General features: G+C 49.5%; 51 protein-coding genes and 1 tRNA gene (2 of these 52 only partly in view). 21 read left to right on the top strand and 31 right to left on the bottom strand.

Annotation, left to right across the window (positions count from 1 at the left end):
• Nucleotides 1-247: the final stretch of a PilZ domain-containing protein gene (locus N8M53_RS13915; protein WP_269580459.1), read on the top strand. Its footprint begins 506 nt before the window's first position; only the last 247 of its 753 coding nucleotides appear in the window; the start codon falls outside the window, past its left edge; it ends in the stop codon at nucleotides 245-247.
• Nucleotides 248-257: 10 nt separating this feature from the next.
• On the opposite strand, the gene N8M53_RS13910 is transcribed toward N8M53_RS13915, so the two are convergent.
• The 3 genes from N8M53_RS13910 to N8M53_RS13900 form a co-directional block, all read right to left on the bottom strand.
• Nucleotides 258-1,382 (bottom strand): PQQ-dependent sugar dehydrogenase, encoded by a 1,125-nt coding sequence (locus tag N8M53_RS13910; protein WP_269580458.1) that lies wholly within the window; start codon nucleotides 1,380-1,382, stop codon nucleotides 258-260.
• Between the two features lie 13 nt (nucleotides 1,383-1,395).
• Complete coding sequence (locus tag N8M53_RS13905; protein ID WP_269580457.1) at nucleotides 1,396-1,635, bottom strand: YdcH family protein; 240 nt, start codon at nucleotides 1,633-1,635, stop codon at nucleotides 1,396-1,398.
• 103 nt (nucleotides 1,636-1,738) lie between these two features.
• Nucleotides 1,739-3,616, bottom strand: coding sequence for an alkaline phosphatase family protein (locus N8M53_RS13900; protein ID WP_269580528.1), 1,878 nt, complete (start codon nucleotides 3,614-3,616; stop codon nucleotides 1,739-1,741).
• A gap of 238 nt (nucleotides 3,617-3,854) precedes the next feature.
• On the opposite strand from N8M53_RS13900, the gene N8M53_RS13895 reads away from it, so the two are divergent.
• Nucleotides 3,855-3,930, top strand: a tRNA-Asn gene (locus N8M53_RS13895).
• Nucleotides 3,931-4,051: 121 nt separating this feature from the next.
• On the opposite strand, the gene N8M53_RS13890 is transcribed toward N8M53_RS13895, so the two are convergent.
• Nucleotides 4,052-5,659 carry a peptide ABC transporter substrate-binding protein gene (locus N8M53_RS13890; RefSeq protein ID WP_269580456.1) on the bottom strand — a complete coding sequence of 536 codons (1,608 nt, stop codon included), beginning with the start codon at nucleotides 5,657-5,659 and terminating at the stop codon, nucleotides 4,052-4,054.
• 321 nt (nucleotides 5,660-5,980) lie between these two features.
• Here N8M53_RS13890 and N8M53_RS13885 point away from each other — a divergent pair, with 321 nt between their 5' ends.
• Nucleotides 5,981-6,601, top strand: a complete 621-nt coding sequence (locus N8M53_RS13885) for a glutathione S-transferase family protein (protein ID WP_269580455.1) — start codon at nucleotides 5,981-5,983, stop codon at nucleotides 6,599-6,601.
• A 52-nt stretch (nucleotides 6,602-6,653) separates the two neighbouring features.
• On the opposite strand, the gene N8M53_RS13880 is transcribed toward N8M53_RS13885, so the two are convergent.
• Both N8M53_RS13880 and N8M53_RS13875 read right to left on the bottom strand, forming a co-directional pair.
• Complete coding sequence (locus tag N8M53_RS13880; RefSeq protein WP_269580454.1) at nucleotides 6,654-7,316, bottom strand: glutathione S-transferase; 663 nt, start codon at nucleotides 7,314-7,316, stop codon at nucleotides 6,654-6,656.
• An 89-nt stretch (nucleotides 7,317-7,405) separates the two neighbouring features.
• Complete coding sequence (locus tag N8M53_RS13875; protein WP_269580453.1) at nucleotides 7,406-7,984, bottom strand: hypothetical protein; 579 nt, start codon at nucleotides 7,982-7,984, stop codon at nucleotides 7,406-7,408.
• A gap of 143 nt (nucleotides 7,985-8,127) precedes the next feature.
• Between N8M53_RS13875 and N8M53_RS13870 the strand changes: the two genes are divergently transcribed.
• Nucleotides 8,128-9,684, top strand: coding sequence for a cryptochrome/photolyase family protein (locus N8M53_RS13870; protein ID WP_269580452.1), 1,557 nt, complete (start codon nucleotides 8,128-8,130; stop codon nucleotides 9,682-9,684).
• Nucleotides 9,685-9,731: 47 nt separating this feature from the next.
• On the opposite strand, the gene N8M53_RS13865 is transcribed toward N8M53_RS13870, so the two are convergent.
• Nucleotides 9,732-10,370, bottom strand: a complete 639-nt coding sequence (locus N8M53_RS13865) for an OmpA family protein (RefSeq protein ID WP_269580451.1) — start codon at nucleotides 10,368-10,370, stop codon at nucleotides 9,732-9,734.
• Between the two features lie 285 nt (nucleotides 10,371-10,655).
• On the opposite strand from N8M53_RS13865, the gene yiaY reads away from it, so the two are divergent.
• Entirely contained in the window at nucleotides 10,656-11,804 is a 1,149-nt protein-coding gene (gene yiaY, locus N8M53_RS13860) for an L-threonine dehydrogenase (RefSeq protein ID WP_269580450.1), read from the top strand.
• A gap of 98 nt (nucleotides 11,805-11,902) precedes the next feature.
• Here yiaY and N8M53_RS13855 read toward each other — a convergent pair whose 3' ends face one another.
• From N8M53_RS13855 to N8M53_RS13845, 3 genes are all read right to left on the bottom strand, one after another.
• Nucleotides 11,903-12,916: a 2-hydroxyacid dehydrogenase gene (locus N8M53_RS13855; protein WP_269580449.1), complete on the bottom strand. Its 1,014-nt coding sequence runs from the start codon at nucleotides 12,914-12,916 to the stop codon at nucleotides 11,903-11,905.
• Nucleotides 12,917-13,065: 149 nt separating this feature from the next.
• Nucleotides 13,066-14,157, bottom strand: a complete 1,092-nt coding sequence (locus N8M53_RS13850) for a rhomboid family intramembrane serine protease (protein ID WP_269580448.1) — start codon at nucleotides 14,155-14,157, stop codon at nucleotides 13,066-13,068.
• A gap of 2 nt (nucleotides 14,158-14,159) precedes the next feature.
• Nucleotides 14,160-14,792 (bottom strand): hypothetical protein, encoded by a 633-nt coding sequence (locus tag N8M53_RS13845; protein ID WP_269580447.1) that lies wholly within the window; start codon nucleotides 14,790-14,792, stop codon nucleotides 14,160-14,162.
• A 293-nt stretch (nucleotides 14,793-15,085) separates the two neighbouring features.
• On the opposite strand from N8M53_RS13845, the gene N8M53_RS13840 reads away from it, so the two are divergent.
• From N8M53_RS13840 to glpD, 4 genes are all read left to right on the top strand, one after another.
• The gene (locus N8M53_RS13840) at nucleotides 15,086-15,778 is read left to right on the top strand and encodes a riboflavin synthase subunit alpha (RefSeq protein ID WP_269580446.1); all 693 of its coding nucleotides are present in this window, start codon (nucleotides 15,086-15,088) and stop codon (nucleotides 15,776-15,778) included.
• A gap of 287 nt (nucleotides 15,779-16,065) precedes the next feature.
• Nucleotides 16,066-16,929 carry an MIP/aquaporin family protein gene (locus tag N8M53_RS13835; protein WP_077578464.1) on the top strand — a complete coding sequence of 288 codons (864 nt, stop codon included), beginning with the start codon at nucleotides 16,066-16,068 and terminating at the stop codon, nucleotides 16,927-16,929.
• 129 nt (nucleotides 16,930-17,058) lie between these two features.
• Nucleotides 17,059-18,582 (top strand): glycerol kinase GlpK, encoded by a 1,524-nt coding sequence (gene glpK, locus N8M53_RS13830; protein WP_269580445.1) that lies wholly within the window; start codon nucleotides 17,059-17,061, stop codon nucleotides 18,580-18,582.
• 303 nt (nucleotides 18,583-18,885) lie between these two features.
• Nucleotides 18,886-20,427, top strand: coding sequence for a glycerol-3-phosphate dehydrogenase (gene glpD, locus N8M53_RS13825; RefSeq protein WP_269580444.1), 1,542 nt, complete (start codon nucleotides 18,886-18,888; stop codon nucleotides 20,425-20,427).
• 101 nt (nucleotides 20,428-20,528) lie between these two features.
• On the opposite strand, the gene N8M53_RS13820 is transcribed toward glpD, so the two are convergent.
• The 3 genes from N8M53_RS13820 to N8M53_RS13810 all read right to left on the bottom strand — a co-directional run bounded on the left by N8M53_RS13820 (nucleotide 20,529) and on the right by N8M53_RS13810 (nucleotide 22,423).
• Complete coding sequence (locus N8M53_RS13820) at nucleotides 20,529-21,380, bottom strand: EamA family transporter (protein ID WP_269580443.1); 852 nt, start codon at nucleotides 21,378-21,380, stop codon at nucleotides 20,529-20,531.
• A gap of 114 nt (nucleotides 21,381-21,494) precedes the next feature.
• Nucleotides 21,495-21,776, bottom strand: coding sequence for a hypothetical protein (locus tag N8M53_RS13815; protein ID WP_269580442.1), 282 nt, complete (start codon nucleotides 21,774-21,776; stop codon nucleotides 21,495-21,497).
• Nucleotides 21,777-21,844: 68 nt separating this feature from the next.
• Nucleotides 21,845-22,423, bottom strand: coding sequence for a BON domain-containing protein (locus N8M53_RS13810; RefSeq protein ID WP_269580441.1), 579 nt, complete (start codon nucleotides 22,421-22,423; stop codon nucleotides 21,845-21,847).
• A gap of 230 nt (nucleotides 22,424-22,653) precedes the next feature.
• On the opposite strand from N8M53_RS13810, the gene N8M53_RS13805 reads away from it, so the two are divergent.
• A complete protein-coding gene (locus tag N8M53_RS13805) occupies nucleotides 22,654-24,054 on the top strand; it encodes a sigma-54 interaction domain-containing protein (protein WP_269580440.1) in 1,401 nt (466 codons plus the stop codon).
• On the opposite strand, the gene N8M53_RS13800 is transcribed toward N8M53_RS13805, so the two are convergent.
• Nucleotides 24,033-25,685 carry a diacylglycerol kinase family protein gene (locus tag N8M53_RS13800; protein ID WP_269580439.1) on the bottom strand — a complete coding sequence of 551 codons (1,653 nt, stop codon included), beginning with the start codon at nucleotides 25,683-25,685 and terminating at the stop codon, nucleotides 24,033-24,035. The genes N8M53_RS13805 and N8M53_RS13800 overlap by 22 nt on opposite strands.
• A gap of 128 nt (nucleotides 25,686-25,813) precedes the next feature.
• Nucleotides 25,814-26,794 carry a rhodanese-related sulfurtransferase gene (locus N8M53_RS13795; RefSeq protein ID WP_269580438.1) on the bottom strand — a complete coding sequence of 327 codons (981 nt, stop codon included), beginning with the start codon at nucleotides 26,792-26,794 and terminating at the stop codon, nucleotides 25,814-25,816.
• 405 nt (nucleotides 26,795-27,199) lie between these two features.
• Here N8M53_RS13795 and N8M53_RS13790 point away from each other — a divergent pair, with 405 nt between their 5' ends.
• On the top strand, nucleotides 27,200-28,582 hold the full coding sequence (locus N8M53_RS13790) for an alanine/glycine:cation symporter family protein (protein WP_420066623.1): 1,383 nt from the start codon (nucleotides 27,200-27,202) through the stop codon (nucleotides 28,580-28,582).
• 92 nt (nucleotides 28,583-28,674) lie between these two features.
• Here N8M53_RS13790 and N8M53_RS13785 read toward each other — a convergent pair whose 3' ends face one another.
• The 4 genes from N8M53_RS13785 to N8M53_RS13770 form a co-directional block, all read right to left on the bottom strand.
• Nucleotides 28,675-29,670, bottom strand: a complete 996-nt coding sequence (locus N8M53_RS13785; RefSeq protein ID WP_269580436.1) for a chemotaxis protein CheV — start codon at nucleotides 29,668-29,670, stop codon at nucleotides 28,675-28,677.
• A gap of 226 nt (nucleotides 29,671-29,896) precedes the next feature.
• Entirely contained in the window at nucleotides 29,897-31,153 is a 1,257-nt protein-coding gene (locus N8M53_RS13780) for an NAD(P)/FAD-dependent oxidoreductase (RefSeq protein WP_269580435.1), read from the bottom strand.
• On the bottom strand, nucleotides 31,150-32,529 hold the full coding sequence (locus N8M53_RS13775; RefSeq protein ID WP_269580434.1) for an NAD(P)/FAD-dependent oxidoreductase: 1,380 nt from the start codon (nucleotides 32,527-32,529) through the stop codon (nucleotides 31,150-31,152). Before N8M53_RS13775 ends, N8M53_RS13780 begins: the two co-directional genes overlap by 4 nt.
• On the bottom strand, nucleotides 32,522-32,863 hold the full coding sequence (locus N8M53_RS13770; RefSeq protein WP_269580433.1) for a (2Fe-2S)-binding protein: 342 nt from the start codon (nucleotides 32,861-32,863) through the stop codon (nucleotides 32,522-32,524). Before N8M53_RS13770 ends, N8M53_RS13775 begins: the two co-directional genes overlap by 8 nt.
• A gap of 340 nt (nucleotides 32,864-33,203) precedes the next feature.
• On the opposite strand from N8M53_RS13770, the gene N8M53_RS13765 reads away from it, so the two are divergent.
• The 3 genes from N8M53_RS13765 (at nucleotide 33,204) to N8M53_RS13755 (ending at nucleotide 37,250) form a co-directional block, all read left to right on the top strand.
• Nucleotides 33,204-34,640 carry a coniferyl aldehyde dehydrogenase gene (locus N8M53_RS13765; protein ID WP_269580432.1) on the top strand — a complete coding sequence of 479 codons (1,437 nt, stop codon included), beginning with the start codon at nucleotides 33,204-33,206 and terminating at the stop codon, nucleotides 34,638-34,640.
• A gap of 149 nt (nucleotides 34,641-34,789) precedes the next feature.
• Nucleotides 34,790-35,293, top strand: a complete 504-nt coding sequence (locus N8M53_RS13760) for a hypothetical protein (RefSeq protein WP_269580431.1) — start codon at nucleotides 34,790-34,792, stop codon at nucleotides 35,291-35,293.
• A gap of 373 nt (nucleotides 35,294-35,666) precedes the next feature.
• On the top strand, nucleotides 35,667-37,250 hold the full coding sequence (locus N8M53_RS13755; protein WP_269580430.1) for a S8 family peptidase: 1,584 nt from the start codon (nucleotides 35,667-35,669) through the stop codon (nucleotides 37,248-37,250).
• 85 nt (nucleotides 37,251-37,335) lie between these two features.
• Here the strand turns inward: N8M53_RS13755 and rihA are convergent, their stop codons facing one another.
• Complete coding sequence (gene rihA, locus N8M53_RS13750; protein WP_269580429.1) at nucleotides 37,336-38,271, bottom strand: pyrimidine-specific ribonucleoside hydrolase RihA; 936 nt, start codon at nucleotides 38,269-38,271, stop codon at nucleotides 37,336-37,338.
• A gap of 425 nt (nucleotides 38,272-38,696) precedes the next feature.
• Between rihA and N8M53_RS13745 the strand changes: the two genes are divergently transcribed.
• From N8M53_RS13745 to N8M53_RS13730, 4 genes are all read left to right on the top strand, one after another.
• Nucleotides 38,697-39,944, top strand: coding sequence for an aromatic amino acid transport family protein (locus tag N8M53_RS13745; RefSeq protein WP_269580428.1), 1,248 nt, complete (start codon nucleotides 38,697-38,699; stop codon nucleotides 39,942-39,944).
• Nucleotides 39,945-40,258: 314 nt separating this feature from the next.
• Nucleotides 40,259-40,996 carry a nucleoside recognition domain-containing protein gene (locus N8M53_RS13740; protein ID WP_269580427.1) on the top strand — a complete coding sequence of 246 codons (738 nt, stop codon included), beginning with the start codon at nucleotides 40,259-40,261 and terminating at the stop codon, nucleotides 40,994-40,996.
• Nucleotides 40,993-41,460 carry a YjiG family protein gene (locus N8M53_RS13735; protein ID WP_077454942.1) on the top strand — a complete coding sequence of 156 codons (468 nt, stop codon included), beginning with the start codon at nucleotides 40,993-40,995 and terminating at the stop codon, nucleotides 41,458-41,460. The genes N8M53_RS13740 and N8M53_RS13735 overlap by 4 nt, the downstream gene beginning before the upstream one ends.
• Before the next feature lie 8 nt (nucleotides 41,461-41,468).
• On the top strand, nucleotides 41,469-42,599 hold the full coding sequence (locus N8M53_RS13730) for a M20 family metallopeptidase (protein WP_269580426.1): 1,131 nt from the start codon (nucleotides 41,469-41,471) through the stop codon (nucleotides 42,597-42,599).
• A gap of 46 nt (nucleotides 42,600-42,645) precedes the next feature.
• On the opposite strand, the gene N8M53_RS13725 is transcribed toward N8M53_RS13730, so the two are convergent.
• The 4 genes from N8M53_RS13725 to N8M53_RS13710 all read right to left on the bottom strand — a co-directional run bounded on the left by N8M53_RS13725 (nucleotide 42,646) and on the right by N8M53_RS13710 (nucleotide 48,375).
• Entirely contained in the window at nucleotides 42,646-44,070 is a 1,425-nt protein-coding gene (locus N8M53_RS13725; RefSeq protein ID WP_269580425.1) for a sensor domain-containing diguanylate cyclase, read from the bottom strand.
• 225 nt (nucleotides 44,071-44,295) lie between these two features.
• The gene (locus N8M53_RS13720) at nucleotides 44,296-46,221 is read right to left on the bottom strand and encodes a RecQ family ATP-dependent DNA helicase (protein ID WP_269580424.1); all 1,926 of its coding nucleotides are present in this window, start codon (nucleotides 46,219-46,221) and stop codon (nucleotides 44,296-44,298) included.
• A 156-nt stretch (nucleotides 46,222-46,377) separates the two neighbouring features.
• Nucleotides 46,378-46,986 carry a bifunctional 4-hydroxy-2-oxoglutarate aldolase/2-dehydro-3-deoxy-phosphogluconate aldolase gene (locus N8M53_RS13715; RefSeq protein ID WP_269580423.1) on the bottom strand — a complete coding sequence of 203 codons (609 nt, stop codon included), beginning with the start codon at nucleotides 46,984-46,986 and terminating at the stop codon, nucleotides 46,378-46,380.
• A gap of 9 nt (nucleotides 46,987-46,995) precedes the next feature.
• Complete coding sequence (locus tag N8M53_RS13710) at nucleotides 46,996-48,375, bottom strand: GntP family permease (RefSeq protein WP_269580422.1); 1,380 nt, start codon at nucleotides 48,373-48,375, stop codon at nucleotides 46,996-46,998.
• Nucleotides 48,376-48,528: 153 nt separating this feature from the next.
• On the opposite strand from N8M53_RS13710, the gene N8M53_RS13705 reads away from it, so the two are divergent.
• On the top strand, nucleotides 48,529-49,050 hold the full coding sequence (locus tag N8M53_RS13705; protein WP_269580421.1) for a gluconokinase: 522 nt from the start codon (nucleotides 48,529-48,531) through the stop codon (nucleotides 49,048-49,050).
• Nucleotides 49,050-50,843 (top strand): phosphogluconate dehydratase, encoded by a 1,794-nt coding sequence (gene edd / locus N8M53_RS13700; RefSeq protein WP_269580420.1) that lies wholly within the window; start codon nucleotides 49,050-49,052, stop codon nucleotides 50,841-50,843. The genes N8M53_RS13705 and edd overlap by 1 nt, the downstream gene beginning before the upstream one ends.
• A 109-nt stretch (nucleotides 50,844-50,952) precedes the next feature.
• Here the strand turns inward: edd and N8M53_RS13695 are convergent, their stop codons facing one another.
• Together N8M53_RS13695 and N8M53_RS13690 are read right to left on the bottom strand one after the other, a co-directional pair.
• The gene (locus N8M53_RS13695; protein ID WP_269580419.1) at nucleotides 50,953-51,489 is read right to left on the bottom strand and encodes a linear amide C-N hydrolase; all 537 of its coding nucleotides are present in this window, start codon (nucleotides 51,487-51,489) and stop codon (nucleotides 50,953-50,955) included.
• Nucleotides 51,461-51,772, bottom strand: coding sequence for a linear amide C-N hydrolase (locus tag N8M53_RS13690; RefSeq protein WP_269580418.1), 312 nt, complete (start codon nucleotides 51,770-51,772; stop codon nucleotides 51,461-51,463). Before N8M53_RS13690 ends, N8M53_RS13695 begins: the two co-directional genes overlap by 29 nt.
• An 86-nt stretch (nucleotides 51,773-51,858) precedes the next feature.
• Here N8M53_RS13690 and N8M53_RS13685 point away from each other — a divergent pair, with 86 nt between their 5' ends.
• The gene (locus tag N8M53_RS13685; RefSeq protein WP_269580417.1) at nucleotides 51,859-52,860 is read left to right on the top strand and encodes a GGDEF domain-containing protein; all 1,002 of its coding nucleotides are present in this window, start codon (nucleotides 51,859-51,861) and stop codon (nucleotides 52,858-52,860) included.
• A 5-nt stretch (nucleotides 52,861-52,865) separates the two neighbouring features.
• On the opposite strand, the gene arfB is transcribed toward N8M53_RS13685, so the two are convergent.
• The 5 genes from arfB to hmpA form a co-directional block, all read right to left on the bottom strand.
• Nucleotides 52,866-53,279, bottom strand: a complete 414-nt coding sequence (gene arfB / locus N8M53_RS13680) for an alternative ribosome rescue aminoacyl-tRNA hydrolase ArfB (RefSeq protein ID WP_269580416.1) — start codon at nucleotides 53,277-53,279, stop codon at nucleotides 52,866-52,868.
• A 101-nt stretch (nucleotides 53,280-53,380) separates the two neighbouring features.
• Nucleotides 53,381-54,076: a pirin family protein gene (locus N8M53_RS13675; protein ID WP_269580415.1), complete on the bottom strand. Its 696-nt coding sequence runs from the start codon at nucleotides 54,074-54,076 to the stop codon at nucleotides 53,381-53,383.
• Nucleotides 54,077-54,228: 152 nt separating this feature from the next.
• A complete protein-coding gene (locus tag N8M53_RS13670; RefSeq protein WP_269580414.1) occupies nucleotides 54,229-56,097 on the bottom strand; it encodes a DUF4105 domain-containing protein in 1,869 nt (622 codons plus the stop codon).
• A 104-nt stretch (nucleotides 56,098-56,201) separates the two neighbouring features.
• Nucleotides 56,202-56,684 (bottom strand): DUF3015 domain-containing protein, encoded by a 483-nt coding sequence (locus tag N8M53_RS13665; RefSeq protein ID WP_269580413.1) that lies wholly within the window; start codon nucleotides 56,682-56,684, stop codon nucleotides 56,202-56,204.
• Nucleotides 56,685-56,868: 184 nt separating this feature from the next.
• Nucleotides 56,869-57,671 carry the 3' portion of an NO-inducible flavohemoprotein gene (gene hmpA / locus N8M53_RS13660; protein WP_269580412.1) on the bottom strand. The gene runs 382 nt beyond the window's last position, so 803 of the gene's 1,185 nt are visible here — the last part of the coding sequence; its start codon lies off the right edge, out of view; its stop codon occupies nucleotides 56,869-56,871.

Raw genomic sequence — 57,671 nt, 5'->3', positions numbered from 1 at the left:
ACAGATTGATACGGAACAAAATGCAACGCTCAGCCTAACGGGTATCTCAGCCAGCCAAGCGTTGACAATGAGTGGGGTCATATTGAGTCACCGTCTTAAAGGTGAGCGTTATCATTGTGGGCTTAAATTCGATGATCGCGCTAAATCACAAAGCGCGTGGTTAGTCACCAATTTAGACTACGATGGTGAGCAATATCGTCTGTCGATACCTCACAATGACGGCGAGGTTACCTCTAGTCTTACCTAGTGCCTACCTGCTACTCTGATAATGGTGTCACCCGTAATACACTGCCATTTCTTCTATCAGTGAGGATGAGCAAACTGCCGTCACGTGCTTGTATCACATCGCGAATGCGGCCAAACTGACCCTCTAACATTCGCTCTTCATGCGTGACTTGGCCATTCTCCAGCTCTAGCCTCACTAACAAGCCAAACTTTAACGACCCGAGCAGTAAATCCCCGTTCCACATCGGAAACTGCTGGCTGTTGACCATCGTCATGCCCGATGGGGCGATAGAGGGATCCCAGTAATACACAGGTTGGCGCATGCCAGGATGGGATGTGCCTTCTCCGATTTGTGTGCCCAGCCCATAGTTAACGCCATACGTGATGGTCGGCCAGCCATAGTTTTCACCGGCGAGGATAACGTTGAGCTCATCGCCACCTTGGGGACCGTGCTCGTGTGCCCAAATACGTGTACCGTTGTTATCTAATGCGATACCTTGGATATTTCGGTGTCCGAAGCTAAACACTTCCGCACGTTTGTCATCCACCTTTGTGAACGGGTTACTCTTCGGTACTGTGCCATCAAGATTAAGACGAACGAGCGCACCCAGATGATCGTCGGCAAATTGCGCGCGATTGCGCTGGCCACGGTCGCCGAGCGTGATATACAGATGGTTAGAGGTGACTAATAAACGGCTACCAAAATGGCGTCCGCCACCGCGCTTGGGAAGGGCTTTAAAGATAACGCGATTGTCAATCAATACATCCTTAGACAGTGTGGCCATCATTACCTCCGTGCCTGCTTGTCCTTGCTCATCGACGGCGGCATAGGAGAGGTACAAACGCTGGCTGGTAGCAAAGTCAGGTGCCAAGGCTATATCTAGTAGCCCCCCTTGTCCCTCTTGAAACACGTTTTTCGGGGTGCCTAAAATTGAAACGACTAGCCCATTAGGTGTTAAACGCTTAAGTTTGCCGTTTCGCTCAGTGATTAGCAGATCGCCATCCGGAAGCTCAGTGATCCCCCATGGGTGAGAAAAAACGGACTTCAATGTTTCAACACGGAGGTTTACCGCCTCCGTGTTGATGGTTTTCGCCTCTGCAGCCCCTATTGTTCCAAGAAACAGAACCACCAAGCACAATGAATGCGACAGACGCATTGATCACCTCCCATTAATGTGTGCGTAGCTTTTCGTACAAGCGGTCTTTGAGGTGCGCGCGCTGTCGTTTCATGGCGGTAAAAACATCGTCGCTGGTAGGGATTTGGTTCATCTCTAAACCACGAATATGGTGATCAAGTTGGTGGTAGCGTTGTGCATCGAGTTGAAACGCTGGGTCACATTGCTTCAGATGGTGGATACGATCGCGATGCTCTGGGAAATCAAAAACGAGTGCGTGGTTTTCTCCTTGCATAAAGCCTCCTGTTATCGGCCTACCTTTTATAAGGTTAGGCCTGCTTACCGCGATTATCCAAATTTCATCGATGATAATCACGGTGATGTAGCAGGCGAGCTTTCTAGGTGTTTGTCTTTTCGGGAAAAGAGACGCGTTGACCATCGGTCTTCAGAAGGCTAATGGTGCGTGGAGAGCCATCTTCATTCAAAGTGACCAACCCCACGGCGCTGGCATTGACGAGACGCTTCGGGCCTGGTGTATCAGGGTCGCGCCGCTCAATACGCATACGCTTGCGTTTTGTGAGCCAATTCAGTGGCGACAGTGGGCTGAACAAAACTCGATCGCACCACTCGCAAATGGTGAGGAGTGGCTCGGGGAAGCGGTTTTTGAAACCACTGGCGGTTATTTGCCACAGACGCGGGCTATGGGTGCGAAATCGGATTCGGATATCATAAGCAAACGAGTAATGCACATCCCCAGATAAAATCACGTAATTGGTGGGCGTGCGTTGATGACGAAAAATACTAAGTAGCGTATTGGCACTCCCTGGGTGGGCCATCCAGTTTTCGGCATCCACGACAGTGGGCACGCCTAGCCAGGTCGCGACTCTTTGCAATACCTCAATAAACTTAACACCGAACATGGGGGCAGCAGAGACAATCACCGCGCTATCATGTCTTAGTAGATCATGTTGAAAATCCATCAGTGCTTCCCAGTCCATCAGACCCGACGGTTTATTCATTCTTGATTCGGATCGCCAGCGACGAGTACGTGTGTCTAATACCACGAGATGTGGCGTCGTTGGCACCGTGTAATGCCAGTGTTCAAAGCGCAGACATTGCTCCACCATGGCCTGGTGAGCCTCTGTTTGTATGTCTATTGGGTCGCGAATATCAATGGGCTGATAGGCGCTTTGGCGGGCGGTAGTAAGAAAGTCTTGGCTAAAGTTATCGGGCGCATTGCCCCAACCTTGGCACAACCAATACGCCATGAGACCATTACCAATAATACGGCGAGAAAAGGGATTAAAGTACGCCGCCTGCTCCCATCCGACAGTGATATTCCAATCATCGGTGATGTCATGGTCGTCAAAGATCATATAGGTTGATAGGTGCGCAAACAGTCTTTGCACCTGAGGCAAGCCGGCGCGAAACACATCCAAAGTGGCTTTTTCTTGTTGATAGCGCTCGCGTTGCTCCTCGGTAAGTTGACTGGGAGGTTGAAGATGAGGCCCATCTGTTAGCGCCCAAGAAACGGGGGCCCACACCAGCAAATACATGGCAACGTGCTCTGCAAAGCTTATCAGATGATTTGAGACGGTTTTGGATGTAAAAATAGGCAGTGGTTGACCAAACAGTTTCTCTAGGCGGCTGCCTTTTTCCGCACGCTGGTTAGGGAGAAGTTTGCCGCGTTGCACATAGCTGTCAGGGTGTGTATCCAATGCACGGCAGTCGACAATGGGCGCGGCCTCGAAATACTCATTTTTAAGACCCAATACGGCAATTAATCGGCGAATACGCTGCAGCATCGGCGTGGCGACGTCATCAGCATAGATTTGATCGCCACTCATAATCAACATATTGGGCCATTGTGTCATAGGGGCCGTGGCTAAATGTTGGTCGAGAGTGACGAGGGCATCATCGCAGTGGTGGTGAGGATGTCGACATGAGCCATGCGCGATGTGGGTGGCTGTTGAGGGAATACAAAAAGAGGGCGCTTGCTCGTTGTCATATAAGACATCTGGTTGGATGTCAGCCAATCCACTACGGTTGATTTGTATGTCGTATGACAAGGGGCGATCGACAGGAAATCCATGGGCCGACCGGAGATGATGAAGCACGATCCACGCACGCTCGCCAATACGAAACCAATTCCCAGCTGATAATGGCTTGGATGCTAATATCTGGTCGTGTTGATAAACCGACACGGTGCCATCGTCGGGCTTTTGTGTCAGCACTGACCATAAGGTTACTTCATGTTGTGTCGTACGCCTTAGCATGGGGCCGGCAACAAACAGTGGGAGCGATGCGTCTTTGTCCAATGTCTCTGGGTCCTCGAAGTCAGCTACTGGATTGTATATTTGCACTTTTACCTACGTCAGTGCAAAAACGATAGTTTAATCGTCTGATTTGTTGCCTTTTTAGCCATTCGAGCCGAGTGTGTGGGGATTTATTGAAAAAAGGCTTGCACCGAGATAATGGATTGCCTATCATCTCGCTCGTTGTCGTAAAGACGATTCCCCCATAGTTCAGTTGGTAGAACGGCGGACTGTTAATCCGTATGTCACTGGTTCGAGTCCAGTTGGGGGAGCCAAATTAAAAAAAAGCGCTGGCCGAAAGGCTGGCGTTTTTTTGTTTGTGCGTATGAATAAAAACGCCACGCGTTAAAGCGTGGCGTTGGGCTTCGTGTTTGATAGCGACTTATTCAGTGGCGATCAATTTTTAGTAATATACAGGTTGCGTGTATACCGAAGCTTGTTGGGGTTATCTGTGTTGTACCCGCCCACTTTCGGGCTCTTAATCACGCTACGGGTGTAGAAGTACAATGGGATCGCTGGCATATCACGGGCGAAAATACGCTCTGCCTCTTGGTAGTACGCTTTTCGTTTCTCGGGCTCTGCCACCGTTAACGCTTGATCAAGTGCTTTGTCATAGTCTTCGTTGCCCCAGCTGGTTTTATTCATGCCATCACTGCTGAAGTAGCTCAGGAACGTGGATGCCTCGTTGTAATCACCTATCCAGCCGTCACGGGCGACATCAAAGTCTTTTTGCAAGACTTTTTGCAAGAAGGTTTTCCACTCTTGGTTGGCCAAGTTGACATTGACAGGAAGGTGACGCTTCCACATAGACGTCACGGCTAACGCCAGTTTTTTGTGTGACTCCATGGTGTTATAGACTAGCTCAAATTCCAGTGGGTTATCTTGGGTAAAGCCGGCTTCTGCTAGCAAAGCTTTGGCTTTTTGATAGCGCTCATCTTGGCTCATTTCCGCCCATTCGAGCTTAGGTGGCTCAAAATGATTGATGGCTGGTGGCGTGGCGCTATATGCCGGAAGCTGACCTTGACCAAGAATAATGTCGGTAATGATGTTTCTATCAATCGCATACGACAAAGCTTTACGCACTCGCACATCGTCAAAGGGCGCTTTCTCTGTATTAAACAAATAATAATAGGTCGCCAGAGACGGCATAGTGATCAACTCATCAGGGCGTTCCTTCTTAATTTGATCAAAGGCCTCGAGTGGAAAGCTCGAAGTGATATCAATTTCACCGGTACGGTAACGGTTATACTCAGCGTTGACATCACTGGAGGCGACATAGGAGGTTTTATTAATCACCGTTTCGTCGTTATTCCAGTAAAGTGGGTTACGCGCCAAATCAATACGCTCGTTAATGACCCAGTTGGTGAGGTTATAGGCGCCAGAGTTGACCATATTATCTGGGCGCGTCCAGCTGTCACCAAAGGCTTCTAACGCGTGCTGTGGTACCGGGTAGGTGGACGAGTGGGTGAGCATATTTGGGAAGTAGGGCGTGCGGCGCTCAAGGGTAAATTCCACCGTGTGATCGTCGATGGCTTTGACGCCAAGCTGCTCGGCGGGTTTTTCGCCGTCGGTGATCGCTTTAGCATTTTTGATATTGGCCGTGCCTAGGTACCACGCATAAGGCGCGCCAGTGACCGGGTCAACCACACGCTGTAGTGTATAAACCACATCGGCAGCGGTAATGGGCTCACCGTCAGACCATTTGGCTTCGCGCAGATGGAACGTATACGTTAGCCCGTCTTCGCTTACTTCCCAATCTTTTGCCAAACCAGGCACCACGTCGCCATTTGGATTGCGCACCATCAATCCCTCAAACAAATCGGAGATGATTTTATTGCTGGCTGAATCACTGGATTTGGTGGGGTCTAACGTGGGTACTTCTCCCGATACGCCCCAGATAAGCGTTTGGTTTTCGGCGAGTGTGACGTCATCAGGAACTTGCGCGGCCAATGCCGAGCCGCTCAATGCGAGTGCTAGCGCACTGGCTAATACCGTTGCTTTCATAATCCTTCCTTGGTTGAGTGTTTTGTTAATAAGTCTTAACAATCAATAGATTAACGCTGATATATGGGCAGGCCAATACATAATGAAAGAAATGTGACATAGCTGGATAAGCTTGCCGCAATTTGGAATTTCCGTTTCAGAAGGAAACATCACAAAACACTCAAAACGAGGTGCAACCTGTTGCTGTTTCCGTGCATTATTGGTCGAGTATTGAGGTTTTTGGCTGATCTACCCGATTACTTGCTATAGATAAAGGATTATGCGAGCCTCAAAGGCGCACCCAAGCAAGGAAATGCTTTATCGCGTGACAAGGAGAGCCAAATGAAGATTTATGGGCACCCGCTATCAATTAATGTTCAAAAAGTGATGTGGCTGATTGATGAGCTGGATTTAAGTATTGCGTTAGAAGAAGTCGACATTCACCACAATCGGCACGATGCCCAAGCGGTCGCACAGCGGTGTCCGATGCGCCAGGTGCCCGTGCTCGAAGATGGCCCCAACAGTGTTTGGGAATCGCATACCATATTGCGCTATTTGGTGGCGTGCTACGGGAACAAGATGTGGTATCCCGATTGTGCGTTTCAACGTTCGTGTTATGAGCGCTGGATGGACTGGTGCTTGTCTTCTTTCCAGCCAGTCATCAAGGCCGCTTTGTTTGCCTCGACGCCTGACGGTTCTGATGAGAGGCAAGCGAAACAACGGGCGATGGAACAATGCCGCTATGAGCTAGATAGAGTTAATGATGCTCTCGACGGCCAGCTATATCTCACTTCAGATCGCATTACGTTGGCAGATATTGCCGTGGGAAGTTTAATCCATTGCCTTAGCCAGCAAAGCGACTGGGTGCTACCACCCAATGTTTCTCGTTGGTATCAACAACTGAGTGAGCGGTCCGGTTATCAGCGCTGGGTGATGCAGGCAGCATCGACGCTGCCCACATGATTCACCCATTGGCCCAGGTCAGCGCTTTGGCAAATGATATCGCTTAGGCAAACTAAAGCGTTTTGAGTGGGCCGACGACACATAAGGCGTTTTGATAGCCCGGTTGTTGCTCAACGCGTTCAAGGTAACGAAGAATATTGGCGTGCTTTTGAGCATCCAATTGCTTGCGCGCCGCCAATAGCGGAAAGCTCATCTGAATGTCGGCCGCTGTTAGCGTGTCTCCACATAGCCACGTGTGTTTGGCGAGATGTGAATCAATCATCGCAAAATGATCGCGAAGCTGAGGGGCTAAGAACTGCTCCGTTACCCCCTTCATCAATTTTCTGGCGATAGGGCGAATAAAGAACGGCATCGGTGATTTGGGGATCTTGCTAAAAATCAGAGACATCACCAGCGGCGGCATTAGTGACCCTTCTGCATAATGCATCCAATAGCGGTACAGGGCTTTTTCTTCGTCAGTGCTAGGGGTCAGAGTGCCATCACCGTACTTGTCGATTAGGTATTCAATGATCGCCCCTGACTCTGCGATGACAACATCGCCGTCTTCGATAACAGGCGCTTTTCCCAAACTGTGTATTTTCTTTAACTCGCGGGGCGCAAGCTTGGTTTTTGGGTCACGTTGGTGACGCACCAGCTGATACGGAATCGCAAGGGACTCGAGTAACCAGACAATACGCTGCGACCGCGACTGTTCTAGATGATGTAAGATAATCATAATGGACCGTTTTTTGACTGTAGTTTAAAAATTAGGCTCGGGGTTAACGTACGAATGGAGCGCTAATTCGATCAACAGCTGTCATGAGATCATTGATTTACAGAAGGTAGCACCTGCCCCTCAATACGCAGATCAGGGCTGACCGATTGGATCTTAGTGCCACGGATATATAGGTTACCACCCACATAGATGTCGTCAGGGATGCTCTCGATGGGCGAGTTAGTTAGGTACAAGTTTCCCTCGACGAATAAACGGCGCGGTAATTGGGTGAGCGGTGTGTTGACAAGACTTAAATCACCCCGCACGACTAAGTTTGGGGGCAGACGGGTAATCGCGGTATTGGTGAGGTTGATATAGCCGCCGACTTTCATTCTCGGTAGTTGTCGAATCGCTGTATTGGCGGCATTAAAGTAGCCGCCAACATCGAGCCCACGAGGGAGCCGAACAATGTCACTGGCTTCGATATCTAAGTAGCCTTTGGTTTTAAAGCCGGCAGGTAGTGCTGTAATTGGGGCGAATCGAAGTTTTACATTGCCATAATTGTCGATGTAACCGTGAAAGCGAAGATCTTGAACAAACTGACTGGCCGGCTCATTCATGGCGAGTGCGGGGTAAGCCACTATCATTGTAATTGGGAGTAGGCAAAGCCCGACAAAGAATGCTTTCATCGCCTCGCAGCCGCATGGGTTATCAATACTGGCTCTAATGTAGAGGGTTTTCCCTAAGATTCAAGCACCCGCTGGGGTTAATCATCGAAAATGTGGTTTGCTGCGTATCGCTTAGGGTTTATTTGACAATTATCGAGGTGCCAGTGACTAACAGCCCGTATTCAACCTTGCGTCTTGTGTTAGGGGATCAGCTTAACGCCAGCCACTCATGGTACAAAAAAACCGATGAAAAGGTGCTTTATCTTGTTGCCGAGCTCAAGCAAGAAGCAAGCTATGTCAACCATCATATTCAAAAGGTCAGTGCGTTTTTTGCTGCCATGGAAGCGTTTTCCCACGCCCTGAGCCAAGCAGGTCATCACGTTTGCTACTTAACCTTGGATGACACCCAACACTACAATGACCTACCGGCGTTAGTGACTGACCTGTGCGAACGCTATCAGATCAACGCGTTTGAATATCAACGGCCGGATGAGTACCGACTCTGTGAGCAACTCGCTAGCATGTCTCTCCCTCAACATGTGGCAAAAAAATGTGTGGATACCGAGCACTTTCTGCTGCCTTATGATCAAATATCTAAACAGTTCACTGCCAATAAACATCGTAAAATGGAGTATTTCTACCGCGATATGCGTCGGCAGTTCGACATTTTGATGGAGGGTGATTCGCCTGAAGGTGGGCGCTGGAATTATGATCAAGACAATCGTAATAAACTCAAGAAAAGTGATATAGCGGCTATTCCAGCCCCCTTAATATTTAGCAATGATGTACGCGATATTTTGGCTCGTATTGAACGTCATCAAATCGCGACCATTGGCGAACCAATGCCTGATTTGCTGTGGCCTATTACGCGCTCGCAAGCAAAACGTTTACTCGATCACTTTTGCCGGTATTGCCTTCCTTTATTTGGCCAGTTTCAAGACGCCATGACAGGGCGAAGCGAACACCAGTGGAGCCTCTATCACAGCCGTTTATCCTTTGCGTTAAATGCCAAGTTATTACATCCAATGCAGGTTATCGAAACCGCCATTGCCCACTTTCGCGCAACCGACGACGTTAACCTGGCCCAAATTGAAGGGTTTGTGCGGCAAATTTTAGGATGGCGAGAGTATATACGCGGGGTCTATTGGACAAATATGCCTGCCTACGCCAACAAAAACGCATTATCAGCGCAGCGACCCTTACCCCGCTTTTTTTGGACGGGCGACACTCAAATGCGGTGTGTTTCACAGGCCGTCTCACAATCCTTGCAGACCGCGTACGCGCACCATATCCAACGCCTAATGGTGACAGGCAACTTTTGCCTATTGGCGGGTATCGCGCCGGATGAGGTAGATGATTGGTATTTGTCGATATACATCGATGCGATTGAGTGGGTTGAGATGCCAAACACCCGAGGGATGACACAGTTTGCTGATAATGGACTCGTCGCGACCAAGCCTTATGCGGCCAGTGGGGCCTATATTAATCGCATGAGCGACTATTGCAGCGACTGTCACTATTCAGTGAAGGAGAAAGTGGGGGAGCAAGCCTGCCCGCTCAACGCGCTTTATTGGCACTTTATGCACCGTCACCGCGAGCGATTTGCGCATAATCCACGCACAGCCATGCCCTATAGAAATTGGGACAAAATGGAGCAGGCTCAGCGTGATAGTATCTTAACGCATGCAGACGCGTTGCTCGATAACTTAGATGCTTTGTAATCTGTTTATTCGGCGCGCTCACGTATTATGAACGCGCCGATCCCATATTACTGGGTATTAGGAACGACTTGGATCTCAACGCGGCGATTCAAGGCGCGGTTAGAGGCACTGTTGTTCGCGACCAGAGGACGGGTTTCGCCAAAACCAGACGTATAAAGGCGAGCGCTGTCAATCGATTGGCTGGCTAAGTAGCCCTTGACACTCATTGCTCGGCGCTCTGACAAGCGTTGGTTGTAAGAGGCGGCACCGGTGTTATCCGTGTGCCCTTCAATGCTTAAAAAGGTTTTATCGTACTTACGCATTACGTTAGCAACGGCATTGAGGGTTGGATAAAAGTCGGCGGCAATGGCGTCCTGGTCAAGCCCAAAGGTGATGTTTGAGGGCATAATCAGGCGAATATTATCCCCTTCACGGACCACCTGAATACCAGAGCCGGCTAACTCCTCACGGAAAGCTTGCTCTTGTTTATCCATGTAGTTGCCGACGGCAGCTCCCCCAATGGCACCAATCGCGGCCCCAATAAATGCGCGCTTATCTTTATGATTGGATGTTGACTTACCCGCGATAGCTCCAGTAATGGCTCCAATGGCTGCGCCTTTTTGGGTATTGGACATCGATTCACACCCCGTGAGTGCCAAAGATGCCGTCAATACTGCCACAGCGGTGAGTTTGTATTTTTTTCCCATTGTCTTCTCTCTGTTTAAGCGTTAGCTACCATAACCTATCGCACGTTAGACAGTGTTATTCAAGAAAGTGTCAAAAAAATGAATTGTTGCTGTCGTTTTAAACAATATTATGCGCGCCGATGACAGAACTCTCAATTTTGCCTTTTTATCTCTGCATCCAGCCAAGCGAATTGCGCTGGATCAAAATGTGACGAACAAATCACGTGTTACAAAAAGGCATCAAATCAAAGGGGGAGCATCGTTTTCGTGCCAACCCCATTATCCCTACAAAAGGAGCCAACGATCATGTCGAGCACGTTCTTTATCCCAGCCGTTAACTTGATGGGGGCTGGGTGCCTTGCAGAAGCGGCAGACGCGATTCAGTCACATGGATTCAAAAAAGCGCTGATCGTAACAGATAAGGTGCTGAATCAAATTGGCGTGGTAAAACAAATTGCGGGCCTGCTTGATAGCCGCCAGGTCGATTGCGTGGTCTATGATGGCACGCAGCCGAACCCGACTACCGAAAACGTGGCGCAAGGGCTGGCACTGTTACATGAGAACCAGTGTGATTGTGTAATTTCACTCGGTGGTGGTTCACCACACGATTGTGCAAAAGGGATCGCCCTTGTGGCGACTAATGGCGGGAAAATTGGTGATTATGAAGGGGTGGATCAATCTGCTAAACCCCAGTTGCCATTAATCGCCATCAATACCACCGCCGGAACCGCATCGGAAATAACGCGTTTTTGCATTATCACCGATGAGGCACGCCACATTAAAATGGCGATCGTGGATAAGCACACCACACCTATCATTTCGGTTAATGATCCTGAGTTAATGTTGGCTAAGCCTGCGTCATTAACTGCGGCCACAGGTATGGATGCGCTCACTCACGCGATTGAAGCCTATGTGTCTACCGCCGCGACACCGATTACTGATGCGGTGGCGTTAAAAGCGATGACGTTAATTCAAGAGCATCTGCGCACCGCTGTCGCTGATGGACAAAACATCGAAGCGCGCGAGCAAATGGCGTATGCCCAGTTCATGGCGGGCATGGCATTTAACAATGCATCCTTAGGCTATGTCCACGCAATGGCTCACCAGCTCGGGGGCTTTTATGACTTGCCGCATGGCGTATGCAATGCCGTACTGTTGCCTCATGTTCAGCGCTACAACGCGCAGGTTTGTGCTGAGCGTTTGCGTGATGTCGCCACCGCGATGGGAGTAGACACCGAGAATATGACTGCCGATGAGGGCGCGAAAGCCGCCATCCAAGCGATTCAGTCGCTTTCAACGGATGTGGGGATTCCGGCTGGCTTGAACGAATTAGGCGCCAAGCAAGAAGATATTGATGTGCTGACCGAAAATGCGCTGAAAGATGCGTGCGGTTTCACTAACCCGAAACAAGCAACACACGACGAAATCGCCAAGATTTTCATGGAAGCCATGTAACGCGCATCAAAGCGCGTCGTCCCATCACAAAGCAGGCCTGAATCATCAGGCCTGCTTTCGTAATTAGAGAGTAGGGTTAATCAGCGCCCCAGTTGCGATTAATCGCTACGATCTTCCACTTCGCTAATTTGGTTTTGGCTGGTTTGTCCGCTCAGAACGGTTTGAACGTTGGCTAACGTCGTCTCGGCGATATTGTGCAGTGCCTCTTTGGTCAAGAACGCTTGGTGGCCGGTGATCAGCACGTTGTGACAGGCTGACAGGCGCCGGAATACATCATCGACAATCACATCATTCGACTTATCTTGGAAAAACAGTTCACGCTCATTATCGTAAACATCGAGCCCCAACGATCCGATGCGCCCCTGTTTAAGTGCCTCAATGGCGGCAACCGAGTCGAGTAGTTCCCCCCGACTAGTATTAATCACCATCACCCCATCCTGCATCTGCGCAAAGGCGTCAGCGCTGAGCAAGTGATAGTTATCTTGAGACATCGGACAATGCAGGGAAATAATATCGCTTTGGGCATACAGTGTTTCTTTCGAGACATACTCAGCACCAAGCGCAATGGCTTCGGGGTTTTCATAGGGGTCGTGGCAGAGAATACGCATGCCTAGCCCATTAAGAATGCGCATGGTTGCAATCCCAATTTTGCCCGTGCCGATGATCCCAGCTGTCTTACCATGGAAATTAAACCCAACTAAACCCTCCAGCTCAAAATTAGCGTCTCGGGTGCGTTGGTATGCTTTATGAAAACGGCGGTTGAGGCACATCATCATGCCAACCGTATGCTCGGCGACCGACTCAGGCGAGTAAGCGGGGACACGGACCACGGTGATGCCCAGTGATTTTGCTGCATCTAGATCGACGCGATCGTACCCCGCGCAACGCAACGCGACTAAATAAACCCCTGAATCAGCGAGAATGTCTAAAACGGGCCGAGAAAGGTCGTCGTTAACGAAAGCACAAATGGCTTGTGCACCTTGCGCCATCTTGGCGGTTTTTTCAGTGAGTAAGAAATCATGGAATTCAAACGTATAATTAAACGCAGCATTCACATGGGAGAAGGCAGCCTTGTCATAAGATTTGGCGCCAAATACGGCAATGGTCGTCATTAACTAGCCTCCGAAGCTGTCGAGGAGGAAATGTGATGTGTATCAATAACGTGATTTTAAGCAAAAATAAACCCCCAAATAGCATGGAAATGGGGGCTGAAGAGAAATGCATCGCGACCTAAACCGACGCGATGCTTACAGCATGTCATTTAGGTGCGTTTAATTTGTGCAAATTCGCTATTTATCAATCGTACCAGAGGGTTTGCTTTCCATACTTTTTCTTTAGTGGCTAGGCCAATCCCCAGGCCAATTACAAAACCGCCGATGTGTGCTGCGTAGTCGACACCCATCGCACCGGAAAGTGCTCCCACGAGATTAAAACCAAGCCAAATAGCAAAGAACCAAGCGGCGGAGAGCTTGCGCTGATAAAAAAAGAACATGAATGTCAAACTAGCATTGCGGAACCAAACAAGATAGATACCAAATAACCCCGCTATAGCACCACTAGCTCCCAGAGCTGGGATAGTACTGCCTATATGAGCAACCATGCTGATCAGTGACGCGCCTAAACCGCAGAGCAAGTAAAGCATGAGATACTTTTTATGGCCGAGTACATCTTCTATGTTGTCTCCGACAACAAAAAGAAAGTACATATTACCAGCGAGATGCATTGGACCACCGTGAAGAAATGTCGCAGTCAGCAAAGTATAGAGCTTTTCCCCATGGCTCACCTCGTTTGCAACCATTGCATAGTTATCAAGGACATAATGCATACTACTGTCATTCGCTGCATAGGTTAGAAAAATAAGAATGTTAATAGCGATTAATGACCAGTTTACCCATGGCTTGCTTTGAGGTTTGATGTTGTACTCAACGGGCATAGCAGTGAGCATCTGAAATAAGTATGTTTTCCAGCTGATTTTTTGGTTTAGATGATCGAGCGTTTCTTTTAGTACAGGACTTTTCTCTACCGCTTCTAGCTCTTCTTTGTCGATCCAGCTACCGTTACATTGTCGGCATACATCAATCTCAACATGAAAGTTTTCGAGTAAGTGGTGGCGTGTCATATGTTCGTCACATTCTGGGCAAGCGAGTTCCGTGTCTGCGATCCAATCGCCAAAACGCTCGCTGAAACATTCACCTACCGGCCCATCATTGACTTCTTCAATTAGACGATTGACTTCCATGTTCTCAAACCAGAGACCTCCGCATCCACGACATACGTCAATCGTTTCACCCTGATACTCGGTCGCAAGTAACTCTTGGTTTTGACATTTTGGGCAACTATTATGCTTGGTCATGATTATGTTTCCTTAAGTGAACCGATTTCTACACCTTTCTCACTGAGTTCCTTTTTCAATTGCTCAGCACTGTGTTTTAAATCGGGTAATGTTTGTTCTCGAAGCTTTTTCACCAGCTTTTTTAGCTGCTTACCTGCATAGTTGGCACCTAAGGCTCGTTGTTCGGCTCTATCCATTAAATTATCGGAGTGTGAATAAAATCGGCGAGCCTGAGTGATTAACGAACTGGGTGTTTCTAACGTTGTTGGGTTGTATTTCATCGTTTCCCAAACATAACGATCAAGAGGAGGGCGAAAATTTTTAATTTCTTGTAATGGACGACTACGAATTAGAAACTCATCAGCATAGGCCTCAATCGCATCGGCATTGTCGGCAAGTTCAGCATGAAGGGATTGTCGCAAATAATAGTTATCCTCCATTTTACTATATGCATCAAATGTTAAGGCTTGCTCCAAGCCGCTTTGGGCGGCCAAATAGACACCCACTATAGTTGATATGATCATAAATAGTTGGCTGAGCCAAAAGCCTGTGTTTTTTAACTCTTGATTATCCAGTTTCTTTACTAGAGGTGTCTTCTCTATTTGGGAATTAGATGCACTTTCCTGAGACTGATCCGATGATCGATCGTTGGCCATGTTCATTATCCTTCGGGCATTAATATCTAGTGACAGACAGAAAATTATCCGCGCTATGATATGAGTGTTAACACCGAATTTGTAGGTACAATTAGACAGAATTTGAGGCTGAGTCGAAAAATACAATAAATAGATCTACGCTTTCGCCTCCAGACACGGACAAAAAGCGCGTGACAAAATTGGGATAAAGTCATTATCTCGTGATCATATGGCTCAGTCTTGTGTGCCAATGCCAATTGCATGGTGCGCTGTGCGACTCTATGATACCCAAGCCAATAATAGAGGAAATGCCCATGTTTACCGGAATTATTCAAGCGGTGGCAAGTATTGAAGCTTGCCGCGATCACCAAGGCATTCGAACATTTGATATTCGTTTCCCTGATGGCTTTTGTGAAGGGTTAGAGGTGGGTGCCAGTGTCGCCATAGATGGTGTGTGCCTGACAGTGACGGAGCAACTTGATTCCACGCTAGTCCGTTTTGATGTGATGGTACAAAGCCTCGCGATTACGACGCTAAACAGCATCAAAGCTGGGGATACGGTGAACGCTGAACGTGCTGCGAAAGATGGCGCTGAAATTGGCGGGCATCCGTTATCGGGACACGTCGATTGCCGTGCAACCTTATCCGATGTGCTCGTACAGGAAGAAAACTATCGTTTGCGCTTTTCGGTACAGCCTGAATGGATGCGTTATGTTTTTTCCAAAGGTTATATTGCCATCAATGGTGCGAGCTTGACCATCGCAGAGGTGAACAAAGACCAAGGCTGGTTTGATGTTTGGCTTATTCCTGAAACACGTCGAATGACAACGTTCGAGCGAAAGGTGGAAGGGGACCTCGTGAATATCGAAATCGAGCGCCAGACGCAAGTGATGGTTGACACGGTGCGCGAGACGCTCAATGAGCAATTGGGTCCTTTACTTCCCGTACTCGAATCACTTGCGAAAGAGCAGGGGATTGACCTAGATACGATCGGCATATCTAAGTAACTGTCAGTTAACAAATAACAAACAACCTCTCAAGGCGGTCAATACCGCACCAGGCGGGGCGAACGACGTGCCGCCTGCCTTCCAAGCTGCCCAAGCGCCACTTGCTCACTTTGTGCGCGAACTTGCTCAAATGATGATGTGGTTAACAAAAATGTCAGTATTGAGACATAAAATTATGCTCGAACGCTCATTTTTGTTGTGAGTTTGTTTTCGAGATGCTGTGATTATGCAAAATGATAGTGTGGTTTTGAACGTGTAACCCTACTAACAGTGACAAGGATAATCATATGAAAAAGGCATCGTCGACTCTATTAGGAGAGTGCGTGTCCGAGTTTATCGGCACGGGCTTACTCATTTTTTTTGGTGTGGGCTGCGTCGCCGCTTTAGTGCTCACCGGTGCTGACTTTGGTCAGTGGGAAATCAGTATTGTATGGGGCTTTGGTGTCGCCATCGCCATTTACTGTACCGCAGGGGTGTCCGGTGCGCACATTAATCCAGCCGTTACCATTGCCCTCGCAGCTTTCCATGGCTTTGATAAGAGTAAAGTTGTTCCTTACATCATTTCACAAATGCTTGGCGCGTTTGCCTCGGCTGCGCTCGTTTATAGCCTTTATAGCAACCTTTTTGTCGAGTTTGAGCTGGCAAACAACATGGTGCGTAGTAGCCCTGAGGCCTTATCGACGGCGGGGATCTTCTCTACCTATGCGCATCCTGCCTTGTCGTTTACTGGCGCCATGGCGGTAGAGTTTGTGATCACAGCGGTATTGATGTTCGGTATTCTCGCGCTGGGTGACGAAAACAATGGTGCGGCACGTGGCCCAATGAACCCACTGCTAATCGGTATTCTTATCGCGGTTATCGGTGGTTCGCTAGGTCCATTGACCGGGTTTGCGATGAACCCAGCGCGTGACTTTGGTCCGAAGCTTTTCGCTTACCTAGCTGGATGGGACTATGCCCTGACGGGCGCGCGTGACATCCCATACTTCATTGTGCCTATCGTTGCCCCTATTTTGGGTGCTTGCTTCGGTGGGTGGTTGTACCCGAAAGCGATTGCCCCGTATCTACCCCAGGCAGGGCATGGTTGTACTATTCCCAACCAGTGTGACGATGATGAACTGGCTGAAACGGAGACGAGAGAGGTTAACGCATAACCTAGCGCTGTGTGCAGCGGCGCTCAGCATCAAATAAAACAATGCGCGACATTGAGCAGTGTGCAATGACATATGGCGCGAAATGTCGCGATACAGACTAAAATAAGAGAGATAGAAGGAAACCCTATTATGTCAGCGAACAAGTATATTGTTGCTCTCGACCAAGGCACCACCAGTTCACGTGCAGTGGTTATGGATCACGATGCCAATATCGTCGGTGTATCTCAGCGCGAGTTTACGCAAATTTATCCGCAAGCGGGTTGGGTCGAGCACGATCCAATGGAAATTTATGCTACCCAAAGCTCAACGCTGGTGGAAGTGCTAGGCAAAACCGGCATTCGTAGCGATGAGATTGCTGGGATCGGGATTACCAACCAACGTGAAACCACGGTTGTGTGGAACAAAGAAACCGGTAAACCGGTTTACAATGCCATTGTGTGGCAATGCCGTCGTACTGCAGACATCTGTCATGACTTGCGTGAGCGCGGGTTAGCGTCTTACGTGCGTGATAATACAGGGTTAGTCCTTGACCCTTACTTCTCTGGCACCAAGGTCAAATGGATTTTGGACAACGTAGAAGGTGCGCGCGAAGACGCAGAAGCCGGTAAACTGCTATTCGGTACTGTTGATACCTGGCTGGTATGGAAGATGACTCAGGGACGTGTGCATGTGACTGATTATACTAATGCATCGCGCACCATGCTGTTTAATATCAATGATATGTGCTGGGATCAAAAAATGCTTGATGAGCTTGGGATCCCTGCTTCAATGCTCCCTGAAGTGCGTCGCTCCTCCGAAGTCTATGGACAAACAAACATCGGTGGTAAAGGCGGTACACGTATCCCTATTGCTGGGATCGCGGGTGACCAACAGGCAGCCCTATTCGGACAAATGTGTGTGGAAGCCGGCCAAGCGAAAAATACCTATGGGACGGGGTGTTTCTTGCTGATGAACACAGGGCAAGAAAAAGTCACCTCTAGCCATGGCTTGTTGACTACCATTGGTTGTGGCCCGCAGGGCGAACCGTCCTATGCGCTTGAGGGTGCGGTCTTTATGGGTGGTGCCTCGATTCAATGGCTTCGTGATGAGCTAAAAGTGTTGGAAGATGCCCATGATTCTGAATACTTTGCCACCAAAGTTGATACATCGAATGGCGTGTATGTTGTCCCGGCGTTTACCGGTTTAGGGGCCCCCTATTGGGATGCCTACGCTCGCGGTACCATTGTGGGGCTGACCCGTGGTGTGAACTCTAACCATATCATTCGCGCAACCTTAGAGAGCATTGCCTATCAAACGCGTGATGTATTGGATGCCATGCAGGCGGATTCAGGTATTAAGCTTGAAGCGTTACGTGTTGATGGCGGCGCCGTTGCGAATAATTTCTTGATGCAGTTCCAAGCCGATGTGCTCGACACCGACGTGCATCGTCCGGAAGTGACAGAAGTCACCGCGTTAGGCGCGGCGTACCTTGCGGGTATGGCGGTCGGTTTCTGGGATGGCTTGGATGAGCTAAAAGATAAAGCCAAACTGAACCGAAGCTTTGAACCACTTCGAGACGAAGAAAAACGCAATCGTCGCTATCGTGGTTGGAAACGTGCGGTCAAATGCGCCCAAGCTTGGGCTGAGCTTCATAATGAAGAAGAAGACGGGTAAGCCTGATCCCGCTCTTTTTAGTAAAAGGCGCGTTTTCGCGCCTTTTTTATATTAACCTTTTCGTCGATCGATAGACCGTATCCCTCTCTTAAACTACGATTTTTCTCCGCCCCTAAAGCACTAGCTACCTTTTTGACGGCTTTTTAGTTCACACGAACGCCTTTTTCTTAACACTTCTTCTACACTTGTCACAGTCAATAATAATTTTTCGAACATAAGTGGTGACCGAAAACGAAAGTTGATATACAGTTATACTTATCAATTAATGTTCGTTCGCTCATATTTGAACAAGGTCGGCTAACAATGACTACGCATAATTCTCATCAAGACGCACTTCTCGATATCCTCGTGGTTGGGGGCGGGATTAATGGTGCCGGTATCGCTGCGGATGCGGCGGGTCGTGGACTCAATGTGGGTCTGTACGATGCCAAAGATTTTGCATCGGCAACTTCATCCGCGAGCTCGAAGCTTATTCATGGTGGACTGCGCTACCTCGAGCATTATGAGTTCCGTTTGGTTTCGGAAGCACTGGCCGAACGTGAGGTACTGATCAACAAGGCCCCCCATATTGCCTTTCCAATGCGTTTCCGCTTGCCTCATCGCTCGTACCTTCGCCCAGCCTGGATGATCCGATGTGGACTCTTTTTATATGATCACCTAGGTAAACGGTCGACGCTACCAAGCAGTCACAAGGTCGATTTGCGCAAAACCGGTTATATGAACAAAGACATGAAAGTCGGGTTTGAGTATTCAGATGCATGGGTTGATGATGCGCGTTTAACCTTACTCAATGCGCAATATACGCGTGAAAAAGGGGGAGAGGTGCGCAATTACTGCCAAGTGGTCGCGGCAGAGCGTGAAAACAGGATTTGGCGAGTGACTCTAGAGGACGCACACACTGGTGAGCGTTTTGAGCGCAAAGCCAAGGCATTGGTGAACGCGACTGGCCCTTGGGTGAAGCAATTCTACGATGACAGTCTCCACGAAAAATCGCCTCGTGGGATCAAAATGATTAAAGGCTCTCACATTGTCGTGCCGCGTATTCATCAAGACCCACAAGCGTATATTTTGCAAAATAACGACGGTCGCATCGTATTTGTTATTCCGTACTTGGATAAGTTCTCACTCATTGGCACCACGGACGTCGAGCACAAAGCCGATCCGCGTGAAGCGAAAATCGATGATGCTGAGATTGATTATCTTGTCGATGTGGTTAATCAGCACTTTACGCATCAAATCCAGCCTAGCGATGTGATTTGGAGTTATAGCGGTGTACGACCATTATGTGATGATGAGTCAGACTCGCCGCAGGCGATGACACGTGACTACACCATAGAATTGGAACAACAAGGCAATCAGGCGCCCTTGGTTTCTATCTTTGGGGGTAAGCTCACCACGTACCGCAAATTAGCGGAATCTGCGATGCGCAAACTCGAGCCATTTTTTGACAAAATGGGTCAGCCTTGGACGGCGAATGGTGCGCTACCAGGTGGAGACTTCAGTTGCACTCGTGAAGAATTAGCCCTGTCGATTAAGCAGCGCTATCCATGGTTGAGCCCCGAGACGGCGCAGCGATTTGTCGATACTTACGGCACACGTACGCATCAGCTGTTGAGAGGTTGCCAGAGTGAGGCGGATATGGGCCATCAATTTGCTGTGGGTGTCTACCAAGTAGAAATTAACTATTTGGTACAACATGAGTTTGTTCAGCACGCGGAAGATGCATTATGGCGTCGCACCAAATTAGGCTTGTATCTGACTGAGGAACAGGCTGATGCGATTAGCCAATACATCGAGCAGCAGCGAGTTAAAGTACACGCACTGCCATTAAGTGAGGCGAGCTAACACTCGGTAAAGTGAGCCTGTGTCGTTAACACGATGCGATGACGAAAAAGAGCGCCGACCATCGGCGCTCTTTTCTATTGGTGGGTGTTAGTGCTTTTTCGTCAATGCCTTTTAGCCGATAACGTACTGCCTAGTGAAGCGCTGATCACCATGCCAATGGCGAGCCATTGACGCAGGGCCAGTTGTTCATCGAGAACGAGGAGCCCAGCCATGGCCGCGACAGCAGGCTCTAAACTCATCATCACACTGAAGGTTTGTTTGGGCATGTTGCGTAACGCAATCATTTCCAGAGAATAGGGAATAGCACTTGAGATGAGTGCGACGGCGATTCCCAAGGGTATCAATTGCCATTGAAAAATAGCACCTTCAGTCGCAATATAGCCCGCTGGTACGAGATAGAGGGCAGCAACGCTCATTCCTAAAGCAACCGTCCCGCCGCCTGGCGCTAAATTCCCTGCCTTTTGTCCAAATAGAATATAGCCAGCCCAACAGCCACCCGCTGCTAGCGCGTAAGCAACCCCTCGCGGGTCGAGGGCATCCACACCTGATAGATCCGGGAGCAATGTGATCACACCGCCTACGGCGAGCACGATCCATAGACTGTCTCTAGCGCGGCGGATAGAGAGCAGAGCGACTAATAAAGGGCCTGTAAACTCTAATGCGACGGCAATACCAAGAGGAATGGTTTCGATCGAGAGGTAAAGCAACATCATCATGCCGCCCAGGCAGCTACCGTAAACAGCGATGGCGCGCCAGTGTCGCGCGCGTGGCCACTGACGCCATGGGCGAAATACAAGCCATAAAATAAGCGCTGAAAAGCCAACGCGTAGGGCAGTGGTTCCGATGGGGCCTACAAGAGGGAACAATTGCTTAGCAAAGGATGCGCCAAACTGGATGGCGCACATGGCACCGAAGACACTCAATATCGCAACAAAAAGTGCACGAGCCTGCATAATCCCTCCTTTTAGTAAAATAGAGCTATTACCTTAACATAGAGACAAAAAAAAGCCGCTCCGATGAGAGCGGCAAAGATTTTGGAGCGAATTGTCTCAATCCTTGTGTGTTAGCTAGAATTTTTGTTTGGCTGAGTCGTACGCTTCTTTGAGGGACGTTAGCGCTTGTTCAGCCCCTTGTTTAATGTCGTCCCACGCATCGTCACTGGCATGTTGCAGCTCATTGATGCGTGTTTTCGCTTGCTCTTTTCTTGCGCGTAGATGCTCAATTGACTCGCGATACTCTGCCTTTGCATTCGTCGAAGCGACATTCGCTTTTTCTTCAAGTTTATCGATTTCTTGATTCCAGTCGTGCAAGCGACTATGTAGCTTATCTATCATCTCTTGGCGTTGCATAATACCTCCGCTAAAAAGAGTTTAAGTATGCGCACAGGCGATTCATCAGCGGCGACGCGCCGTAACGTTTAGGCGTTACCTTGAACGTCGAGCTCGTCAATGACTCGCTCAACATCCTGAGCGTTCTCAGCCATTAACACAGCAAGATCGCGCGCTGCGTCACTTTTCACTTCGCCTGATAAGGTTGCGACGCCATCGTCAACAGAGACATCAATATTGGTTCCACTGATATCTGGATTCAGCAACAAGCTTGTTTTAAGTGCCGCGCTGACTTTGGTGTCAACCACGGCTTGGCCTAGGTCGGCTGACTGGCTCGCAGGTTGCGACACAGTGAGCTCGTTTTCTACCTTACTCACGCCATCAATCTGACGAACTAAACCACTGGCCAAACTTTTATCAAGCTCGGTGTCGACTTTCCCAGTTAAAATGACCACGCCTTGCTCTACATCTGTGTTGATATCAAAATTATTGAGGTTAGTGTTCACCATCAGCATCGACTCGGCTTTCCCATCAATCCACGCGTCTTTGGCTTCATCTTGCCACTGATTGTTACCACTATCTGCCACGGCAGATGAAGTACTCAGTGCCAATGCTAACCCTAATGATACAAATAAAGGATGAAATCGACCTTGCGGAGTCGTCTTCATGTAACCCTCCTTTTCAATGAGTGTGAGCAACGTTGTGGCGCTGCTACTCTCACTAATTGCGAAACCTGTGCCAAGTTTTAAAGTATATGAATATCAATAACTTAATGGATTTTTAGTAGCTTGGTGTTTTTGTTTTAAGGTAATTATTGCCTGATAGGTAGTAATTATTACTTAATTGCTGACGTTAGATATGGCAGTGTAGAGCAACAAAACTGCTTGGAAGGAATGCTATGTATACATCTTGTGTGTTCGCTTATCTACCTCAGTCGTCAGATGTTGCTTTGCGTGAGATGCTAAAGGTGGCGGCTACGGTGCGCTCTACAAACTTGGTGTGGTTTGATACATCGGCTGCACTGCTAGAAGCATGTCAGACTGATGCTCCTGACTGGGTCCTATTAGATGTTGACACCAAGGATGGTGATATTGATGAGCTGCTCGCCATCATGACGGGCTCTACTCACATGCAATGGGTGCTATTGACTGATGGCGCGCCATTTCCCGCTTGGAATCTCCACGCCCAAGACATGGCAGCGACGGTGTTTCGTCGTCCTGTTGATAAGCAGGTCTTTCAGCATCTCGTTATTGATCGGATTCACAGTGCGAATAGCGGACACTCACAGGGTAAACCCGTTGTTACTAGCCAGGCGGATCAATACGGTTATTTATTGGGCTCATCAGGCCCGATGCTGGCATTGTACCGCCAACTTCAACGGCTAGGTCCAACGAAAGCGAATGTGTTTATCGTCGGTGAGAGTGGAGTGGGCAAGGAGCATGTCGCTAAAACACTCCATTGTTTGGGGCGATCGACGGGAGCCGGTGGGGTGGGGATACGAAGCAAAGGAGGGGATGCCCCTTTTATGGCGGTCAACTGCGGGGCGCTGAGCCCAGAGCTAATTGAAAGTGAGTTATTTGGTCATGTCAAAGGGGCGTTTACTGGCGCGCACCAGGATCACCAAGGGATTTTTTATCAAGCCGAAGGGGGAACGGTCTTTCTCGATGAAATTACGGAAATGCCCCAGTCGCTGCAAGTGAAATTACTGAGGGTGCTGGAGTCAGGAGAGTACCGCCCGGTTGGCTCGACACGCAATCAAAAAGCCAATGTTCGATTGTTGGCGGCGACGAACCGAGATGCTCTAGATGCGATCCAACAGGGTAAGCTGCGTGAGGATATTTACTATCGCTTGGCACAGTTTGTGGTGACGGTTCCGCCACTAAGAGCGAGAGGGGATGATATTCATGCTCTGACTACACATTTCCTCGCTGAATTGAATCTTAATCATCAAGCCGAAGTGAGTATGAGTGATAACGCGCTCGAGTGCGTCCAGCGCTACCATTGGCCAGGGAATGTACGTGAGCTCAAACATGCTATTGAGCATGGTTTTTTATTGAGCGATGGGCGTATTGACGTTTCGGATCTACCCGCTAGCGTGATGGCTGATGATCCGTCGACAGCAGTTGAGACGCTTGCGTTGCCAGAGGGGATCAGTCTTGATGAACTCGAAAAAGCAGCGATTTTACAAACACTCGCACGCTATCAAGGAAACCGTCAGCGTACGGCTAAGGCGCTTGGGATCAGCCCTAAAACCTTATACAACAAACTCCAGCAATATCATGCGTTATCGTCTGATTGAGCCGTATCAGGCAGAGGAGGAGACAGGATCGCGAGTGATTGAGGCTGCGCGTCAATCGTCAGTTTTCGGTCGCGATAAAGCTCGCCGTCAATGACATAGTCAATGACGGATGTGGCACGTATCGAGACGCGTGTCACTTGTTGATAGTGAGTAAAGCGGCCTAACCGTGTTTCAAACAGGCTCGAGAGTGCTAATTCCATCAGGGATAATGCGGTATCTGTTTTGGTGGTGCTTGCGGTGAGCCAAGTGACATCGAGTTTGCCGTCGGCGTAATTTGGCTGGCCTTGCCCTTGTGCCAATAAGGTTGTCATTGGCGCGGCATTGGCGACCACCATACTGGTGGTGCGGATCAATTGAGGCGCTTGCTGGTCGAATTGAACGGTCAAATCGATGGCTTGATTTTGACTGGCGGCTCCAAATAAACCCTGCAAATACGCCCACTGGCCTAATTGATTTTTTTGCTCTCGAGCGGCATGGCGAATCATTTGTTGTTCAAAGCCGACGCCCACGACTAGCAACGCCACTTTTCCGTTACAGCGTGCGGTGTCGATAGTTCGAGGTGCCCCATCTAAAATCACATCGCAAGCTGCATCAATATTTAAAAATTTAGTTTTTATCCCCCACAGCGCATGGCACAAGGCATTTGCGGTGCCAAGCGGCAATACGCCTAAAGGGATTGCGGTGTTAATCAGTGCTCTCGCAACGGCGTTTACTGTGCCATCTCCACCGGCAGCGATCACCACATCAGCCTGTTGTGAAACAGCGCGGCAAGCGAGTTGATAACTGCGACGATTATGGCGTGTCTGATGGACGACTAACCGATACCCGTCACCTAAATAAGCCTGAATATAGTCGCGGTGCTTACGCCATTTCTTTCCACCTGCGGCAGGATTAGCAATGATCCAAGCAATGGGACGCGCCAACCGCAACGCACCGCTTTGCTGAAAACGCACCAAAGCGCGGCGCTGGCGTCGGTTCAAGTGTGCTTTAGGGCGTATTGTTTTGATTGCGTCCAGTACCTCATCAAGCGTTTGTTGAGGGGAAAGCGCCCAAAGGTAGGCGGCCACCACCATCACGGACCGCCCGCGTCCTAGTGCACAATGTACCACGACGTTGTGCCTGGCTTGTCGCTGCTGATGCAGCCACTGCAATGCGCGCATCAGTTGGCTACGCGAGGGGTAGGCGTGATCCAGAACCGGCACAGATAGATAGGCAACAGTCTGTGATTGGGTGAAGCGGTCGACGCTTTCGAACTCAGCGGTGACATCTAATATTCCATCAATACCTTGTGCTTGTAGATCGGGTATGTCTTGATGGGTCAGGCGGGCACCGACATAGAGCCCAGGAGCAACTTGCTGGACGGGCGGTGTGATATCACGTTTCCTCGCCCAACGATTATACAGGTGGGTAAAGGCAAAAAATGGCGCAAACACCCACTGACTGATGCGAGGCAACTGCCCAGATTGGCGTTTGCGAAAAAGGCGAGGCTGGTTGCGCCAATAAGCGATGCTGACGGTGAAAAACGCTGCCGCGCACCATGCGAAAAGCAAGGTAAGAAGGAAGTGGGGCATCCACCAGCTGACCGTAAATAAACACGCGGCGACCAAGCTATAAAAGGGACCAATCAACACGCTTATTCACTCCTTGCTATCCGGCAGAAACGGCATCGTTAAACAATCCAGTTGTTACTATACGTTAGCCCGACCCAATCTCATAAAATCATAAAAAACGGCACGTCTGGCGTGCCGTTTTTGTTCGATTATTTATCTTGGTTTTGACGTTGGCGCCGGAATTTTTTCATTGCGCGACGTTGTTCAATGATCTTTCTCGCTTCACCGCCGACGTGTTGTTCACCGCGTTCTCGTGCAAGACGGACTTGGTACTCTCGCTCTCGAAACGCCGCCTTTTGGGCGTCGGTATGTTTGTCGATGCATTTGGGGCAGGAGACACCTTGCTCATAGTGTTCGCTTTCCATGTCCGCTTGCGTGATGGGCAGGCGACAGGCATTACACATTGCGTAAGACCCTCGCTCCAAATCGTGATTAACGGCAACACGGCTGTCGAAAACATAACACTCACCGTTCCACAAGCTTTCACTCTCAGGCACTTCTTCGAGGTACTTAAGGATCCCGCCTTCTAGGTGATACACCTCATCAAAGCCTTTTTCTTTCAAGAAAGCGGTCGATTTTTCACAGCGGATCCCGCCAGTACAAAACATGGCGACTTTTTTGTGCTTGCTAGGGTCAAGCTGTTGTTCGACATAGTCTGGAAATTCACGGAAGCTGTCTGTTTGTGGATTAACGGCTCGCTCAAAGGTGCCGATCTCGATTTCGTAATCATTACGCGTATCGATCACTAACACATCTGGATCGCTGATTAATTGGTTCCATTCGGTTGGTTTGACATAAGTGCCCACGCTTTGGCGCGGATCGATGCCTTCAACCCCCATGGTCACAATTTCTTTTTTGAGTTTTACCTTGGTGCGACTAAATGGCTGGCTGTCTTCGAATGACTCTTTATAGTCAATATCCGCTAGGCGTGGGTCTTTTCTAAACCACGTAAACAGCGCATCCATATTTTCTCTTGTCGCTGCCACTGTGCCATTTATGCCTTCCTGGGCGAGAAGGAGCGTGCCGCCTATTTGGTTGGCTTCCATTACTTCAAGCAATGGTGCTTGCAAAGACTGATAGTCGTCGAGTGTGACAAATTTATATAAGGCACAAATGACATATTTAGACATGTTGTTTCCTCTTGCTGGCTGGAGCGTAAATCCAGTGCATGGGTGGTGTATGTATGTGTGAGCGCGGAGTATAGCGAATGCCACTGACGCAAAACACCGGCTAAAAGTAAGGTTAAATGTTGCGCTCTCTGATAATGACGAAGGCGACGCACTCTACTTTGTGCTCAAATCAAATTGTATTGATAGTTATTCATAGTCGTCTGGTTTTTATGAGATCAACATCACGTATAAACGGTGTTTTTATCGCCTGAAAGCGAATTTGGACTTAGTTTGAATGCGTTTTTAGTCACGTCAGAATGGTTTTATTGCTTTATGGTCTAATTATTTTGTTAGTTGGCGTGCATCGGCTAGACGGTGGTCTAGCAAGCAAAATAATTAGCCAGGCATCAAGAAAGGATGCAAAACATGATTGAAGAATGGATTAACGCGTTTGTCGGGTTTATCTGGGGTAAACCGATGCTGGTCTTATTGGTTGGTGGTGGGGTTTTCTTTACCCTGTATGGCAAACTAAGGCCGTTTCGGTATATGGCGCACAGCATCAAGCTGTTAACCGGCAAAGTGGATGATGGCAGTGGTCATGGTGACTTATCTCATCGCAAAGCCTTAGCGGCAGCACTGTCTGGTACGCTAGGTCTTGGCAATATCGCAGGCGTCGCGCTGGCGCTGAGTGCTGGTGGGCCGGGGGCAGTGTTTTGGATGTGGCTCACCGCGTTATTGGGGGTATCGACCAAGTTCTACACCTGCACACTGGGGGTTATGTATCGTCATAAAGATGCGAACGGCAATGTGCACGGCGGACCAATGTATACGGTGCGGCATGGTTTAGGGCCTAAATTTAAATGGTTGGCGGTGATGTTTGCCATTGCCGGTCTGATGGGGTTTGTGCCATCTTTCCAAATTAACCAGCTTGGTGCCGTGGTGCAAACCCAACTGTTTCCGGGGGTCGCTTGGCTAGAGAGCAGCGCGTTCTCGTGGGTAATGGGCATTGTGCTGGCGGTCTTCGTCGGTATGGTGATTTGGGGAGGTTTGAAGCGCGTGGCCGATGTTGCCGGTGCGCTGGTGCCGTTGATGGCGGGCAGCTATATGGTGATGGCGATCGCTGCCTTGGCGCTCAATGCCGAGCGCGTGCCTGGCGTCTTTCAGTCCATTTTCGCCAGCGCGCTTTCACCGGATGCGATGTTTGGTGGCCTAATCAGTGTGATTATTGTGGGTGTGAGTCGTGGCGCTTTCTCTAATGAGGCCGGGATTGGCACCGAGGTAATGGCCCACAGTGCGGCAAAAACCAATGAGCCAGTCCGAGAAGGATTGGTCGCTAGCCTGGGTCCTATTATTGATACCATCATTGTCTGTAGTTGCACTGCGTTGGTGATCTTAGTGACTGGTGTGCTTGATCAAGCCGAGGGCATGCAAGGTGTTAGCCTGACCATGGCAGCCTTTAAAGCGGCCTTTGGCGCGCCAGGGGCGTGGCTATTGGCGGCACAGGTGTTAGTGTTGTCGTTCACCACGGTATTCACATTCTGGTATTACGGCTATAAATGCTTTGTGTATTTATTTGGCGAGCAGGCGGGTCAGTATTATAAGTACCTGTACTTATCGCTTGTGGTGCTGGGGGCGGTATTATCGCTGGATGTGGTGTTCTTATTCCTCATTGGGGCGTATGGGCTGATGGCGGTGCCCACCATGGTCTCAGCGTTGCTGCTGGCGCCTAAGGTAAACCAAGCCGCTAAAACGTATTTTGCCAGTCACCGTTATCGTGAAAGTCATCGCTCACAGGTGACCGATAGTTAATGGCTTGACGACTTACCACGTGTCACGCTAAAACCAACAAAGGCTGCCAATGTGCAGCCTTTTTTGTTGATCTTTTCGATTATTATCGTGCGCTATTCGTCAAGCGGTGCGCCGAACACATAGGTATCAGCTAGGCTAACCATGCGACCGATTTCGGGTTTGGTGATGGTATCATTGGCCCCCAATTGTAAGGCCTTAGCGCGGTTATCCTCGCTCATGATCGATGAGAACATGATAATCGGCATCGTTTTATAAGTATCCATCTCTCTGAGGCGTTTTATTAAGTGCATACCGTCCATACGTGGCATCTCTACGTCTGACACAATCGCATCCACAAACTCATTAATCGACACGCCTTCTTCTTTGGAAATGCGTTCAAATTCGGTGAGTTTGTCAAAGGCCTCGCCACCATCTTTGGCCGATATAATATTAAAGCCGGCTGAGCGTAGCGTGTTTTCAATCAGGCTACGGATGAAGGCGGAATCGTCTACCACTAAGATAGTTTTTGCTTCGCGTTTTTTAGCGCTGGACTCGGAAATGTTGACGTTTCTGTCCTGAGTGACATCGTACTTTTCCATGCTCAACTCAGGGTTGATATCGGCAATGATTTTCTCAAAGTCCAGAATCATAATCAGGTTATTGTCTTTGCGGACAACAGCGACCACACAATCTTGTTCGCCTGCCTCTAGGAATTGACTCGGTGACTCAACGGCTTCCCAGGAAATACGATGGATACGACTAATGCTGTCAATCAAAAAACCATTGGTCATGTTGTTAAAGTCGGTGACAATCACAAACTTATTATCTTTTTCTGGGCGCGTCGGGACGCCTAACCAGCCTGCGAGATCAATCAGTGGCGTTAGCTTGTCGCGTGATGAAAACACCCCAATCATGTGCGCCTGGGCGTTTGGATAGTCAGTGGTTTCGGGCACTTGGATAACTTCGCGAACTTTGGCAACGTTGATACCGTAGTAGCAGGTTTTGGTACTGCCGTCAGGAAGTTGCTTGATTAGGTGAAACTCAATGATCTCTAGCTCATTCGTACCACTTTCCGTCAATATTTCGTTCTTTGTTGGCTCGTCGTTCATGCCTACCACATTTCCTTTCGATATCAGCGAATAAAGCTGGCGTTAAACTGAGTTTGTTCCAGTATAAGCCTGAGATCAATAAAGCGACAATATTTGCTCAACAACCAAGCTGCTTTCTGTGGGCTATGGCGCTAAATTCAGCGCGAAAACCATCGCTAAGTTACAGCTTAATAACAAAAAAAGCCCGCACACAGCAGGCTTTGGGAAGTGAATGCGGATCTTTTAGCTAGGGTAAGGCGACATCGAGGTGGTAGTTGCCGATCATCTTTCCTTGGCCATCCAAAAAGCGCGTGTAGGAGAAGGGTTCAAGATCAATGGTGGTTGGCAGACCACGTACCACTTCATTCATTACCTTTCCGGTGATGGCAGAGGTCAACATACCGGTACGGAAATGCCCACAGGCATTGAGATAACCGTCAATGCCCGGCACCGCACCAAGGATTGGCAATTCATCCGGTGAGCCTGGACGCAAGCCCGCCCAGCAGCGCTTGATATTCATCTTTTTCAGCTCGGGGATAGACTTCATGGCGCCTTGTGCCAGCTGTTTGATGTACTTCATGTCTGTGGTGGTATCAAACCCACGCTCTTCGGTGGTTGAGCCAATCAAGACTTCGCCGTTATCTTTTTGGGCGATGTAACAATCACTGGTGGTTAAACAGCCATTTAAAAGCTTGGGTAGCTTCTCGGAGACGATCACTTGGCCTTTGACTGGGAAGACAGGCATGGGCATACCAGTTGCCCACAAGCTGAGTTTTTCCGCCCACGCGCCACCAGCGTTGATCATGGTGCCACAACCTAGCTTACCGTTTTCTGTTTCCACCGCGACAACCCGGTTACCTTGTCTCACCACGCCCGTGACTTTGGTATTGAGATATAGCTCGACACCGTTCTGCCGTGCTGCTTCCAAATAGGCCTCGTTGAGGCGATAGGGGTTGATTTGGTGATCCCCCTCAAACTCCATCGCACCAATTGCCGCGCGTGACACGTTAGGCTCTTGTGCGTGAAGTGTTTCCTGAGACACCCAACGAACATGCTCTTGGCGATCAGGAATGGCGGCCGCAATATGTTCGGCATAGAGTTTGTCGTATTTATCAAACATGACAAACTTCAGACCGGTACGCTCAAACTTAAAGTCCACACCGTGATGCGTCATCAGGTCATCATACAATGCCGGATAGAGCTGGTTAGACAGCATCGCCATATCGAAGAACGGCTTGGGCATAATGTGCGGTTTGATCTCTGGTGATCCCCCTTCGCCGCTTTCCTGCATCTGCTTAGAAAGGGTTTTAAACAAGATAACGCCACAGCCAAGGCCGGTTGACTCGCCCATCGCCCATAGGCCACCGGCTGACGCACGCGAGGCATTTCCAGGGTATTTATAGTCCACAACGGCGATGGATAAGTCGCGCTCGCGGCTTAAATGGTAAGCCACCGATGCGCCGATCACGCCGCCGCCACAAATTACGATGTCGTACCGTTTCATGCGTCATCCTCCAACGCAGCAAAAGGAATAGGGTCGAGTGGGAATCGAGGGCGAATCAAAGGCTGAGGCGACGTCGTGCTCTCATTGAGTCGGTCGTAGCAATAGTGCGCACAAGTTTTTCCTTGGCAGTCACCCATGGTAACGCGGGTACGCATTTTCAACGTAATCACATCCTTGACGCCTTGATTGATGGCGTTATCAATGTCAGCCTTTTTCACTTGTTCGCAGCGACAGATCACTGTGTCTTTTTCCGGCAAACTGAGCAGGCCTGGGCGACGGTAGCCTGCCGTATCAAAGCCTTTACGGAAACGGTAGCTCTTTTCGAGCTGATGACGCAGAGCCTTAAACTCATTGTCAAGATTAGGCATTGAAATATTGCGTGCCTTCAGTGCGGAGTAAGACGCAATCTTGCCTTCCAACATGGCGGCTTCTGCGCCGGCAAATTTCACGGTATCACCGGCGCAGTAAACGTTGTCGAGACTGGCTCGTTGCCACTCGTCCACCACGGGGATCGCCCCGCTCATGTGATCGTACTGCATATCTAGTCCCATTAGTTGTGCGAGCTGAGAGCGTGCTGCAAAGCCGTAACCCACACCAAGTACATCGGCATTTATGGTTTCGGCACGGCTAACATCTGGGTGCCAATCTGTACTGTAGGGGGCTACCGTGACGTGCTCGACTTGGGTGTCACCCGAGGCTTTGACCACGCCCCAACCGTAATGTATCGGGATATGGTGGCGTTTGAGATACATCATCATCGAGAGACCATCTAGCGCGAGCTGTGGACGGTTGAGGAGGGCGAGCGTTTCACGTGCCAAGTCTTTGAATGGTGCCGCTTCATAGATACCCGCGATATCACAACCGGCTTTGTGAAGCTGACAAGCAACCAAGACGAGCAAAGGACCCGTGCCGGTGATCACGCAGCGGTGACCGGGACGCACCAAGCCGCTTTTTATTTGAAGTTGGATACCGCCGAGAAGCATCACTCCAGGCATATCCCAGCCGGGAAAGGGAATGCTGCGCTCTTGGCAACCGGTGGCGAGGATCAATTGCTCATAGTCAATGGTTGATAGCGTATCTTCATGGGCAGTAAGGAGGTGTTGGTCCGCCATTGGCCCCAGTACCCGCGTCAAACTACGTAGGTCAATCAAATCCTGATGCTGGCGATATTGTTCGCGCAGGGATTGTGAGGTGGCCTTCCATTTATCATCCAAATGAGGCAGCGCGTCAGTCTCTCGCCATGGACCACGGTAGACGACGCCACCGGGTTTGGGCGCTTCATCAACAATAATACTCGCGACCTTGTGCTTGGCCAGTGTGACCGCGGCAGACAGGCCAGCTGGTCCAGCGCCAACAATAACAACAGGTTTAGACATAGGTTTCTCCTTGCTCGACGTTACTGCTTTCAAGCTCCTTGCTCTCAACCACAATGTTGGCTTCAGTGCGGACATCCATATCGGGTTGAACGGCGACCTGACACGCACGTTGTTTATGGCGGCCGTTGATTTCCAGCGTGCAGCAATGGCATACGCCCATGCCGCAATAGGCACTGGCTAATCGGCCATAATCATTTTTAGATAGTGCACGGATATTGCTTGCGAGCAAGGTGCTTAGCACGCTTTCTCCAGCGATGGCAGGAACCGTCTCGCCATTGACACGGATCGAGAAAGTTTCGCCAACTGCATCGGTAATGTCTTGATTTCGTTTCATCGTTTTAATTATCTCTTTCGTCTATTGTCGGAACCGTGGTGACGCCCTCTCACCTTGTTTAATTGAGTGGACTTTGTGTCTTGTTTGTTAGGCGATGCGTATACTAAACTTGCTTTGTGAATATGCCGTTACTTTTTGTTTCGTATTTGTTACTCCTCACAAAGACTATGGAAATAATGGTGATGTTGTGGGTTTGATCATGATAAAGGTCAGGTTTGCGCGATAAGGGGCGTATGAACAGTAACGCCATCTCGTCCGAGCGCTATTGCGTAAACAAGATGGCTATGTCATCAATGGAGGAGTGATTTATCGCGATCTTGTATCGATAGAGGAGGCAAGGATGACGGAGCCAGGCTCACAGTGGTTGGAAACGGTTAAAGAGATGCGTGAGACATTCGACGCGCAAAAAGAGCAGGTGTCTCAGTGTCCTTTTTTAGAGTACAGCCATCGTCGCGACGCGCTGCTGCGCTTGCGTCAGGCCATCAAGCAAAAATCGCCTGCATTACAACAAGCCCTTAGCGACGATTACGGCTACCGCGCGCCCGTTGATACTGAAATTGCCGACATCTTGCCCTTGCTACACCAGATTGATTACACCCGTCGTCGATTAAAGCGATGGATGAAGCCGCAAAAACGGCGTCCAGGCATTACCTTGTTGGGAACTCAATTGGTCGTGCACCAACAACCCAAAGGGGTGGTTGGGATCATTGTGCCTTGGAACTTTCCGATTATGCTGGCCGTAAGCCCCCTGATTTGCGCGGTGGCGGCCGGCAATCGGGTAATGCTCAAGCTTTCGGAGTTCACGCCTAACACCAATCAGGTTTTACGTGCGTTAATCGCTGAGGTGTTTAGCCCAAACGAAGTGGCCGTGGTAGAAGGTGAAGTTGAAGTGTCGCGCCGCTTTACCGAACTAGAGTTCGACCACCTCTTTTTTACTGGCTCAACCCAGGTCGGACGCCAAGTCATGCTGGCGGCGGCCGATAATTTAACCCCGGTTACCCTCGAATTGGGGGGTAAATCGCCGGTGATCATTGATGATCAAATTGATATGGACGTGGCCGTCTCACGGCTCATTTACGGGAAGTGTTTAAATGCTGGACAAATATGTGTCGCGCCCGATTATGTGCTTTGCCCTGAACATCGGCAAGAAGCCTTTATCCATGCCTATCAACGCGCGTTCCGAGCGCTATACCCAGACTTTGAAGCCAACCCAGATTACAGCCAGATCATTAACCAAACCCAAGCGACGCGGCTAGAGGAAACACTGAAAGATGCGCTCGATAAGGGGGCGCGTCGCTGGTGTGCGCTCGACCAGCAAACCGTGCCGACCGCCGAAAATAAGCGCTGGCCGACCCAGTTGTTGACCCACGTCACCGATGATATGCGGGTGATGCGAGAAGAGATTTTTGGCCCTCTTCTGCCTGTGGTTACCTATCAAGATTTCTCTGAGGCGTTGCGTTATATTCAGGCGCGTCCGCGACCGCTCGCTTTGTATTTGATGAGCAATGATGCTGAGATACGCACGCAAGCCACCACACAGCTTCACGCCGGCGGCATGGGGATTAATGAAACCTTGTTCCATGTCGCTGCCGAAGATGCGCCTTTTGGCGGCATTGGCGATTCCGGCATGGGTCATTACCACGGCATTGAAGGCTTTTATACCTTTAGCCACAGCAAAACTGTCCTCACCCGCGATAAATGGGACACCAGCTTTTTAGTCAAACCCCCGTACAACCGCTGGTACAAACGCTTAATGCGCTGGTGGTTAATGCGGTAAGCCTGCAAGTTTTCACGATGAGGCGTAGCGATATGAGCGATGTCCCCAGTAACTGAGCGGATCACTAAACTTTTCCGAGAAATTGATCTATATCTTTGGTTGTTACATAACTGTTAAAAGTGGTGCGAAGCAACCAAAGGAGCGACACAATGGCGTTTTCAGTACAACCCGATTCCATGTTGCCAGACATTGGCGATCATGAGCGCGCGATGGTTGAGCAAGAGGTAAAGCTCGCGGTCACCGATGCCAATGGCAAATCACTGGGGTATTTAGCGATGGTGCCGGATGCGCAGCGCTTTATTACCTTAACCCAAGATAACGCAGAGGCGTTGAGTTTTATCAAAACCCCTTGCAGCGTCAATGCGGGTTATTATCAGTGGTCGTTTTTTTATGACGACATTGAGTATGGCCTGGACTGTTTAATTGAACCTGACAGAAACAAGTGTCGGCTATATGCCAATGATCATGCGGCAGCCGCGCCATCTTGGAAGCTTGTTGATGACGGGGAGCGTGGCTCTTTGATGATGGCAGCCCCCATCTCAGCGATTGGTCCGGGTACGCGTATTGCTGTTACCTCTGATGAAGCTGACGTACCGAATGTATTAGTTGGGGCGCTTGAAGGCGGCGTGTTGGTGCATGAGCAGTCAAGTTAAATTAGGTCGAACACCGACTATCTTACCGGCCAGTGCTCTGTCACTGGTTTTTTTATGCCAATCAATCTCACTCTATAACTGCATGTGTTAATTCACTTTCATTTTAGCTGTGAGCAGTATCAAGGAACTGTTCATCAATCATTTTTAGTAAAAAAGTCTTAAGTACTCATGGATGGCTTATACAAACACTTTGTAAACAAAAGGTTAAAAATGATACTGCTGATGCAATAGTAAATAATACTGGTAGGTTGGGCAAATAAAGCGATTTTCTCTGCGGAAAAAATGGCTGTTGATGCATAGCTTTATAAACGTGCTTGTTGTTATTTGTAGGCAATTAACTTTTGATACGTTTAACCATTGTAAGGAATACAATATGTTAAAGCATGTTCTTAGCTGCTGTATCGCATCTGCACTCGTTGCTGCATCGCCTGCAGCGCTCGCAAAACAGGAAGAAGGTAAACAAGCGATCTCTCAGCAGCAAACGCTAGCGCCACTGGTTGTCGCGTCAGACAAGCAGGGGATCGAGGACCAATACATTGTGGTATTCAAACAACCGATGACGCTCAGCGACGATCCACAAGCGCTACAAACCTTCACGCAGCAGACCGTTTCAAGCATGGTCAACCAACACGCGGTTAAAGTTGAGAAAGTGTTTGACCGTTCGCTGAGTGGCTTCGTGGCCAAATTGACGCCAGAGCAACTGCGCGCGTTGCGTATGGACGAGCAAGTTGATTTTATCGAGCAAGACAAAACGATTTCGTTGGATCCGGTAGTCACCCCAAACGCCAACCAGAGTAATCCAGTGTGGGGGTTGGATCGCATTGACCAACGCAACCTGCCTTTGGATAACAACTACAGCACCAATTTTGATGGCACAGGTGTGACGGCGTATGTCATTGATACAGGTGTGACAACGTCACACGTAGAGTTTGGTGGTCGTGCTCGCTCTGGCTATGATTTTGTTGATAACGATAATGACGCCTCAGACTGTAACGGCCATGGTACCCATGTGGCCGGCACTATCGGGGGGAGCCAATATGGCGTCGCCAAAAATGTCGACATTGTTGGGGTGAGAGTGCTGAGCTGTAGTGGTTCGGGCTCAACGTCCGGTGTGATTGGAGGGGTTGATTGGGTGGCTGCCAATGCCAGTGGACCATCGGTGGCAAACATGAGCTTAGGTGGTGGTGTGTCTACAGCACTGGATCGTGCGGTTGCCAGTGCGGTGCAATCGGGTGTGAGCTTTATGCTGGCGGCTGGCAATTCCAATGCCGACGCCTGTAACAGCTCGCCGGCCCGTGAGCCCAGTGGCGTCACCGTGGGCTCAACAACAAGCAGTGATAATCGCTCTAGCTTCTCAAACTGGGGCAGCTGCCTTGATGTATTTGCACCAGGCTCGCAAATCAAATCTGCTTGGTATGACGGTGGTTATCGCACCATCAGCGGTACCTCAATGGCGACACCTCATGTTGCCGGTGTCGCTGCTTTGTATTTACAAGAAAATAGTAGCCTGTCACCTGCGCAACTTGCGGACTTGATCAGTAACCGTGCCAGCGTCAACAAAGTTAGCGATCCTCGTGGGTCGGTTAACAAATTGCTCTACAGCCAAGCGGATAGCAGTTGCGAGCCTGATTGTGACCCGACACCAGGGCCAACAAATGAGCTTAAAAATGGCCAGCCAGTCACGGGTATTTCTGGGACACAAGGTGCGCAGCGCTTCTTCTATGTTGATGTCGATGCAGGGCAACGCCTAACGGTTAACATCAGCGGTGGTTCAGGTGATGCAGATCTATACCTACGTCACGGGTCGAAGCCAACCTTAAACAACTGGGACTGTCGTCCTTACAATTACGGCAATAGTGAGGTGTGTACCGTGCAAAGCACACAAAACGGTCGCTATCACGTGATGCTGAATGGTTATACCGCTTTTAACGGTGTCAGCTTGACAGCGCGGTACTAATGCTGTGTCGCGCGTGAGGTACTCTTAGTACCGAAACAGCCTTAATAGCTAAGTGACGTTAAGCGCGGCGAAAGCCGCGCTTTTTTTAGTCGTATTGGCGTAAGCAATCGCATAGCAAGTTGAGAAAGCCCGCTCGATCGACTGACATCGCCACCTCTGTATTCGCGAGGTTGCCCGTGACGTGATAACGGTCAACCACCGTCATTCCAGTGGTCAACGCGCCTTGTGTCTCGACACCCACCCATACGGACTCACACTCAAACAGCTCAGGCATCGCTAACCATGCAATAGTACAGGGGTCATGCAGCGGCGAGCCGTCTAAGCGCCATTTGGGATCGCGGTGATAGCGCATAAAGAAATCAAGCCAGCCTGCCACTGTTTGTGCCACCGAATTATCGATGGCGCGGATAGCAGACACGTCTTCATCTTTCACTAACGCTTGGTGGGTAACATCTAATCCAAACATGGTGATTGGGATCCCTGCGCGGAAAACGCGATCAGCGGCTTCTGGGTCAACATAAATATTAAACTCGGCGGCCGGTGTCCAGTTGCCGAATGTGGCGCCACCTCCCATTAAAACAATTCGTTTAATCCGATTGGTTAAATCAGGGTAGGCGGCTAAGAGTAAAGCCACGTTGGTTAAGGGGCCTGTCGCGACCAAGGTGATGGGATGGTCAGCGTCTTGAAGCACATTGGCCATCAGGTTAACGGCATTATCGGGGTGGGCATCCATCGCAGGCTCTGGCAGTGCAGGGCCATCCAAGCCCGACTCACCGTGAACATTATCAGCAATAATGAGCTCTCGAGTGAGTGGTTTGTGTGCGCCACCTGCGATCGGGATGTGTGTTTGTTGCAACAAAGTCAAAATGCGTCTGGCGTTGTAAAGGGTTTTATCTGGGGTTTGATTTCCGGCACTGGTAGTGACTGCTTTGATGTCAAGCTGGCGGAGTGCACACGCCATCACCAGTGCAATGGCATCGTCATGGCCGGGATCGCAGTCGATAATAATAGATTCACGCATAAGTAGGCCTATCGCTGAGTTGGATTGCATGTTGCTCAGCACAGGATAAACGCCTTGCCACTTACAGCGTGTGATCGCCCTCGCTAATCGCTTGCGCGAGCGAGATGTAACAGGTGAATAATTTATCATCAAAAACTGAGAGATGAGTTGTTACACATTGTCAACATGTTGCGAACGAAAATGTGGTTGTTGCATTATTTTGCAAACAATTCAATCAATCTATCTTTGCGTGATAATTTGGTTTTTAATTTCATTTAAATGGTGGTTTTGTGGTGTTATAAACTGCCTTTTTGATTTATAACTAGATTATGTGACAAGTTTTTAACAAAACAATTAGGACATATGTCTATTACATTTATGTGATACTTTAAGTCGAACTCGCTACTATGCAACCGCACAAAATATTATAACTAAGAGAGTTTGACGTGAACCAGACTATAGATATCTCCTCAAAAAGTGTATCGCACCGTTGGACCCAACATGATACCCATTGGGCCCTGAGCTTATTCGGTACCGCGGTGGGGGCTGGGATCCTGTTCCTCCCGATTAATCTTGGGATGGGAGGCTTTTGGCCGCTCATGATTATGGCCGTACTGGCGTTTCCGATGACGTTTATGGCTCACCGAGGCCTAGCACGTTTTGTGCTGTCGTCGCGCCACAAAGATGCCGATTTCACCGATGTGGTTGCCGAACACTTCGGCAGTCATGCAGGCCGTTTGATCTCCGTGCTGTATTTCCTTTCTATTTTCCCCATTTTGTTGATATATGGCGTTGGGCTGACCAATACAGTTGATAGCTTTTTGGTTAATCAGCTCGGGTGGGCGTCGCCAAACCGCGTAATGCTTTCTGGTGTGTTAGTCGCTGGTATGATTGCGATCATGATGGGCGGCGAGCGCCTAATGCTGCGCGCATTTGCAGCGATGGTTTACCCTCTGGTGGCTATCTTGGCATTTTTGTCTTTTTACCTAATACCATCATGGCAAGCTCCAAACCTAGCCATGCCTGCAATGGGTGAACTGGGAATGAATCTTTGGCTCGCGGTGCCTGTGGTGATCTTTTCGTTCAGCCATGCCGCTGCGATTTCTAGCTTTGCTAACATTCAACGCCGCCACTACGGTGACGATGCGCGAGTAAAGTCAGAACAGATCCTAAAGCGCGCTGGCGTGATGCTAGTTGCTTTCGTTCTGCTGTTTGTTTTCTCTTGTGTGTTAACGTTGACACCGGCACAAATGGCGGAAGCAAAAGCGCAAAATGTATCGGTACTGTCGTATCTTGCCAACGTTACCCGCAACCCATTTATCGGCACATTAGGACCACTGGTTGCTTTCATTGCGATCACATCGTCGTTTTTAGGGCATTTCCTTGGCGCTCGTGAAAGCCTAAATGGCCTAGTCACCAAACACAGCAAATTGACCTACAAAAAGGCCGATAAACTTGGCGTGATGGTGATGTTCTTTGCCATTTGGTGGTGTGCGGTGATTAACCCCAGCATCCTCGACATGATGGGGGCACTGTCTGGGCCTGTGATTGCGATGATCCTCTTTATTATGCCCACTGTCGCGGCTTATAAAGTCAAAGCGCTGGCACAGTATCGCGGTAAAGCGGGGACGTACTTTATCTTCGTCACCGGCATGCTGGCTATTTCAGCGTTGCTCTATAACCTGATGGGCTAAGTCAGCCCCGTACTCTCAGACTAAAAAGCGCCTTAGGGCGCTTTTTTATTAATTTTACTTATGTATTTGTAGTGAATTTCTTATCCGAAGCGATTTACGCGCATCCTTTAGTAGTGACAGATAAACCTAATGAAATCAGCCGCTAGTGTCACATTCATCACTCTTTATTTTGGCTTAATTTGTTAGGTTTTGAATCAGTCTATATTATGTAAATTCCGTCTCTCTTCTTGCGCCATAGGTTGATAATAATCAACTTTCGTTTCTGTGTCTGCTCCGATGATAGACCCAATGTTGATTGAGCATGAGGGCGGTTTATGACACATCCAACCGAAACAGAAAGACAAGTGACATGGGGATGTTACTTGGCATTGATCTTTGCGATCGTATTTTTCTCGGGATTGTTGCAATCCAATCAATGGTACGGCGTGTTTGATTTTACCACCTTGAACGGATCCTTCGGGCAGGTGGCTTATCAAGCGACAGCGGCGGCCGATGGGTCGGTGGAGGTGGCAACGACGTCCCTTCGCGGCAAAGGCGGGAGTGGCGCGCGAGACGGTTTTATTTTTGCGCTGACCCTTATTCCCACGGTGATGTTCGCACTCGGTATGATCAGTGTGCTTGAGCATTATGGGGCGCTTGATGCAGCGCGCAGACTTTTAACCCCATTATTGAAACCGGTACTAGGCATTCCCGGCAACTCAGGATTGGCATTAATTGCCTCTATGCAGAGTACAGATGCGGGGGCGGCGATGACGCGTCAACTCAAAGATGAAGGTTACTTGACCAAACGGGAAACGGATGTGTTCACCATGTTTCAGTTCACGGCTGGGGCAACCATCGTCAACTTTTTCTCATCAGGTGCTGTGCTATTTACTCTGACGCTGTCAGATGGCTCGTTGGCCGTGACCTCGTCGATTGGTCTCGCGATTGGTGTGATCTTCTTGTTTAAGTTCATCGGCGCCAATGTATTTCGTGTCTACCTCAATATCACCGAGGGTAAAGGACCACAGCGAGACAAGTCTCAATCCTATCAAGAGGAGCACGCGTCATGACTCATTCTTCCAGCAGTAAACCCATGATCACTGACATCTTTGTCGAAGGGGCAAAGAAAGGTTGGCACATTGCGACGACGTCGACAGTTCCTAATGTGGTCATGGCGTTTGTGATTATTAAGGCGCTGCAAATCACCGGCTTATTAGGCTTGATGGGTGAGGTGTTTTCGCCTGTGATGGCGGTATTTGGCTTACCCGGCGAAGCCGCGGCCGTGTTAATGGGGGCATGGATGTCAATGGGAGGCGCGGTTGGTGTGGTGATCACCTTGTTTGACCAAGGCATTCTCACCGGCACCCACATTGCGATTTTGGTCCCCGCTATCTATTTAATGGGCTCACAAGTGCAATACATCGGCCGAGTAATGGGCCCGATTGGTACCGAAGGCCGTTATATCCCCATCATGGTTGGCATTTCGATTCTGAATGCTTTTGGTGCGATGTGGGTAATGAATCTTTTACTTTAGGAGGCATAATGATGTTTTCTTTGCAACGCTACTTGGATGAGTTAGCGCCTCTGGTGAATGTCGATTGTGGCACGTTCCAGCGCGACGGCATTGAGGTGATTGCAGCCTTGATGGCTGATAAGTATGAACAAATGACAGGCTGGCACATTAAGCGTGTCGATTGTGGTGAGGCAGGGGTTGGATTAGAGATCAGAAACCAGTCCACCGATCCGCATATTGATGTGATGATGATTGGCCATATGGATACTGTGTTTCCAAAAGGGACGGCGGCTGAGCGTCCGATGCATGTGGAGGATGGCTTTGCCTACGGCCCGGGTGTATCCGATATGAAATCGGGCTTGTTGAATATCGTGTATGCATTGCGCGCATTACCACAAGCAGAACGTGATGCACTCAGCATTTGCATTTGTATGAATCCCGATGAGGAAGTGGGCTCGATACATTCTAGTGACTGGTTGGAATCCGTTGCACGCGATGCACGTTATGTGCTGGTGGCAGAGGCAGCACGGGCTGATGGCGGTTTAGTGAAAGCGCGTAAAGGCATGGCACGGTATAAAATAGCTATATCAGGCCATGCGGCGCACGCGGGGAATGAGCCAGAGAAAGGACGTAGCGCGATCACAGAGTTAGCTCACTGGCTGGTGACGCTCGATAGTATGAAAGATCTTGAGGCCGGCACCAGTATTAATGCTGGCGTGATTGAAGGCGGAACGGGAGCAAATATTGTGGCCGCGCATGCATCGGCACTGGTTGATATTCGGTTTTGGGATAACACCGCCTATGATGCGCTCGATCAAGCCATTCAAGCCTGCGCCTCTCATCCTTACACGCCTGATGTCACCATTGAATTGGTCCGTGAAGCTTACAAACCGGCAATGGTTCCGACGTCTGAAACAGAGCACTTGATGGGGCTTGTCGAAGCGGCTGCCTTTGATGAAGATGTTCCAATTCATTGGAAAGCGGTAGGTGGCGGATCTGATGCGAATAATACCGCTGCCATTGGGATCCCCAGTTTGGATGGTTTTGGGCCAGTAGGTGCCAACTTCCATAGTGATGGTGAGTATTTGCAACTCGATTCCATTGAGCCTAGGATCCGCTTGCTTACACGAATCTTATCACGGTTAGCCCAGCAAAAGTAGTCTAAGGATCTCGCGGCTACAATCTGTGGTAGCCGCGAATAAAGTGTTATATCTCATGAAGCACCGCACAGTTTTTTCCCTGTTTTTTTGCCTGATACATCGCTTTATCCGCATCAACAATTTCACAATGCGGCATGCCGTTAGGGTAGTAAGCTAACCCTAAACTCACGGTGACGGGCATCGACGGGTGGTTAAACAAAGCAAGGCTTTGCCTTGAGATTTCCTCACATAAAAGTTTGCCCTGCGCGAGTGCGCGTTCAGCGGTGGAAAAGTACTGCAGTACGGCAAACTCCTCGCCCCCGATCCGTGCCACCACAGCGTCATTGGGTAATAGACTTCGTGCTGTTTGGGCGACAAAGCAAAGTACTTCGTCACCATGTGCATGGCCAAAGCCATCGTTAAAGGCTTTAAAATCATCAATATCAAACACCATCAACGTCATTCCTTTTACCTTACGCATCTGCCCATATAAGCACTGATAAAAATAACGTCGATTGTGAAGATGGGTGAGTGAGTCGGTAATGGCCTGATCTTGCAATAAATCGTTAGCTGCTTGTAATGCCTGTGTTTTCTGTTTGACCGTTCTTTTCAGCAATACGATATAGCTGATGCCAATCATCACGCCAAAGGCTATCAGTGTTGGTAACAAATACGAGGGATAGACGGTCTCGACATCGTAATACACCCATCGGTTGAGTAGCCGCCGCTTAGTGTCATCGTCGAGCCAAGCAAATTTATTATCAACCTGATTGATTAATGCTGTATTTCCTTTGGCAAAACCGGCATACAACATTTCCGTATAGAGGTGCCTGACGGGGATAAACAGATTTTGGTTCGTAGTGGTATAAAGGTGATAATTGGCCACTTGGAGATCGGCGACGAATGCTTGGATGGCTTCGGATAACGCAGCATCAAGCATGGCTTGGTTATTCGGGAAAAGCTTTAGCGTTACGTCCGGAAATTCCGTTCTCATAAACTCTTCTTCGTACCCGCCTTGCACAACACCGACTGCGTGGTCGGTATCGCCCGCTAACACATAATCCGCCGATATGCCTGTGAGAGCCTGGCTAAAGAATACTTGCGTATCGATGCTGAAAAGTGGGGTGCCGAAATCCATAAACGACAGCCTTTCTGGCGATCGGAGTAAGCCAGCGTGAACATCGGCTTGTCCGCTCCGCACCGCATCAATCGATTGCTGCCAATCAGTTAGCACAAATTCAATCTGATAGCCGTTGCGTTTACCAAATTCGTTCCAAAAATCAATCAAGATCCCTTTCGGTTGCTGGTTGCCATCAAGATAGGAAAATGGCCGCCAAGCGTGCGAGTTTGCCACTTTTAAAATCGGGCTTTGTAGCTTGGATTGTTGACTTTGCTCAGCGTCAACACCCAGCGTGATGGTCAAGAGTACGCTAACGCTCATAATCACAACGATGACGCGAGTCACCACAGATAACATCCCAGAATGCCGCATAAACTACCCTTGAAACTGGCAATGGCTCGAAATGATGGCGTGCAATGCAGACGCCTATTACTACCAGTATATGAACAAAACACTGGCGGCTGGGGATAAATGTCACTTTTTCCGCAAGACTGAAAAGATAGTTTGTTGGCGATCATGCACTCCATTTCGGCAATATTAACGGCCTGAGGTGGCGCTCCGAGCGTTGCCAAGCTGATGCGCCACATTGTTAATCCGTTACTGTTTGGCGCCTAGCGCAGCGAGCACTTGAGCGTTAACCGTTTGAAACGGATACGACGCAAGGGCGCCAAAGCCAGGTATTGTCTTCGCTTTGATTTTGGTATGTAGCGGTGAAGATAGGCCGAGTAAAAAGCGTGTTGTTGCCGCGTGACTTGGCGTTTTATCGCAAGCGGCGGCGAAGTGCTGACACCATGATGATAATGCCTGTGCATCGATCGCGGGTAAATCAGGGCGTGGAGGGAGCTGAGCAACATGCCCTTGGCATACAGAACAATGGCCACAGGTGGTTGGCGCCGCGTGATCGCCAAAGTAGTCGGCAAGACGCTGACTGATACAGGTTGAAGAGGCCAATAAAGCCAGTAATTGGTTGATGCGGGCCAGTTCGCTCTGTTCCTTTTTAGTAAAAAGGGCATGTAATTGTTCGGCCTGTGCTTGAACATCAATTTCATGGGGACTGATCGAAAAGACTTGTGTGGCCTGTTGGGTGGCAAGTGATACCCAGCCTTGCTCGTGAAAATAGTCCAGTGCCGCTAACGCGCGCTTTCTTTCTGCCCCAAAGCGTTGCCACAATTGTTGGAAATCCATCTTGTACCAGGTTCTAGCTTTGACCGCGCACGCAAATAGTTGAGCAACAAATTCGCGCCGCTCCCCCTGAAATTTAGCCGTAATAGCGGATGGCGACTCAACATATTGGAATTTCACATCGGCGAAATAGCTGTATTGGCTGGTGATCACACCGGCCATTTCCAAATAAACCAGCAGCGTTTTAAGGGGCAAGAGGCGAATGTTATACGTCCGTGATAGGCTGTGCAGCATGACTTCCCATTGTTGGCCTGCTTGTTTTATTTCTTCCAACAGCCCCTCAATCGCTGCCTTATCGGGTGTGTCGCCGTAGATGAAATTTTCCAATACATTCAGGCTCGACTGGTTGGCGAGCACAGTGCACGTTGCCCGAAGGCCATCTCGCCCTGCGCGGCCAATTTCTTGGCTATAGTTCTCGACCGATTTCGGCAAGTCAAAATGGATGACCCGCCGGATGTCAGCCTTATCGACCCCCATACCAAAGGCGATAGTTGCGACAATACATGGCGAACGGCCCGACATAAACGCCTCTTGTATCGACACGCGGGTGTCGTGGCTCATGCCGGCATGATACGCGGCAGCGCGGACATGCTGGCTTTGTAGCCATTCGGCCACATTCTCCGCCGTTTGCTGCTGGGTAACATAAATGACAGTCGGCAAATGGGGGTTAGGCTGCAACTGATCAATCAGTGCTTGTCGTTTCTGCGCTTCCTCTACAGCGATCACATTCAGGTGAAGGTTTGGACGATAAAAACCAGTCAACGTGGTGTTGTCTGACGGAATAGCAAACTTTCGCTGCATGTCTTCAACCACCGCTGGGGTCGCAGTCGCGGTGAGAAGTAATACCTGCGGAATATTTAATTGCTCTCGATAAGCAGGGAGTTTGAGGTAATCAGGGCGAAAATTGTGGCCCCACTCTGAGATGCAATGTGCTTCATCTATTACCAGTAAAGAGATCGGGATAGGGGTGATAAATTGGCGAAAGCGTTCGTTGTTTAACCGCTCGACCGAAATCATCAGGACTTTGATGTCGCCGCGACGGATTTGCTCCATCACTTGTTTGGTTTGCTCGGGGGTCTGCGTGGAATCAATGGTGGCGGCGGCAATGCCTTTACGACGCATAAATGCGATTTGGTCATGCATTAGCGCTAACAAGGGTGATATCACTAAGGTTAAGTGAGGCAGTTGTGTGGCGGGCAGTTGATAGCACAATGACTTACCCGCACCGGTAGGGAAAATAGCACAGGCCGACTCTCCTTGCATTATCTGAGAAATCACCGATTCTTGCCCTGCTCGAAATGATGAAAACCCAAAAACGTGCTCAAGTGCTTGTGTCAACATGCCGCCTCTCCCCATTTTTAACCTAGTGGCTTTTATAAACAGGGAAGAGACGGTATCGACGACGTGTTAACGTTGCAAGCACAAGAGAAAATGAGTGCGAGCAACCCCATTATATTGAGTAAGCGGAGAACCTTTTTCCAGCTCCGGAAAGAGTGATTACAACGCCTTTACCAATGCTGCGATGTCATCCCAGTTGTGTGCGTCAATCAAGGTGGTGGGGACCATCCATGTGCCGCCGCATGCAAGCACTGAGGGCAACGCGAGATAATCGCTCACATTCGCCTCACCCACGCCGCCGGTTGGCATGAAACTGACGGGGTATACGGCAGATAGCGCTTTTAACATCGCGATGCCACCAGATGCTTCGGCAGGGAAAAACTTTAACGTATCAAGCCCAAGCTCCATGGCTTGCTCGACTAAACTGGGGTTGTTGACCCCTGGGATGATAGGAATACCGCGCTGTTGGCAATGTTTCACTGTGGTTGGGTTAAGCCCAGGGCTGACAATAAAATCGGCGCCTGCGTCAATTGCGGCGTCGACCTGGGTTGTGGTTAGTACCGTGCCCGCACCAATCAGCATATCGGGATAGGCATCGCGCATGAGACGAATAGCACGGGCGGCCGCGTCAGTGCGAAAGGTAACTTCAGCGCACGGTAGGCCATTATCCACCAAGGTTTTGGCGAGCGGGACAGCATCATCCGCATTATTAATGGCAATCACTGGCACGATACGAGTCGCCTTAAGGCGTTGATTTAGTTCAATCATGGGGTTCCCTTACAGTAAAACGCTTAATAGCGCTACAATAACAAACGCGATGGTCCCGAGCAGGGTTTCCATCACAGTCCAAGTTTTAAGTGTGGTTTTTTCATCCATTTCGAGTAGGCGTGACACTAACCAAAAGCCCGAGTCGTTGAAATGCGATAGAACGGTCGCCCCACCAGCAATCGCAATGACAATAAAGCACAAATCCAATTGAGATAAACCCACAGTATGCGACACCGTGGGTGCGATAAGTGCGGCTGTGGTAGTGAGAGCAACGGTGGCAGAGCCTTGTGCAACGCGTAAGCAGGTTGCAATCACAAATGCTGCCAGAATGATTGGCATGCCTGTGTCTGATAGCATGGTCGCGAGTGCTTGACCGATACCGCTCGCGCGCAAGACGCCACCAAACATGCCGCCCGCGCCAGTTACCAAAATCACCGCACAAATTGGCGCTAACGAATCAGAGCACAGCTTTTCCATTTTACTCTTACCCAGCTTTTGGCCAAAGACCAGCAAACAGGTCAACAGGGTGATGAGCAGTGCAACTGGGGTTTTACCCAGCATACGCAAAAATCCGACCCAAGTGCTTTCCCCGTTGACTACCCCCGCCACACTGAGCGCATTCAGACCAGTATCGAGGAAAATGAGGAGCACTGGGAGCAATAAAATCATTAATACAGTTGAAAAGGCGGGGTAATCCTTTTTGCTTTTAAACATGACTTCGGTGTTTAAAAACGCTTTCGCGAGTGGGATGTTGAATTTCTTGCCTGCATACAGTCCAAACAAGTAGCTACCCAAATACCAAGTAGGAAACGAAACCAAGAGACCGACCACCAAGAGTAGGCCCATGTCTGCGCCAAGTAGATCCGAGGCAGCAACGGGGCCGGGATGTGGGGGGACAAAGGTATGCATAACCGCAAATGCCCCGGCGACAGGTAGGGCGTATTTTATCGGTGAGCCACCCAAGCGTTTTGCGACGCTAAACATGATGGGCATCATCACAATCAACCCTGCGTCGAAAAAGATAGGAAAGCCAAACAGTAAAGAGGCAATACCGAGTGCTAGCGGGGCACGGGCTTCGCCAAACCGAGCGATCAGTGTATCGGCCAAGACATTCGCACCGCCGGTGACTTCGAGAATTTTGCCTATCATGGCACCCAGCCCGACGAGTAAGGCAACCGACGCGAGGGTATTGCCAAAACCCGTCATCATGGTTGGCACCACGTTATCGATAGGGATTCCGGTGGTGAGTGCTGTGGCCAAGCTGACCAACGTCAGCGATGCAAAAGCATGTACCTTAAGCTTCATTATTAGGAGTAATAACAATGCGATAGCGCCCAATGCTATCAATAGTAAGGTAGTGGGTTCAGGGCTTTGTGCGAGTAGTTCCATGGCTCACCTCTTCATACCAAGATGTTTTGTGTTAAACGTCACAAAGTTAAAAGTTACCGGTAACATGTTACCGGTAACCACACTAAGATAAAGACAATTATTGAATGCATGACCAAAAATGAGATCTAGTTAAAATCTCGCTAAGGAGTCGGTATGGCAATGGGTAGTGTGATTGTGATGGGCGTGAGTGGTTGTGGAAAAAGCACCCTAGGCGCGAAGTTAGCACAGCATTTGGGGGCCAAGTTTATCGATGGTGATGACTTACACCCTCGCGCAAATATCGAGAAAATGGCATTAGGACAACCTCTCAACGATAAAGACCGGGCGCCTTGGCTTGAGAGGATCCGTGATGTCGCGTTTAGTTTGGAGCAAAAAAATGAATTCGGTGTCATCGTTTGCTCTGCGCTTCGGCGTCAATACCGGGATAGGCTTCGAGAGGGGAATAAGAGCGTCATTTTTCTGTTTCTCGATGGTAGCTATGAGTTAATTCTTGAACGTTTGCGAGCGCGTAAAGGCCACTTCATGAGAACCGAAATGCTTGACAGTCAATTTGCTGCTTTAGAAAAACCGACGGGTATTGAATCAGACGTGATTTCTGTTGATATCAATCGAGACATCGAATCCTTAACAAAGTACGCCGCGTGTCTCATTACTGGTAACCAAGAGGTAGCTTGATGATGCATCCTAAAGTTGAGGCGGTGACTAACGAACTACGCCAACGCAGCGAATCTGCGCGCTCCGCATTTTTACGCCAAACCCAGCGACAAGCCGAGACAGGTAAGACGCGTGCAAGCCTGTCTTGTGGCAACATCGCGCATGCGGTTGCCGCATCGTGCCAGCAAGACAAACAGCAGATGCTGGATATGACCACTGCCAATGTGGCGATTATCAGTGCCTATAACGATATGCTTAGCGCTCACGCACCTTATGCTTACTACCCTGATCAGATCAAAGCCGCCTTGCAGCCATTGGGCCACACGGCGCAAGTGGCAGGCTGTGTGCCTGCGATGTGTGATGGGGTGACGCAAGGCCAGCCAGGGATGGAGATGTCGTTGTTTTCACGTGATGTGATTGCTCAGGCAACTGCGATATCGTTAAGTCATAATGTGTACGATGCCACACTGTTGCTTGGCGTATGCGATAAAATTGCGCCGGGGCAACTAATGGGTGCGCTTGCCTATGCACACTTACCGACGTTATTTGTGCCCTCTGGGCCGATGTCCACGGGCACAACCAACGAGGAAAAAGTGGCGGTACGCCAAGCATATGCAGCCGGTGACGTCGGTAAGGAGGCATTATTAGCCATGGAATGTCAGGCTTATCACAGCCAAGGGACCTGCACCTTCTACGGCACGGCCAACACCAATCAACTGGTGCTTGAAGCTATGGGGTTAATTCTCCCCGGCGCCGCGTTTGTCGCACCGAACTCGGCGTTGCGCCAAGCGTTGACTTGCTATGCTGCGACAGCGTTAGCATCCCAGTGCGCAGGCAGTGCGACATTCCGACCACTCGCCGATGTGGTGACGGAAAAAAGCGTTATTAATGGTGTGGTCGCGTTGTTGGCTTCAGGCGGCAGTACCAACCATACCATCCATTTGGTAGCCATGGCGCGGGCAGCAGGGATTATCCTAACGTGGGAAGATATTGATGCGTTATCCCATGTGGTTCCCTTACTGACTCGAATGTATCCTAACGGCCCGGCTGATATTAACGCTTTTGAAGCGGCCGGAGGCGTCCCCACACTGATGACGCACTTACATGCGCTTGGATTATTGCATGCCGATACCTTGCCTGCTGTCGGCCAGTTTAGCGACCAGCTGACCACACCACGATTAGATCAGGGGCAGCTTGTTTGGGAGGCCGCCACACCATCAAACGACACAGCGGTGATCGCGGCTCCCGGCTCGCATTTCAGCTCAACCAGTGGATTACGCATGCTGTCTGGCAATGTGGGCAACGCGGTGATCAAAGTCTCCGCGGTGGATCCTGCACATCGCGTGGTTTGTGCGCCTGCTCGGGTGTTTGATTGTCAGCACGAGGTCGAGCAGGCCTATCAACGGGGTGAGCTTACCCAAGATGTGGTTGTGGTGGTGCGTTTCAATGGCCCCGCTGCGAATGGCATGCCAGAGCTGCATAAGCTCATGCCTATTCTTGGCAATGTGCAAAAAATGGGTTACCAGGTTGCACTGGTGACAGATGGTCGGTTGTCGGGCGCATCGGGCAAGGTCCCTGCCGCTTTGCACGTCTGTCCCGAAGCCATGCATGGCGGTGTGCTGGCCGCTATTAAAGATGGCGATCTGATCACATTGGATGCCAATGCTGGCGTATTAACGTGTCATGCTGATTTATCCCTGCGCCCTGTGGCAGAACCGCCCCAAGCGACCCAAACGTGGGGACGTGATTTGTTTGTAGCGGCGCGTCAGCAGGTGTCACGCGCTGACGAGGGGGCGACGTATTTATTTCCGTGATCGCCCAGCAAGGCGAGATGCTTACGCGCTGTCACCATTCCGCGAAGAAGAATTGTAGGGAGAATAAAGCCGCGAGGCGATATCTTGAGACATTTTTTCCCTATTTGCTTTAGACAAATGGGTTCTCACACCTGGTGAGGTAGCGACTTACATCACCCGATTGAACCGGGCAGACGGACTTTGTCGATTTTTCTTTTTGGAGTTGCAGTCGCTGACAGTCTTGATGGTCCGGTGAAAAGTGTATCCATACGCTATCCATGGTCAAGGTGTTGGCAAGGTAATAAACATGATGACGATGATCAGCCACATTGGTCCAAATGGTGTAAGGCGCTTTCTCCGTGTGATAAGGGTTAAAATTGACAGGAACGGAGCATGTAGCCACGAGCGAACGTGCTTGATAAACCGCTTCACGCCGGTTTTTCGCAGGCTGACTAAAGGTTAAGTAATAGCTGGCTCGCTCAAAGCGTTGCGTAGCACTGTTGCCACCGGGTGCCGAATAAACCGGGTGAGCAATAGGGTTGTTGGGGTCAAGTCCCCACGTATAAGTCCAGTAAGCCTTCAGCGTTTGTTGTGTTTTATAATCGGGTTGGTTGGTGACAACGGTATCGTCATGGCTTTCATAGAGTTGAAAAACGCCGTCTCGCACTTAGCCCATTCACGGCTAATCCGGCTTCGTTGAGGCCATCTACTGCGGCATAACTTTTCTTGTCGCCACCCATAATGGTGACCAGGCTAGCGTATTCCGAGCGCCATTGTAGTACCTGCTGCTTACTAATACCGAGCTGGCTTGCAGACTTCACGCTCAATCCTCGACTTTTCATACCTTTTGGGAAACGATAGAAATAGGTATTAATCGGCCAAAACCAGTCCATATTGCGCGCAGTGATAGGATACTGTGGATTAAGGTTGTTAAAGATGCGTGTGCACATACCATTGATGCCTTTGTTATTAACATGTTAATCAATCCAGGCTATGATAGCTGATGTTAAAAGATTGACCTATACGAGAATGAACAATGGAAGCGAGTGAACTCAACAGCAGTTCTGAGTTGCGCCTCAAAGTGCTTAAAGGATTAAGCCTTGGAGTCGGTGGTTTAGCGGTCTTGGTGGCGATCGGTAATATTCTTGTTAGTCAAAGCTATATCTATGCGTCATTTGTGATGCTGTACGCGCTTTACTCTTGGCACGTATATCGACAAACCGCTAAAACGACCATTTTTAATGGCCACAAATACATCATGTCGGCCAGCTTGACATTGTTGGTGATTGCGGGAACGCTTTTGAAGCCCACGGACACTGGCGTGTTCTTCTGGACGTTAATTTTCCCCATTATTTATTACCTACTGTTAGGTCACAAAGCGGGGTTTTTGGCCACTGTATCTTTATTTCTCATCCAAATGGTTAATATCGCTTTTCAGTTTGATACTGAGCAGTATTTCGACATGATAACCATGATGCTTAACTTTTCGTTTTGTTACGTCACCATTGCTGTTGTCTCGCATGCCTATGAAATTAATCGCGTACTGGCGGAAAACAAACTGAGTAAATTGGCTACGTGTGATCCGCTAACTGGAGCTAATAACCGCCTCGCGTTGAAGCATCGCTATAAAACATTACAAGATCAGCAGGCCGAGTTTCATCTTTTGGTGCTGGATATTGATCATTTTAAAGCGGTTAATGATGAATATGGCCACGATGGCGGCGATGTCGTGTTGCAATCGGTGGTGAACACCATGGTTGAGGTCGCGGGGAGTGACAATGTATTCCGGCAAGGGGGAGAGGAGTTTTGTATTCTTTTAGAAGACATTTCTCACCGAGATGCACTGGCGGTGGCCGAGCGAATCCGTGAGGGAATTGAGCAAACGCCCATTGTGTACCAGCAGCGCGCCATTCCAGTCACGGTCAGTATCGGGGTCACGCAAAGCGAGGCATCAAAATGTGCTCAAGATATTAATCGCCAAGCGGATGCGAATTTGTATGCGGCTAAAGCAGGTGGTCGGAATAAAGTGGTGGCGTGAAACGGTTAAGGCGCCACCTTGCCACGTAGGGCTTTGGTTTGGCTCTTACGTTTTTTCGCATCCACGCGGCGTCGCTGTGAGGCCTTGGTAGGCTTGGTGGGTTTACGTTTTTTCTGCTCTACCATCGCGCTTTTGATTAACGCTTGTAAGCGCTCTAGCGCATCTTCTCGGTTTAGCTCTTGAGTGCGATAGTTTTGCGCTTTTATTACCACGACACCCTCTTTGGAGATGCGCGAATCAGACAGAGCCATTAATCTGGCTTTGTACGCATCAGGCAGTGACGAGGCTTGGATATCAAAGCGTAGATGAATGGCGCTCGATACTTTGTTGACGTTTTGCCCGCCTTTCCCTGCGGCGCGGATGGCCGTGAGCTCAATTTCATTGTCGGGAATCGCCACCTTATTCGATAGAGTGAGCATTCAACCTCTCATGCATGAAGAAAGGGCGCAGTGTACACAGAATGAGGCCTGCGGCGCAAATAGGCCGGCAGGCCAGGGCGGCTGGTTGGTGAATCAGTGCGTTAGGGGAGATCAAATACCAGTGCTTGGCTGGTTTCGTTGCCCTTATTGCGGAAGGTTATATGATGGATCTCTTCAATTTTTGCGCCATCGCCGGGGGCCAGAGATGTCGTTTCAACGTCGAGTGTGCCCGCGACCTGATGCACATAGGCATGGCGTCCTGTCTCCAATGGCAAGGTAACCGATTCACTGGGCGGTAGGATCAGCTGTAGCAAGCGCGCATCTTGTTTGATGTGTAAGGTGCCATCTTCCCCAGTCGGGGTCGCGATAACGGTAAAGCCAGCCTGCTTGCCAAAATCTTTTTGCTGATAACCCGGCTCCCCGCCTTGCTCATTGGGCTCAATCCAAATTTGCAGAAAGCGCAAGGCTTGGGTTGATGAGGCATTATACTCGCTATGATAGATACCGCGCCCCGCCGACATCAGCTGGAACTCGCCAGCGGGTAGGGTTTGTCGGTTGCCTTGGCTGTCTTTGTGCTCGATTTCCCCTTCCAGCACCAGGCTGATGATTTCCATGTCACGGTGTCCGTGGGTATCAAAGCCTGCGGCGGGCGAGACGATATCATCATTGATCACGCGCAGTGCAGAGAAACCCATGTGATGGGGATCGTAATAGCTACCAAATGAAAAAGTATGGCGGCTTTGTAGCCAGCCAAAGTTGGCTTGACCGCGATCGCTGGCATGACGGACGGTAATCATAATGTTTCTCCTCACTGATTCGATGTTGAACAGCGGTGACGCTGAACAATAGCTGCAGTGTAGAAACAAAAACGCCGTGCGAACACGGCGTAATATTGAGCATCTTGTTCTAAAAAGCTGAATGATCATGGAGAAAACGGTAAGCGATGAAGCTAGAAGTAAAAGTAGCTAGTAATATGGCCACTGATCTCTTCGCTGTCCCAATGCTGATAGCGTGCTTTACTGCGGATGGACCAATCTGAAGTCACACGCCAGTTCCATGTCATATCCACTTGTGAATGTGATAGTGAATCACGATTAAGCAGGGGAAGATATTGGGCTTGTAAACCGAGGCGGTGGTCATCAGCAAGCTGCCAAAGCAAGCCAGATTCAATCCCTGTTGAAAGATTTAGTTGGTCATCACTGGCATCGCCATGCGAGAGTGCCGTGGACCACAGAGCGTAAGCATGGAGACCATCGGCCTCGCCCCAAGACTGACCTATACCGCCTTGCGCGAACCAACGACTGGACGGCTCTCGCGCAGTGGGTAGACGATCAAAACCCGCGCGGATATTCCACGACAGGCTAGAAAAAACCGGCTTTTTGGGGGCGATTGTCATGGCATCGATCAGATAGAGCTTATCCAATTGTGTCTCGCCGTCTTCATCATGGCTCACTGCCACATCGACAAAACTGATTTGCGCGCCAGGGACAAAGCCATCTTGAGGATCCAATAAATCATGATAAGCCGCGCGCCATTCGAGTGTTAACGCCTCTGGACGATACCTCGATGCCCTTGCGCCAATTCCAACGCGTGCAGATCCGTGTCCTTTATCCGGTGCGACACTGGTATTAGCGACGGGTTCAAATGGAGAGACGGCGCTGACTTGGCTCCTGAGTGCGAGTAGCTGAGTAAGACGCTGTGCATAAGGGTCTCGAGGAAGCCCTTGATCATAGAAATCGAAGTTGAGCCATTCGTACGCAAATTCGTAAATAGCCGCCAGCTGGTCCGCACTATATTGCTGGTGGTCGGGAAAATCGCCTTTTTTTGCTTTTTGTGCTGCTTCAAACACGATTGGAGACGTTTGCTGCGACATATTTAACAACCGGGTGCCAAACGATGCGCGGAAGTTGGGCGTTTCAATCAAATCATTATTGGCGAGCGTTTTAACCGTATCTGAAGGAATCGCTTGAAAAGGGAAATCATTGACTAGTTGCAACTCTTCGCGAGCCAGCTGTAGCAAGGCGAGCAGTTGGTATGAGCAGTTTTCATCGAGAAAGTAGTAATCGAAGGTTGCGCGTTGCATTTCCCATAAGTGCAGGAGTACCCGGTTAACCTCTTGTTCGGAGAGCTTGAGGGCATACTCCCAAATATCGCGAGACTCAATGTCATTGTACTCTCGGACCTTACGGTAATAAGGCATGACGGTAAACTGTCCCGGATAGGCGCCAAACAAGCCTTTTGCGGCATACAAAGCAGCGTTATCGTTTTCGCTTGGTTCGGCAGCAAAGTTGACGGCGAAGGCGACTAATTCTTTGTTGCGGGTCTGATCCTTAGCATCAATTCGTAGTAGGGTGTGGCCGAACATGGATGACGGGTTATTCATAAATGCTGTCGGGAACACTAACGTCATGGCCTCGGGGTCAAGCACCTTTTTCCAGCGCTCAAGTTCGGGGCAATCGAGTGTGGCAGTACGCCCTGCTTGAGACTCGAGCCACGTATATCGTGCTGGATAACGGCACCGTGTAGCCTGTGCAACAGCCGTGTCGGCATGATAAAGCGCGTCAATGGTCGCCGTGAGCTCTTGTTTTGGCTCCGTCTTTCCGTGAGGAGAAAGGAAGAAGGTTTGAGAATCGATCGTACTCTCATAACCAGAAAAGGTTTGGGGTAAATAGTGGCCAAGTTTAAGCCAATACGAGTGCTTCGCTAAATGTGGAATGTCAAAGTCACTTTTCTCGGCATAAGTAGGCGCGCTAAACAAACAGAGAATAATGAGACTAATAGAGGAAGATAGAGAGGCGAAAGCGTTGAGAAGTCTCATATCAGTACAACGAGTTATATATGAAAACATGAAAGTGCCCGAGTAGGGCACTTTCGTACTCTATCCTGACCAAGCTGGAGAGGATATTATCAGCGTTTCATCACTTAGATTTTATACGCTGCAAGCTGCTCATTTTGAGCAAAAACTGTGTTTAGGTTGGTCAGTACTTCCTGTGAAGTTACTTGCTCTGAGGTCACGATAGACGCAAAGTTTTGCTTAGCAACGTCGTTAAATGCTGCTTTATCTGCATCTTTGATGCCCCACACTTCAGAAAGCGTTGCTAAGGTTTCACCTTCACCACGTGCGATATCACGAGCTAGGTTGTCCATATTGCCGTCGATGAACATAGCCAGTTTCTGCTGTGAATCAATGGTGCCAGTACCGTCACAGCCCAATGTACCAAAGGTAATACCAAAGGTTTGGTTACCTGAAGTACCGTTAGTGGTGGCGCCGAGAACTTTGTAAACTTTGCCTTGTTGGCCATCAAATACCATTGTACCCAGACCACAACCGATATCAGAGTCTGCCATTGCAGCGCCTGATAGAGGAAGAGTTGCAAGAGCAGCGATTGCAATTAGTTTTTTCATGGTAATCCTTATGATTAAAAATGTTGGCATTCGGCGTTTCTTCCCCGTCTTCTTTCTCGAATGTGAGAATATTAGACAGAGCGATGCCAAAAACTTGGTCTGATGAGTCTATTGACTGTTTTGTATAATTTCAACTACACCCTAATGAACTTGGGGTTAGTCGCCCAAAAATAGAAAATGAAAGCTACAAGGTTTTGTGTGGCCCAAAGCACTCATAATGGAATTGTTCGTCAGGAACGCCAAACTCGCGAAGTTGCGCTTGAATATGGCGCATAAAGCTAACTGGGCCGCAGAGATACACCTGTACTGCAGCTGGACTGAACGTATTGCTTACCGCAGTGAGATCCATCCATCCGGTATGATCAAAGTCTTGTCCAAGCGTATCCGTGGGTTGAGGTTGGTTATACCAAATGTGCGTCTGAATATGCGCGTGCTGACGCGCGAGGGTGCGGACAGAATGATTGAAAGCATGCAGTTTGCCGTTCTCGGTAGCATGCAGCCAAGTGACGGGCGCGTCATGTTCGGTCAGGCTTTCCAGCATCGCCAACATTGGCGTTACGCCCACCCCGCCAGAAATTAATACCACGGGTGCATCTTGATCCACATTCAGTTTAAGATCGCCTGCCGGTGGCGTGAGCATCACGGTGCCTCCAACGGCCAACTCATCATGTAAGTAATTGGAGACCTGACCTTGTGGCTCCCGTTTTACCGAGATCTGATAATGCTGGCCGTTAGGCGCATGTGACAGACTGTATTGGCGAATTTCTTGATGTTCAAAGCCGGTATGATTCACGACAATGCCAATGTATTGCCCAGCTGTAAAAGGCGCGACGGGCTCACCGTCTTGAGGGGCAAACACAAAACTGGTGACCTGTTCACTCTCGGGGCGTTTTTCAATCAACGTGAATGCTCGCTGCCCTTGCCAACCACCGAGTTGGGCGTGGCTATCATCATAAAGCTGCTGCTCTTTGGCGATAAATACATCCG

Origin of the sequence: Salinivibrio kushneri (genome assembly GCF_027286325.1) — a bacterium.
Taxonomy (GTDB): Bacteria; Pseudomonadota; Gammaproteobacteria; order Enterobacterales; family Vibrionaceae; genus Salinivibrio; species Salinivibrio kushneri_A.
This window is presented reverse-complemented; position numbering and strand designations above follow the sequence as displayed.

Bases quoted from the DNA above. Each gene is read 5' to 3' on its own strand.
- N8M53_RS13910 (WP_269580458.1), bottom strand. From the start codon at position 1,382: ATGCGTCTGTCGCATTCATTGTGCTTGGTGGTTCTGTTTCTTGGAACA.
- N8M53_RS13905 (WP_269580457.1), bottom strand. From the start codon at position 1,635: ATGCAAGGAGAAAACCACGCACTCGTTTTTGATTTCCCAGAGCATCGC.
- N8M53_RS13900 (WP_269580528.1), bottom strand. From the start codon at position 3,616: ATGCTAAGGCGTACGACACAACATGAAGTAACCTTATGGTCAGTGCTG.
- N8M53_RS13890 (WP_269580456.1), bottom strand. From the start codon at position 5,659: ATGAAAGCAACGGTATTAGCCAGTGCGCTAGCACTCGCATTGAGCGGC.
- N8M53_RS13885 (WP_269580455.1), top strand. From the start codon at position 5,981: ATGAAGATTTATGGGCACCCGCTATCAATTAATGTTCAAAAAGTGATG.
- N8M53_RS13880 (WP_269580454.1), bottom strand. From the start codon at position 7,316: ATGATTATCTTACATCATCTAGAACAGTCGCGGTCGCAGCGTATTGTC.
- N8M53_RS13875 (WP_269580453.1), bottom strand. From the start codon at position 7,984: ATGAAAGCATTCTTTGTCGGGCTTTGCCTACTCCCAATTACAATGATA.
- N8M53_RS13865 (WP_269580451.1), bottom strand. From the start codon at position 10,370: ATGGGAAAAAAATACAAACTCACCGCTGTGGCAGTATTGACGGCATCT.
- yiaY (WP_269580450.1), top strand. From the start codon at position 10,656: ATGTCGAGCACGTTCTTTATCCCAGCCGTTAACTTGATGGGGGCTGGG.
- N8M53_RS13855 (WP_269580449.1), bottom strand. From the start codon at position 12,916: ATGACGACCATTGCCGTATTTGGCGCCAAATCTTATGACAAGGCTGCC.
- N8M53_RS13850 (WP_269580448.1), bottom strand. From the start codon at position 14,157: ATGACCAAGCATAATAGTTGCCCAAAATGTCAAAACCAAGAGTTACTT.
- N8M53_RS13845 (WP_269580447.1), bottom strand. From the start codon at position 14,792: ATGGCCAACGATCGATCATCGGATCAGTCTCAGGAAAGTGCATCTAAT.
- N8M53_RS13840 (WP_269580446.1), top strand. From the start codon at position 15,086: ATGTTTACCGGAATTATTCAAGCGGTGGCAAGTATTGAAGCTTGCCGC.
- N8M53_RS13835 (WP_077578464.1), top strand. From the start codon at position 16,066: ATGAAAAAGGCATCGTCGACTCTATTAGGAGAGTGCGTGTCCGAGTTT.
- glpK (WP_269580445.1), top strand. From the start codon at position 17,059: ATGTCAGCGAACAAGTATATTGTTGCTCTCGACCAAGGCACCACCAGT.
- glpD (WP_269580444.1), top strand. From the start codon at position 18,886: ATGACTACGCATAATTCTCATCAAGACGCACTTCTCGATATCCTCGTG.
- N8M53_RS13820 (WP_269580443.1), bottom strand. From the start codon at position 21,380: ATGCAGGCTCGTGCACTTTTTGTTGCGATATTGAGTGTCTTCGGTGCC.
- N8M53_RS13815 (WP_269580442.1), bottom strand. From the start codon at position 21,776: ATGCAACGCCAAGAGATGATAGATAAGCTACATAGTCGCTTGCACGAC.
- N8M53_RS13810 (WP_269580441.1), bottom strand. From the start codon at position 22,423: ATGAAGACGACTCCGCAAGGTCGATTTCATCCTTTATTTGTATCATTA.
- N8M53_RS13805 (WP_269580440.1), top strand. From the start codon at position 22,654: ATGTATACATCTTGTGTGTTCGCTTATCTACCTCAGTCGTCAGATGTT.
- N8M53_RS13795 (WP_269580438.1), bottom strand. From the start codon at position 26,794: ATGTCTAAATATGTCATTTGTGCCTTATATAAATTTGTCACACTCGAC.
- N8M53_RS13790 (WP_420066623.1), top strand. From the start codon at position 27,200: ATGATTGAAGAATGGATTAACGCGTTTGTCGGGTTTATCTGGGGTAAA.
- N8M53_RS13785 (WP_269580436.1), bottom strand. From the start codon at position 29,670: ATGAACGACGAGCCAACAAAGAACGAAATATTGACGGAAAGTGGTACG.
- N8M53_RS13780 (WP_269580435.1), bottom strand. From the start codon at position 31,153: ATGAAACGGTACGACATCGTAATTTGTGGCGGCGGCGTGATCGGCGCA.
- N8M53_RS13775 (WP_269580434.1), bottom strand. From the start codon at position 32,529: ATGTCTAAACCTGTTGTTATTGTTGGCGCTGGACCAGCTGGCCTGTCT.
- N8M53_RS13770 (WP_269580433.1), bottom strand. From the start codon at position 32,863: ATGAAACGAAATCAAGACATTACCGATGCAGTTGGCGAAACTTTCTCG.
- N8M53_RS13765 (WP_269580432.1), top strand. From the start codon at position 33,204: ATGACGGAGCCAGGCTCACAGTGGTTGGAAACGGTTAAAGAGATGCGT.
- N8M53_RS13760 (WP_269580431.1), top strand. From the start codon at position 34,790: ATGGCGTTTTCAGTACAACCCGATTCCATGTTGCCAGACATTGGCGAT.
- N8M53_RS13755 (WP_269580430.1), top strand. From the start codon at position 35,667: ATGTTAAAGCATGTTCTTAGCTGCTGTATCGCATCTGCACTCGTTGCT.
- rihA (WP_269580429.1), bottom strand. From the start codon at position 38,271: ATGCGTGAATCTATTATTATCGACTGCGATCCCGGCCATGACGATGCC.
- N8M53_RS13740 (WP_269580427.1), top strand. From the start codon at position 40,259: ATGACACATCCAACCGAAACAGAAAGACAAGTGACATGGGGATGTTAC.
- N8M53_RS13735 (WP_077454942.1), top strand. From the start codon at position 40,993: ATGACTCATTCTTCCAGCAGTAAACCCATGATCACTGACATCTTTGTC.
- N8M53_RS13730 (WP_269580426.1), top strand. From the start codon at position 41,469: ATGATGTTTTCTTTGCAACGCTACTTGGATGAGTTAGCGCCTCTGGTG.
- N8M53_RS13725 (WP_269580425.1), bottom strand. From the start codon at position 44,070: ATGCGGCATTCTGGGATGTTATCTGTGGTGACTCGCGTCATCGTTGTG.
- N8M53_RS13720 (WP_269580424.1), bottom strand. From the start codon at position 46,221: ATGTTGACACAAGCACTTGAGCACGTTTTTGGGTTTTCATCATTTCGA.
- N8M53_RS13715 (WP_269580423.1), bottom strand. From the start codon at position 46,986: ATGATTGAACTAAATCAACGCCTTAAGGCGACTCGTATCGTGCCAGTG.
- N8M53_RS13710 (WP_269580422.1), bottom strand. From the start codon at position 48,375: ATGGAACTACTCGCACAAAGCCCTGAACCCACTACCTTACTATTGATA.
- N8M53_RS13705 (WP_269580421.1), top strand. From the start codon at position 48,529: ATGGCAATGGGTAGTGTGATTGTGATGGGCGTGAGTGGTTGTGGAAAA.
- edd (WP_269580420.1), top strand. From the start codon at position 49,050: ATGATGCATCCTAAAGTTGAGGCGGTGACTAACGAACTACGCCAACGC.
- N8M53_RS13690 (WP_269580418.1), bottom strand. From the start codon at position 51,772: ATGTGCACACGCATCTTTAACAACCTTAATCCACAGTATCCTATCACT.
- N8M53_RS13685 (WP_269580417.1), top strand. From the start codon at position 51,859: ATGGAAGCGAGTGAACTCAACAGCAGTTCTGAGTTGCGCCTCAAAGTG.
- arfB (WP_269580416.1), bottom strand. From the start codon at position 53,279: ATGCTCACTCTATCGAATAAGGTGGCGATTCCCGACAATGAAATTGAG.
- N8M53_RS13675 (WP_269580415.1), bottom strand. From the start codon at position 54,076: ATGATTACCGTCCGTCATGCCAGCGATCGCGGTCAAGCCAACTTTGGC.
- N8M53_RS13670 (WP_269580414.1), bottom strand. From the start codon at position 56,097: ATGAGACTTCTCAACGCTTTCGCCTCTCTATCTTCCTCTATTAGTCTC.
- N8M53_RS13665 (WP_269580413.1), bottom strand. From the start codon at position 56,684: ATGAAAAAACTAATTGCAATCGCTGCTCTTGCAACTCTTCCTCTATCA.